The sequence below is a fragment of the Paenibacillus sp. FSL M7-0656 genome (assembly GCF_038003225.1).
Lineage (GTDB): Bacteria > Bacillota > Bacilli > Paenibacillales > Paenibacillaceae > Paenibacillus > Paenibacillus amylolyticus.
On sequence record NZ_JBBOOT010000001.1, the window covers coordinates 6,228,507 to 6,286,177 of the forward strand.

The window sequence follows — 57,671 nt, forward strand, 5'->3', positions numbered from 1 at the left end:
GCCGCATGCTCAAAGATCTCATGACAGGCGTTTTTCTTAATCTTGTGGAGTATCAGGAGACGCTGAACAAACAGATTGAGCAACGGGTTTTTGATGAGGTGTTGCCGCAGGAGGAACGTCATGATGTATATGTCACATTATGTGCGCGGGAAGATCTGGATCCCATTCATGAATTTCTGTACCCGATCATTCCTGAGGATGCTGAATCACAGTCCGTCTATTTGAGTGAGGCTTCAGAGGCACTGGCGCGTCAGGAAGAGATGAAATTATTCACGTTCTACATGGAATGTGGGCAACAGGAACTCCAATCTCTACTGAACAGTAATCGGACATTTCGCGGGGAGATAGTAACCAGTGGAGGCAGGCATGCCATAACGGTTCGGTTGAAATCAAGTGCAGCGTATATCTCCAAAGTTGAAGAATTGTACCGGGTCTTTCGTAAGAACAGTCTGCCATGGAAATCGATCAATGCACCCTATGTGTACAAATTCATTGATTGTGTTCTGGTCAGTTCGGACGATGGAGAAGCATGGGACAAACAACATGCTGTCAAGGAACTTTCCATCCATCTCGAAGAGTTTGAGTCTTATAAAAGAACCAATATGATTCCGCTGTGGAACATTCAGAAGCTGGATATGAAAACGGGTGGATTCCCTGTTCCGGCTTCGGACCGAATCAATTATGAACATGTGTTGCCACTCCGCAAAACCGGAACGGAACACGGATATCTGGTGGATGGAGACGAATCGCATATTCGGTATATCAAAAGATCGGAAGAAGATATCACCATCGTATCACCACTGGAAAAATCCGATTCATGGACGGTGCTGAAAATAGCGGGTCCCGTCGCAACCCGCATTGGCAGGATGGACTATCCGCTGTTTTCCAATAACAAGCGGGAAGGGTTTGCCGGTAAATATGCTCGCCAGGAAGGACGTTCTGTACGATCCAAAGGAGAGATTTCCCGCATGGTTCACGCTTTTCAGGCAGCAGAGGGGTTGGAACTGGAAGATGTGCAAGTGGTGGCGCCAGGACCCGCTTTGGGCATTACGTATCCACTTAATGCATTTGTTAGCGATCATGTCCGTGTTGAAACAGATAAACATCGAATGATTTTAAGGTTCAGCAGACACGGAAAGCAGCCGGGACAGGCCATTTTTCTGGATGATCTGCTGAGCTTTCTGGTATCCGAAATCCAGCTGGCTTTCCCGGAATACTGCTGCGAAGGGGAATGGGTGTGAGTACAGCATGAATTACATCTGGGATCTGATTATTCGGGCCAAGCGTAATGGAACCGATCTGCGCGACGTAACCTTTGTGCCAGCACGTGTATATTCGCCTTACATGGAACTTAGCCAGACAAACCTGAATGCTTCAGGCGTGGAAGGCACGGTTGAAGTCAATCCGTATTATCGCTTTTTTGATATTTTCCGGGACCTCTTCGATATCAATAATGAAGAGCAGGTGGAGTTGCGGGAAGCGCTCTTTGATCTGGTTATTCATTTTCTGGCGGATATGGATTTGATGCAGGGGATGAACAAGAGGGAGTATTATATTCGCTTCATTCTGAAGGATATGCATTCGGGTGTATACGGGGATCGGGTTCGGCGGCGACTGGAGCTGTTCGGACAGGAGGAGCAGGAAGTGATCGCCTGCAATATGCTCCGTTTGTATGATACGGGAGAGGCGGTTCATCTGCTGAGGGATACCCTTGTTCGAATGTTCCCGCGTTCAACCCTATATGCCAATTGTGAAGAAAAGGATGAATTGCTTTTGTATATTGGTCAGGTAGAGCGTACGGAAGCGAAGGAGAAGCTGGAACTGATTCTTGAACTCTTTCTGCCGGTTCGTTTCGACACGGAAATATACTGGAGGCATCATTTTGGCATTCTGGATGTGGATTATACGATGATACAGGACGGGATTGCCCTATATTAAGCAGCACCAGCAGTTGTAAGGAGGAAGTATAGATGAACGGCTATTCATACCGATTGTATCCTGATGCCACGAGCAGGGAACGTTCCAGAGGAACCATGCGTTATACGCGTGAAGAATTGATGGACATGACCACGTTCCAATTACGGAACATTTGCTACAAGGAACGGTTAATCGAGGGATTGGGCCCTCGGACGGAGCGGGAAGAACTGATTCGGATTATTTTAAAATTTCTGGGAGCGGACGATATATTGTGGATCAATCAGTCTGTTGAAGGTGGATTCGAGCGGATACAAAAGGCTATTTCTCGTCATATGACGGCGCCCATGAGCAGTGATGGAGGCATTAGTGTACCTGCGCGACTGATTCTGTACGAAGGATTGAACGTGGACAAGCTGGATCGATATGTGGTTACGGCACCGGGGGGACTAACCGAATCCAACGTACTTTTAGTCAATGAAAGCATGGAGCTGTGCGGCATCTTCAACCTGGTTAAGGACGACTCCGTATCGGGAACCTTTTATTTGACCGCAGGAAGTGGGGCGACCTGGAAGAGATCTGGAAACAGACAGTATAGTCTTCTCTTTTTCCGTAAACGCGACTCGGAGTACCTATATCAGACCTATTATTCCAGCAGACCGCTTCCACCGGTTCATATTCAATATACTCAAATCCCACTGGCAGATCTGGACATCCGGGAGCTTGAACCGACAGAAGCAGTGCTTGCAATTGATTTTGGCACCTCCAATACGACGGCAGGCGCCTATTTGCATAACGGTTATATTCAGGCGCCGAGCAGCCAGGATTTGCTGAATGGGCGAGTCCGTATGGATGCCATCAACTACGTTTCTTTTCCCGATCCTACATACAAAGATACGGATTGGATCGAGGTCTTGCCTACGGCCATTGGGGTGGCGGAGTGTTCGGATCCAGCGAACATTCGTTACGAGTTCGGCTATGAAGCGCTGCGAAGTATGCGTCGGGGAGGATACAGTAGCCGGGCGAGTGTCTTCCGCAGCATGAAGCGATGGGTGAACAATTACAACAAAATGGAAGAAATCGTCGATGTTCATGGCAATGCGGCCATCGTTTCTCGTATGGATCTGCTGCGTGCGTACATGAATTACATCATCCGAACGGCAGAGCATCAGTTCAAGTGCAAGTTTCGCCATGTGCATTTTACCAGTCCCGTGAAGATGAAAACACAGTTTTTGCAGATGTTCGGCGAGATGCTTCCGGATTATCGGATTGAGCAGACGTATGCGCTGGATGAGGGAATGGCTGTACTCTATAACACCCTTGCTGACGGGATGGAACGTGGTGCTTTCATGGAAGGGCAGACGTATCATGCGCTCGTGATTGATTGTGGCGGTGGAACGACGGATTTATCTTCCTGTGCCTTTACGATCGAGGATGGACATATGGCGTACAAGCTCGATATTCATACTACCTACGAAAATGGGGATACGAACTTCGGAGGTCACAACATTACCTATCGTATTATGCAATTCATGAAAATTGTATTCGCCGACTACTATAGCGGACGCCGTCAGGTGACGGATATTGATAGCCTGATTGAGGCACCTGGTGCGGATGTGTTCCGTCAGGTGGACGAAGAGGGTGTGAAGTCCGTTTATCAGAAGCTGGAGCAGCGATATGATGAGGCAGAACACATCATCCCTACCGCGTTTGCGCGCCGAGAGAATCGTTCTCGGGACGAGTATTTGCGGGTAAGAGGCAACTTCTACTTTCTGTGGGAAATCGCAGAAGAGATGAAGCAGCAATTTTTCCGCAAAACCGGCATATTGCGTAACCGATTCCACTCGGAGATGGAGGACGACGGGGACAGTGATCTGCAAATAACGACCATGGAGCGTTGGTTCCTCTCGGTAGAACGGAATGGGGAGTTGAAGGATGAATATGAGTTCCCCGATGTGGTGTTCAATATCAAGGAAATTACCCAGCTGATTAAGGCCGATATCTATGAGGTGGTTCGCAAGTTTTTGGATGATTTCTATCATCAAGGGCGGATGAACCAGTACTCGATTATCAAGTTGACAGGTCAGTCCTGCCGCATTGATGTATTTCGGGAAGCACTGAAGGAGTTCGTTCCAGGCAGAAGCATTGAGTTTCGGCAAAAACCTGCGGAAGGGCGTGTGCCTGATCTTAAACTTGCCTGCCTTCGAGGGGCAATTCGTTATCTGAGTGCCCGCAAAACAGGAAGCGTTCAAGCTGACATCACGCATGATGCCGCTGTAATTCCGTATACCGTAAGTGCCTACACGCATAATGGACGTGAAAAAATGCTGATCAGCAGTCTGGATCGGAGTGATGGTATTCCTGGCAGCATTTCCCGTCCATTCGAGACGGCAGAAGTGGAGTTGTATCTTAGCGGAAGCGATGGCCAGCTGAGACAAAAATTCGTATATGCGAACCGCCCGGATTTCTATAAAGAGGTGCTCTACGAAGACATTCGAGATCGATATGGAGATAAAATTCCGCAAGATGATACGGATTCCATCGTGAATGGAGAGACGAAGTTTTTTGTGTTTCCGGATGATCGTCATTGGGGCTTCCATGTGTTGCCTGTAGCTCGCAGAAATGAACGGATGTATCTGGGATCTCAGAAGCTGCTTCCGTTTGAAACAGACTTGTCGGAACTGGACTTCTTTGACGGAATGAAGTGAGGATCACGAGCAGAAAGGGGGAACAACGCTCATGTTCACATATTCGTATCCGCATTTTAACAAGGGAAGAATTCTGAAAACATCCATGTTGGAGGGGCTACGTGATTACCCCAGAGACTTCATCGAACTGTACTATCGCGGTTATGCAGATGGCATTCTTGCAGGTGCAGAGGTAGAAGTGTTCCCGGACAAATTGGTCGTCGCTCCTGGGATGGTGCTGCATAATGGAAGGCTTTATATGCTGACAGAGCCTATGGAACTGGCATACCAAGCTACGGGACGGGTCAATGTGCTGAAGCTTCAGTTTACCGAGGAGGAGACCGTGAGTGACATGACGATAAGCCATTCAGAGCTGCTCTTGGATGAAGAGACAACGTGCACATCGAGAGAGTTGGAGCTGGCTCGATTCAAGCTGAAGGAAGGGGCCCGGCTGCGGCGTGACTACCAGACCTTTGCCGACTTGGCAACGGAGTTCAACACCCTGCATGTCATTCATGTCCCTTATGCAGCCGAGGGGGCAAGCACCTTATCTCCTGTTGTCATGAAGGATTATGCCGAGAGGTTGCTTCGAACGGGGACCTCTGATCCCCAGGATCTGGTCTTCGCCATGATGTGTCTCAATGAAGGAACGGTTGCGCGTAGCGTCATTTTGCATCACATTGCTAGTCGATTAGGGCTGGAGTACAGAGAATATGATAATGCGCAGATTCATCGATATCTGGATCGCATACTGGCGAATGCAGGTCGGGGAACGGGACGTTCGGGTATGCCGGTGGGCGGACCACATCGTATGATTGTGGATTGAAATTTTCAAGTGAATGGGAGGATGGAATTCGTTTATGGAACATATGGATCGCAAAATCATCCCGATGTTATATGGCAAAACATTGAACGGTGAACCTCATCAGGGAACAGAGACTAGAGATGTTGAAGCCTCTCCTGAATCAAGAGAAGTTAAACCATTCGAGCCAATAACCATGATACGCCTTGAACAGGAAACGATACATCTGAGAAGAACGGAGCTATACGAGGGCAAGGTTACGGTGTCTCTTCCCCGCACATTTCGTTTGGTGACAGAAAGAGAAGCTCAGTTAAAATATCCGTCGTCCCATCGTCCTGAATGGATCTATACCAATGATTCGGGAACGATCAACTTTACGTTCAAGACATTGGATCATCGTCTTGCTCCGGAAGAGCTGAATTCCTTTACGGAATCGATGGCTGATGTGATTCGTGCAACTCAACCTGTACGAGAATGGAAAAAACACGGCGTTCGAGTGACGGATGCCGGTCTTTCCACGGGTTACTGCCAGTTCGTTGTTCAGGGATTGAATGATCAAATTTATAACCATATGGTGTTCACCATTTTAGATCAGAAAGTCCTTGTTTATGGTTTTAACTGTACGGACGATGAGAAGAGAAATTGGATGGAACCCGGTGGTACACTTCTGGATACACTCATTGTCGAAATGAATTAGAGAGGAGCTGAGTCCATGAGCCTGACGTATGAAAATCTGATTATTGAACCTTATGAGCTAGTACATCTGCAAGAATTGACAATCCGCAAAAAGATGAATGAGCACACCCGTCTTGTTTTCAAAGGCATGGTATCCGAGGAATGGAAAGATCGTTATGTGGATGTTACGGATAAGAATACCCCGATTGAAGTGTGGCAAAAGGACGAGGAAGGGAACAAAAGTCCGCTATTCAAAGGCATTCCTTTATCTGTAGAAGTACAGGTTGTGAGGGGCGTATATACGCTCCAGGTTGAAGCAATCTCACATACATACCTGATGGATGTCAAGAAGCGAACCCGTACGTTTCAAAACATCCAGATGACGCTCCCTGAATTGTTAAAGGAGCTGGATCAGGATTATCCGGGACTGGACGTGATCGATGAGGGGACCGGGGGAGCCAAGATTGGCAAGGTTGCCGTGCAATACCAGGAAACAGACTGGGCATTTCTCAGAAGACTGGCTTCCCGATTTCATACGAGTCTGATGCCTGCGGCTCAATTCGACAGTCCCAAATTTTATTTCGGCGTATATGAGCATGGTAACTCGATCGAACTGGACAATACGCGTTATACCGTCCACAAAAACATGACTCCGTTCATGTACTTCACAGAGAACGAGACTGTAAATGTGAATGAAAGTGACTTCATTGTATACGAAGTGGAGACAGATCAAGTTATGGAACTGGGACACCATATCTCATTCCGTGGCAGAAGTCTGTATCTTACGGAAGCCTATACGGAACTAGCCGGAGGTATTCTAAAGCATAAATATGTGCTGAGTCTTCACAAAGGATTGCGGCAAAAGACGTACTACAATCCGCTGATTGCTGGAAGCTCATTAATGGGGCGTGTTATCGGTGTACATGGTGGACAGGTTCAGGTGCATCTTGATTGTGATGATAAACAAGGGACGGAAGATGCACTGTGGCTGTTGTATCAATCTCCGTATATTGCAGAGGGAGAGACCGGCTGGTATGTCATGCCCGAAATTGGTGACCCGATAGCTGTATATTTCCCAACGATGTATGAAGAAGATGCTTACGCCACAGGTGCTCCACGACTGGATAACAAGTCGACATCCACCAACAAGCTGAACAATCCAGATCATAAAATTTTTCGCACTCCTCATGGGAAAGAGATACGTCTTACTCCAGACGCTGTAATCATTAGCGGCAAAGAAGGAGAGGTCTATATTCGACTTAGTGGAAATGAAGGTATTCATATTGCAGGTAGTCAGCAAGTAAGTATGTCAGCAGGAGGGAGCATTTCGCTAAAAGCAGGAAAGAAAATTACATTATCTGCTGGATCAGAACTTCTTCTTGAAGGAGGAGGAGGGAAAATAAGGCTGGATGGTCAGGCTCAAATGAGCGGGACAGAAGTGAAATCTAATTAACGTTGGAAGGAGGAAAGTCAGTGAGCCGGAAGGAATCACTACTGCACTTTTATATGAATCAAGTGGAGCCTGAACGAATCAGGCTGATGGCTGACCTTCAATATACATTAAATAGCCAATCCCCAATGTTGACTACGGAGTTCCTAAGTTATTTCGAAGAATTAACTAGTAAAGTAAGGCACAGTCAACAGATTGGTGCCAAAGGGAATGTTGCTTACATCCAATATTCTTTGTTGCGGACAGAAGTCGCTACGGGAGCGATGCATTATCTTGCCGAAGCCAGTGATATGTCATGGCTTCTCGACAGAGAGCCTATACAGGCAATATATGATGCCCAGTGGGCCTTTGATTGTTTGGAACGGATGCTTGATCGTTTGAAGAAGACACTTCCTGATTATCAGGGGATGATCTCGATGGTTGAACTGGATCGAATACGACTTCAAGAGGTAACTTTGGTTCACCGCTATGTTATTTATTTTATTCGTCAATGTTTCCATCAGCTCCTTGATTCCCAACTGATATCGGATATGCAGGTGGAGCCCGAATTTGAGGTTCGTGTAGGGGAGTATTTGGATACCAGTGAATGTGTGTATCGACTTGACCAACGAGAACGGAACCTGGAAGACATCGGCAGGGAGCTTGAAGAGGGTGATGGTTTGGGTGGGATGTATGCGGACTATCACGATCTGGACATGGAAGAGATGATATGCAGTGATCTAGACTTCCGGTATAGCAGGTTTAATGACATCAGATTAAAATCAACAGATTTTGAACGTTGTGTCTTGGTAGGCACACGTTGGCATAACTGTGATATGAGAGATACCAATTTTGCTGACAGTCTACTATACGGTGCTGACTTCAATGGATGTTCACTGGAGAGGGCTATCTTCAGGGGCATTTCTGGGGAAGAAGGGCATCCTGATGGTCGAATACAGGGTCCTGGGTACTCAGGTATCAACTTCGAGAATGCCAACTTAACCGGAGCAGATTTCAGGGGAGCGCGACTCCGTGGAGCTATATTTCGTAGAGCAAACCTAACCAACGTGTTATGGGATGGGGCAGATCTGGAAGATGCGATATTTGAGGAGTCGGTGAAGGAGGAATCGCCATGCGATACTTTAGGCTGATGCAGGATACCAGATGGACAAATCGTGTAGAGACAGAAGCGGTTGGTGAGGTACAGCGTCGAGAGTGGAATGCTTCTTTTCAGGAGGGGAGTGGTAATCACACCGCAATTAACCTTTCAATCAAAAGCAGACCTAATGTAGATTACACCGATTATTTGGAGCGCCCTGTACCTCTGGTATCGGATCGAATGCTGGAAGTATTTACGTTGTACCATCCCGGCTTAATTCGCAGGGCGGCAGTGTTGACGGACAAAGCACGTATGTCCCAGGAGACCTATTGGGCTATTTATCCAACGGTAATGGATGTGCTCTCTCCCCAAACGGAACGTCATCTGGATGGAAGTCTGAAACAGATTGTTCTGGATCGAGGTAAGGCTGAACTTCCTTTGTTTCAATTAAAGGAACCTCGTGAATCTGTCATCATCGTTAATCTAGCTTTGGCAGAGAGTCTGCTGCGTCGGGATTTTTCCGGGATTCAGCTGGTCCGTCTGGAGCAGGAACAGACAATATAGAGAGGAGAGAGGCGAAATGACACAAGGTAATCAAGAGAGTGAGATCAGTCTTCAACCTGCTACAGGAGATTCCAAGAGTTATGTGGTTGCCGGAGCGATTCTGCATTGCAGTTGTGGTACACAGCGTACCCGATTGAAGATCCCATTTAGTCATGGCGTTTACATCAAAGGCAAGGCTCAGTTGACGATTGAAGATTATGTACCTGGAGTCCATATTGGATCATTTGGAAATTGCTCCAATATGGAGAATCCGGCTGTATCCAACAGTATGATGGTGGATATCTATGGGGTGAAGAAAGCACCGTGTGTACCTGTATTGACTATGCCTTGGCTACATGGCAAAGGAGATGCCAAGGTGGAAGGGAAAGCTGCTCTACTTGGTCACTGTACGCATAAGTGTCTGTATGGTGGAGATATCGTCATCGAGGATGACGGACAGCAGCTGGATTTTTGAGATGAACGAATCCATGAAAAAGGTACAGGAACGCATCGGATACGAACAACTCCGTTTATATTGGCCGTATAAAGTGCAATGGCTGGAAGAAATCCGAATTACCCGACAGATTAATGAGCATGCGAAGTTATATATTAGCGGCGTTATACCGGAGGAAGATGGACCAGGCATCCTTCATGTCCAGGCTGAAGGAGAACCGATTGTACTAAGACAGCTAGATCAAATGGGGAAATCTGTAAGGCGTCTGTTTCATGGCGTGATGACTTCATTAACTGTACATTTGGTTGGTGGCATATACAGGTTCGAGCTAGAGGCCATATCGAATACATATCAGATGGACATTGAAATATCCGAGCGAGCATTCCAGAACAGGGCGATGTCCTATGGCGAATTAGTTAAATACGTGATGAAGGCGTATACCTACTCGGATGTAATTGATAATGTCACAGAGAATACCCAATTGGGAGAACTTGTTTTACAATATAGAGAAACCGACTGGATGTTTCTGAGACGTTTGGCTTCCCGGTTTGGTACCGTACTGGTGCCTGAAGTGACAGCGGCTTCACCGAAATTGTTCTTCGGGTTGCCCATGGGCAAGTTGTGGAAATGGCCTCTGGATCGTCCATATCATGTCAAGAAAGAAATGGGCCATCTGAATTGGCATGGGGATGAACAGCATCGGTATATGATGCAGGATCCCAAAGGTACACAGGGGGCGCTCATCTATACGATGGAGTGTTATGAAACCTATGCTTTGGGTGATAAAGTCGAACTGCCTGACGGGAAAGAATTAACGGTAACTCAAGCGGAATCCCGATTGGAATCCGGGTTGCTCATGACTACATATCGTATGATGTTGGAAGACCATATTCGGGTTCCACGATCCGATCTTCTGGATCTCATTGGCCTCTCCTTATACGGTGAAGTAATCCGCATTATTGGTGATCGTGTACAGATGGAACTGTATATCGAAGATGGTCCGATTAAAGCAGAATCTTCCTGTCCATATCCTTTATCGACATCTTACGTCGCCGAAGGTCACAGCGGACTCTACCTGATGCCAGAAATTGGTGACACGGTGGAACTGTACATTCCTGGAACTCGCGAGTCCAAGGCTTATATTCGTCATGCAGTACCCGAAAGCAAGCGTTCGGTTTCCGGTGGAACGCAACACAAAATGTGGGGCCACCCTGACGGACCATCTATTGGTATGTCATCGGATGAGGTGACCGTACAAGCTGGAGCTGGATTGGTCATCACACTGAATGACCAGGGTGTCATGATGCAGAGTGCAGGTAACATCTCGATTCAGGGTGGCAGTCTATCGCTTAAAGCAGGTCAGATTAAAGCAACCGCCCCTGAAGCAATTTGGCTTCTTGGCGGAGGAAGCAGCTTTATATTGGATGGACAAGCTGATGTTCGTGCTGGACTACTTCAACAGGAAGGCAGCCATAAGGCACCGGTCGTGGTAGCTGATTTGCCGCCAGAGCCGGAGCCGCCCCTTATTCCGCTTGAACAATATGAGGCAGCTCAAGCAGCAGCTGCAGCCGAAGCAGCTGCTATGCAGCCTTCTGTGGTTAACATGAAGGAGGTCTCCCTGTTTGGTGCAGCGGTCGCCATGGCGGGCATGATCCCCGTTTTGGGCATGCTTGGAGGTGCACCAACCATTGCGGCACAGGCCGTTGTCGTTGGCGCTGCAGCAATCGGCTTGATCGGGAACATCCCAAGTGCAGGATCCTTTAAGCCTTCGGCTCTACAACTTCTGAATCATCTGAATGGTGATTTCGTGGGCAAGATGCAGCAAGAAGAGGCTTATAAGCACCAATTATTTGGTAAAGTTGTCTCAGCAGCACGAGAGTTAAGCACAGCTACTTCCTTTATGGATTTTGTGAAGAAACTGCATCAGCAGGAAAAGGAAATTAGCCAGATGTATTATCAGATTCCAGGCAATACGAGGGAGCATTGGGCTCATCAACAGGTTGACCAAGAGTTGAAGGAAGCACTCGTGTATTATGGGGATGTGAAGCAGAATGACATTAAATATGAACTCTTTTTTGGCCCTTATCATAACGGCATTGCTCGAGATATCGGAAGAATAGACATCACCGCCGAGGAAATGGGTGACTATAATTACTGGCAGAAACAGAATCTGGCGGTCGAACAGAAGAAGTATCTTGCCCGGCGAATTATGGCTCCCATGAGCGAAGAAGAATTATCTACCCTGATGGGTGAATTCGAGCAACACGAGATGACTATGAAAGGATTGGACGGGGAGTTCAATGGATTTACGGGCAGAGTAAGCACGAAAAGGGGTTCTTCAGGTGTACCCGAACCCTCAGACCATCCAGGAACAACAGGTTCTCCAAGTGCTGCTGCTAAAGGAACAACGACGACAGACAAACCGGCTACAAGTAAAACAAAGACATTTGTGAAAAAGTCAAAAGATGTGATGGTTAAAGCCGTCAGCGATTATTATAAAGCGAACCAGGTCATCCGGTTTCAGCCTTGGGGCAACTTGGGAAAAAACAAGCCCAAAGAGTCGGGGACTGCCGGGGAAGTGGGTTCTGGAGGGAAAACAAGCTCGAACGCTGGGAATAAGTCAAGCGACGGGGCAGGAACAAGTTCCTCCAGCAATGGCAAGAAACCGAATCAGACCCCGAGCAGCAGTAAGAAGTCTTCATCGTCAGGTGAAACGGATGCTACTGCATCGAGTCCAGGTACAGGGAAGAAGTCTGGCGACGTTGAAGGAACAGGATCATCAAGTAATGGAAAGAATACGGGTCAGACACCGAGTACTAGTAAAAAATCCAAATCGTCGGGTGAAACGGATAGTACGGGTTCAAGTTCAGGTACAGGGAAGAAGCCTGGCGATGGTGAAGGAACAGAATCATCAGGTAGTGGCAAGATAGAGGATCCAACTCCGAATACCAGTAAGAAGACCCAAACATCCGGAGAACCGGATACTGCAGGATCAAATACAGGTACAGGGAAAAAGTCGAGCGAGGGTGAAGGAACAAGCTCATCTAGCGCTAACAAGAAAGATAATCAGATTCCCAACAGTCATAATCAGTGGAAACAAGATTCATCGAAGAAAAAAGGAAAAGATGATAAAAAGAAAAAAGAGGAGGAAAAACGTAAAAGGGAAGAGGAAGAAAGACAAGAAAGTGAATCAGAGGCTGAGGGGACGGGACAAGCTGTTATACCGCCACCAATAGTCTATGAAACAGTTAAGTATGGAGATCATTTTACAAGAAAGAATAGAAAAAAAGTTTTAAAACCAAATATAGAATACACATCACCAGATGGTTATAATTATCGTACGGACAGTCAAGGGCGTATTATTGAATGTGAAGGAGCACTTGTACTTGGTAAAGGAGACCGTAGTGAATATGCCCAGAGGACGGTAGGAAAAGGGCAAGGTAGGTTACCTGATGACGATGGTGGACACTTGATAGGGGCACAGTTTAAAGGACCAAAGGATATCGATAACTTAGTGCCACAGAATAGCCAAATTAATCGAAGTGGCGGAAAATGGTATGAAATGGAAACTGAATGGGCGAATGCTCTGAATGAAGTACCACCTAAAAAAGTTACTGTGAAAATTGAACCAGTCTATTCAGGAAGTTCAATGAGACCACATTCATTCGAAGTAACTTACCAAATAGGGAAGAAAAAAGAAGTTACTATTACAATACAGAATCAACCGGGAGGTTAGTAGAATGGAACAGCAGATGAATGATTTATATAGAGAGATAGCAGAAACAATAAATGAATTGATACCTGAAGATTGGGAAAATTTTTATTTTAATGGCGAGGTAGAAAATGGAGAAGGGGGTGTTTTCTTTTTCTTCAAACCAATAAATAAACATGATTATGTTTATTGCCGAGATATTTTGAAGAATTACAATATTAATTCAGAAATATATAAAAAAACTATGAGAAAGTTGTTGAAAGTTACCAATGATCTAAAAAATATATTTATAGAAGATGGACAAGAGCCTTGGTTTTCAATAACCATGAAACTTACATCTGAAGGAAAATTAAATATAATATACGACTATACAAAATGGGGAGAATCCAATTTTGGCCCTTCAGACAGGTTAGAATATTGGGAAAGTAAATATCTGAATAATATTCCACAAGAAGAGAATGACAGAATAAAGATCGAAAAAATGAAGCAGTTTGAAGAAGCGAATTAAATGCCATTTTTCTTTGGTAGGACTACCCAGTGCCGATTACATCCATCATTCGACCAATAACACAACTAACCCATGTAATACCCGTATAAAGATTTCATCATTTCGGTTGTACGCAAATCAATTGCTTTAATTTTATAATTTAAATAACGCTATTCCTATACATCAAACAGGTTAATTATGGTCAGATACCACCATGATTGACCTCTTTTTTATTACCTTCGTTTTCTCACAACTTTTAAATAAGCTGATGATCAGTCAAGACAACGGAGTAAGGTATTCAATCAATCAACTGGATACTCCAGATGATATAAGTAGTAAATTTGATTTATCCAGTGTAGAAGGGTATGAGCGAAAAATCGATAATACAAAATATTATGATCATGATAAGGGTGATTTTGGCGAGGAAGTTGCGAAAAAAATCGCAATAAACAACAATCTGGGTAAGGATATTTCCGATCAATTTCAAGTTGGTAGGAACGGCATAGATGGAGCCTTTTTGTCCAAAGGTCCGCCTCCTAAATTAACCATGATTGAGGCTAAGACTTCCGAGTGGGGAAATTTCAATTATTCAACAGAGCAAAAACTGGGTGGTGCTAAATATTTTGAAGTGATGTCAAGCCGTAAAAATAAAAGTTTTGCGGATTTTAAAGCAAAGTACAAGAAACTTTTAAAAGATAACCCAGGGTTGGAGTTTGAGTATATCAGAGTAGAGGTTGATATTTCGAAAACTTCGGTTGGTTTTGGAGTAGATGTTGTAAAAGTAAAAGATTGGAGTAAGGAGATAAAATAAAACTTAAGGAGAACACAATGGTTAATTCAAAAAAAATGCATTTGGCCTACAAAAGGTATGTCAAAAACTTTTTTGGTAGTAATGCCGTAAATGAATACGAAGAAGGTAAAAATGAGATTGTTGAAATCATCGATATTAATGATACAGAGAGAGATCACATTCTATTAATTGATATGGATAATATATCTTCCTTTTGGTTAGATGTGTGGAAAAATGACGTATTGATTAAAAACGGTCGAAATGTAAGTGCGCTAAAAAAAAACCAACAAATAAAATTTTATCAGTGCATGGGTAGTCATATTTATAGAGAGCGTTATCCGAGCCTGAAATTGATTGATTATTCTTTCGAGTATAGCATCATCGCATTAATACACTTCAATTTATACGGATGGGTAAAAGAGGAAAAGATATTTTTTGATTTTATAGTCAAATATCTTGGAGATAATTTAATGGAAGCGAATGATTGGAATCAACATATCTGGTTTTTACTAGAGTTATATCTCCAACATACCAAGCAAGAACTTGAGGGAACTAATGAATATGTTCACTTGGCTGTGAAATCCGCATTAACAAATCGGGAACAGCCATGTGGCTTGATTCCCGAAGAACTTGGAATCTACAGAGAAGTATTGGAACAATGGAATACACCTGATGTGGATGAAATTACGCATTTAATTGGAAGAATGTCCGAACATCATTCCACGCTTGCTTCAGAGTTAGGAAAATCGCTTGAGTTTGGAAATTATGATTACGCTTTTTATCCTTATGAAATTTTGTATTTGCTTCATGTGAGAAAAAAACAAGGTCTGCCCAATCCAAGTCATTTTGATGATTTCCTGATGAACTTACCGGAGGCTAAAATGAACATTCAAGATCCTGAACCGTATCCAGAATGGGATCCCGTTTTACGAATGATTGATGACTTCTATCGCAAAAACTATCCAGAGTATATCCCAAACCACCATGGAGTTCTGTTTGAATAGGAGAGGAGGAAGACTGCATGGCAGATGAAGATTTGGTGCCGTTAATTTTCGATGATACAGAGGATATCGACATAATTTTGAATGATCCGGATGAATCACTGGCGTATTATAGTATGCTGAATCATGGCTTAGCGACCAAACGGTTTTTATTTCTGGACTACAAAGGAGAAGTGGATCAGGAAATCGTCAATTACATCTTAGACTATGAGTATGCCTATGATATCGAATTGGGAACTGCAGATCAGCTAGAAGAGTTGGGAGAGTTTGACTACAAATATCTCCCTGAGAAAATTAGGGAGGTAAACAAGCTGATTTCTCGAAAAGGATATGGTTTATTCTCCTATCCGACAGCAGGAGACTTCTATGCATTGTTCATCGCCGAACTTAAGCATGAGGGTGCGCTAACCGAAGTGGATTTACTAGAAGATGAAGATATTCCTGAAAAAGAGCGTCATATCCAGTTGTATATTTAGTTCAGAGATAAGTCAGACAGGCTCCAGTTATTTGACTGGGGCTTATTTGTTTTGAGGTTTTTTAGAAAGGGTTAATCTTGCGTTTTAAAAGTCAAAACTCTGATCAACTATATGATCCATAAAGTCTTAAGAATTAAATTCAGTGAAACATAATAAGAAAAATGACTAAAGATTTGGATAAACAGTATGGAGTCCGGGTTGCTCATGACTGCACATCGTATGATGCTAGAAGATCATCATATGCGAAAACCACGATCTATCTGCTCTTGATGCCAGAGCTTGGTGACACGGTGAAACTGTACATTCCCGGAAGTCGCGAGTCCAAGGCTTATATTCGTCATGCAGTCCCCGAAAGCAAGCGTTCGGTTTCCAGTGGAACGCAACACAAACTGTGGGGCCATCCTGACGGACCATCTATTGGTATGTCATCGGATGAGGTGACCGTACAGGCTGGAGCTGGATTAATCATCACACTGAATGACCAAGGTGTAATGATGCAGAGTGCAGGTAACATCTCGATTCAGGGTGGCAGTCTATCACTTAAAGCAGGTCAGATTAAAGCAACCGCCCCTGAAGCAATTTGGCTTCTTGGCGGAGGAAGCAGCTTTATATTGGATGGACAAGCTGATGTTCGTGCTGGACTGCTCCAACAGGAAGGCAGCCATAAGGCACCGGTCGTGGTAGCTGATTTGCCGCCGGAGCCGCCCCTTATTCCGCTTGAACAATATGAGGCAGCTCAAGCAGCAAATGCAGCCGAAGCAGCTGCTATGCAGCCTTCCGTGGTTAACATGAAGGAGGTCTCCCTGTTTGGTGCAGCGGTCGCCATGGCGGGCATGATCCCCGTTTTGGGTATGCTTGGAGGTGCACCAGCCATTGCGGCACAGGCCGTTGTCGTTGGCGCTGCAGCAATCGGCTTGATCGGGAACATCCCAAGTGTAGGATCCTTTAAGCCTTCGGCCCTACAACTTCTGAATCATCTGAATGGTGATTTCGTGGGCAAGATGCAGCAACAAGAGGCTTATAAGCACCAATTATTTGGTAAAGTTGTCTCAGCAGCACGAGAGTTAAGCACGGCTACTTCCTTTATGGATTTTGTGAAGAAACTGCATCAGCAGGAAAAGGAAGTTAGCCAGATGTATTATCAGATTCCAGGCAATACGAGGGAGCATTGGGCGCATCAACAGGTTGACCAAGAGTTGAAGGAAGCACTCGTGTATTATGGGGATGTGAAGCAGAATGACATTAAATATGAACTCTTTTTTGGCCCTTATCATAACGGCATTGCTCGAGATATCGGAAGAATAGACATCACCGCCGAGGAAATGGGTGACTATAATTACTGGCAGAAACAGAATCTGGCGGTCGAACAGAAGAAGTATCTTGCCCGGCGAATTATGGCTCCCATGAGCGAAGAAGAATTATCTACCCTGATGGGTGAATTCGAGCAACACGAGATGACTATGAAAGGATTGGACGGGGAGTTCAATGGATTTACGGGCAGAGTAAGCACGAAAAAGGGTTCTTCAGGTGTACCCGAACCCTCAGACCATCCAGGAACAACAGGTTCTCCAAGTGCTGCTTCTAAAGGAACAACGACGACAGACAAACCGGCTACAAGTAAAACAAAGACATTTGTGAAAAAGTCAAAAGATGTGATGGTTAAAGCCGTCAGCGATTATTATAAAGAGAGCCAGGTCATCCGGTTTCAGCCTTGGGGCAACTTGGGAAAAAACAAGCCCAAAGAGTCGGGGAATGCCGGGGAAGTGGGTTCCGGAGGGAAAACAAGCTCGAACGCTGGGAATAAGTCAAGTGACGGGGCAGGAACAAGTTCCTCCAGCAATGGCAAGAAACCGAATCAGACCCCGAGCAGCAGTAAGAAGTCTTCATCGTCAGGTGAAACGGATGCTACTGCATCGAGTCCAGGTATAGGGAAGAAGTCTGGCGACGGTGAAGGCACAAACTCACCAAGCAGTGGCAAGAAAACGGGTCAGACACCGAGCACTAGTAAGAAGTCCAAATCTAGCGGTGAAACGGATAGTACGGGTTCAAGTTCAGGTACAGGGAAGAAGCCTGGCGATGATGAAGAAACAGGATCATCAAGTGGTGGAAAGATAGAGGATCCAACTCCGAATACCAGTAAGAAGACCCAAACAACCGGAGAAGCGGATACTACAGGATCGAATACAGGTACAGGGAAAAAGTCGAGTGAAGGTGAAGGAACAAGCTCATCTAGCGCTAACAAAAAAGATAATCAGACTCCCAACAGTCATAATCAGTGGAAACAGGATTCATCTAAGAAAAAAGGAAAAGGTAAAGATGATAAAAAGAAAAAAGAGGAGGAGAAAAGTAAAAGGGAAGAGGAAGAAAGACAAAAAAGTGAATCAGAGGCTGAGGGGACGGGAAAAGATACGAAGAGGTATGGTGATCCTCCCGAGGAAGAATTTAAATTTAAGATTGAAATTGCTGCTGAAAAGAAAGCTGAAGAAATAAGAAGTACAGGATTGAAAGATATAGAGGATTTTGCTAAGAATACAGGTTTGGAGTTACAGGATGCAATTGATTTAAAATCACATCTGTTTCTTAATAAATATGATCTTCCAGCTTACGATGAGAAAGGTTTATACTTTTATAAAACTAGATTAACACCTGATCCCGAAGTAATATATGCTTATCACAAAGTTCTGGATGGAGAACTGACTCCTGATCAGAAAAAATGGTTTCAACAGTTAAAAGCACATGAATTAGATGAAAAAGCCCGAATGGATTCTGGGGAAGAATACTATAGGCATCCAGGTTCTTGGGATTTCGAGTCGAAAACCTGGAAATCAAAGCCTCCTGGTGCACATGATAATGCTGTACCACAACCTGAATTTGGAACATTTCCTGGATATAAGGAGGAAAGTTCGAGATTTTATAAAATCAAAAAAGGTGATGAATATGAGATTGTCTTTTAGTAGTGCGGTGAAAAAAATAAATGAAATAGACTGGAATACAGGAGAAAAGCCCAAAGAATCACATTCAGCTCTGTTAGCTGAATACTTGAGAAGAATTGCTGTCTTTACAAGTTCTTATACTTCTAATCAAAGCCCAATAGGAAGTCCAGTTAGAGTCCTAAATATTGAAAACAATGATTTGCTGCTAGAAATTGATAGGATTGTGGATGAAAGTTTGCCTGACATTAACAACCCTATACACTATAAAATATGTAGAAATTATTTAGAAACAGCATATGTTGTTGAAAAAGGCTTATCGGAAGTCTTAAAAGTAGCAACTATTTATGAACCAATTATTAAGTTTTTTGAAAGAGGTGGGAAACTAAGATTCGATAGCGACAGGGCTTTGAGTTGTGGTAGTGCTGCTTTTGTTCTTGAAAATTGGATTGATTTTCATAGCAGTAGGCTAGAAACCGATATAAGTGACTCTAATTTGGAGAGAATTGATCTTAATAATAATGATGTTTAGTTAATCTCGATATCGTACCTCGAACGGGTCAATTATGGTCAGATATTACCATGATTGACCGTTTTTTTGATTTGTACCTCCAACATCCATGCGCACCATGCACGGCCAATTAAGGAGCAGGAGATAACGAGTCAAGTATATTACCGCAACTGACTTTTTTTCTTTCTTAGCTTTATTACGTTTCTTAAATTTACTCACTACTGTAGATGAACTGAATTTTGCATATTCAGAAGTGAATATCGAAGGTATAAACAAAAAGGAATTTTATGCACATAGTGGATCGAATCGTGATAACAAGGCAAAAGACTATGCTGATTATTCAATAAAGCTACCTAAACCTAAGTATGAGGCTACTCATGCGCCGGATAGAGGAGGAGGTGTAAGATTTGGAGATAATGATACAGATATAAGATCCTAAATGATTTAGCTGCTAGACTGGATAAATTAAATGATCCTTCACAAGCCCATGGGAAAATAAAATTATTTACTGAAATTAATACTTATACAAGTAGTGAGCAGAGTTATTAAGAAATTCCACGAAGATTATCCAAATATTGATATTGAAGTAATCCACAATGGTGACAAATTAGTTGAGTTTTAATAAAGGAGATAAGCAGATGAAACGAAATTATGAAGCTTTATTTGGTGCTTTTTATGAAAGGTATTTTGATTATAAAAGCGAGAGAATGAGTAAATGCTGAAGCACTTGCTTGTACCACTGAGGCATACTTCGGTATACAAAAAAGAGGCGAAAGGGAGAAATCAGTAATATTAATTGCAGAAGGAAGAATTTATTTAACACATTCAAGTATATTCATAAAATCAAAACAGAGGATAGTTGAGGGATTAAATTCTTTAGATTTAAACAAGTTGCAACTTGAAACGACTCCGGATGAGTACCAGGACATATTAGAACGAAGAGATATGGTGCTTGATAGAATCGAAAGTATACATGCGGAATATATTCCATATTCAAGATTGTACTGCTATTAAATGGAGAATGAAGTTAAAAATTACTTTGGGAATATCATTAATGACATGAAAGATACGAGTGGGCTCGTTGAGCAAATAATGGAGCGTTTCGATCGTGAATGTAGGAGTACACTTAGTGAGAAAATTGTTGTTAAAACAACACTTGCAGAACTACTTATCCGTGAATTTGTGAAAATAAAAAGCGAATTCGAGAAATTCGATATGAATGAAGTGGATGAACAATTAACAGAAGCTGAGCAATCAGATCTTTCTATACGAATCAAGGAAGTATTAACTAAGCTTCAAAATTATAAATCATGAGTACCATATCGTAAAATTGAATCATAAAATCTAATAGAAGGTATGATTGGAAAAACACCTAACGAGGGGGCTCATGATCTTGCACCTCCTCCGCAAAAGTATTTCCCATATTTTAATTCGGATGACACTATCTTATAATTTAACTAATATAATTAAATTTTAGGAGGGCAGCTAGTTGAATCAGATATTTGAAGATGCCAGAACCATTATAAGAAACATTAATTGGGAGAATGAAGAACCTAACAAACCTTCACATGGAATATTATTATATGAGTTTTTAAGGAGAGGTTCTCATTTTTATGATTTTATAGATCAAGAACCTAACAAGAGACTTGCAGTGTTTAGTGCAGCAGATATCTGTGATATAAAGTTGCCAATTGAAATATATGGATACTGTGATGAATTAAACGAAATTAAGGATGAGTGGTTAGTCAAATCAGTTTGTAAAAGCTATTTGAAATGGGCATATTTATCTGGTGAAAACGAGTCGATAGCACTTGAATTCCAAGGACTCTATACTCCAATTATAAAGTTGTTTAGTAGAGGCGGGAGGATAAGATACCATAATGGAGAGTTAACCTATGGAAGGGCTGCACGTTCTCGAATTGTTTTTGTAGAAATGAGCACGGTTGAACCAATGGATATTAGTGAAAATAGTCTGGATAAACTGGACAAAAATTGGGATGAGAAAATAAAGTAATCGTAAAGTGGTTTTAGAAGACTAATCAGTTCAAAAGTTATTATTTTTTGGAGTAGGTCCGGGATACGCTGATAAGACAGTATATAAGTGGGATCGGAAAAAGAAATGTAAACAAAGTAGATATAGGCATAAATAAAACAGATCGATCCTGGTCAAAGAGCCAATGGTGTCGATCTGTTTTGTAATAGATTTTTATAAATTACGAAAAAGTGTACAGGGAGGTGCTGATTTAACAGGTAAACAAAGAAAACTGATTAGAAATAAAGCTGCGGAATTAAAGCTTATACCAAAAATTGAAGTGAAAGAAAGTAGAAGGTATTTGTTTCGGCTTTGCTGATTTCGAGGGGCTGGTGTATTAGTGCACACAGATTACCTTCCAAAAGATTTGTGGAAAAAAGGTGACACAGAGCAGTTTCACTGGCTGAATAAAATTTACCGGAAGACATAATGAAATCGGTTAACGATGGACCTTATACATGGCATCACAGAAGTACCGGGGAAAATGCAATTAGTTCCCTTTGGTATACACAACATTACTACTCATAATGGTGGTAGATCAACCGGAATATGGGCAGATGCACCGAGATAAGGGAGGAAAAAAATTGTGGAAACGAGAGCAAAATCTATTATCTATCCATTACCAACTGATCAGGTATTGTCAAAAGAAGAAGGTTTTTGGAGGGTAGTATTGCCTTCAGACTATAAAGAATTTGTTAAGATAAACAACAGAGGCATTCCAGAAAGATGTTCTTTTAGTTGTAATAGTCATAATTACTTAATTACTAGATTTTTGTGCATTCTTGAAGATCCAACCGACAATGGATTTGGAATATTTGATATTGATGCCACAAAATCTCAACTTGATGAGAGATTAATTGATGATGAGGACTTAATAGGAGTTTCCTTGTTACCAGTAGCTGTTCTATTTTCTGGTGACTTTATATGCTTAGATTTTCGTGAATCTAGAAATTCTCCTAATGTTTGTGTCTGGGATCACGCAAATTCTGGTGAATTCGATCCAGTGAGTTATTTTTTGGCGGAAAGTTTTTAAAGATTTTTTGGCATTGTTAACTTAATAAACAAAACAATATACTTAGGCCTGTTAATGTTACACAAATATTTACAACAGATCGTACAATACAACCAGCAGATAGAACACTAAACGATTCAAACAGGAAATGTTTTAAGAGCTAAAGGAGGTATAAAGAAGTATGCCATCTATTCCGAATTTCGTTTTTGAGAAAGAAATACCTATAAGCATTATCGAGAAATACAGATCGAGAATTCCTGTTGAACTAATTGAAGTATGGAAGGAATATGGACTGGGTAGTCTTTCCAATGGATATCTGAAAATTATTAATCCTGATCAGTATTTAGAATTATTACAAGATACCTACAGTCGAGCAAAATTAGCAATTCCTCTATTTACAACAGCAATGGGAGATATATTGATTTGGGAAGATGGATACTTAATGGCGCTTAACTTCAGAAAGCATGAAGTAAATGTTATAGGGAAAAATTTTAAGTACTTTTTTGGGGACATAAGTGATGAATATTTTTTGAATAAAGCTCTTGACTGGTCTCCCTATCTTGAAGCGTTTGAAAAATATGGAGAGCCTGCTTACGATGAATGTTTTGGCTATGTGCCTCTTTTAGGATTAGGTGGAGCAGAGAAAGTTGAGAATTTAAAAAAAGTTAAATTTATTGAGCATATATATATAATCAATCATTTTATGGGACCAATGGAATGAAAATAAAAAATGGAGACCGATATAAATGTTTAAAAGTATGGATTATTTTCTATAAGGGGCATCTATAGGAGGTATATAAAAGCTAATTGGAGAGTAAGCAATGGGAATAATTTGGGAACGTACGGTTGGAGATATTAGTGAAGATATAATTAATAAGGTTGAAAAAAAATATGGTATACAATTTCCTGATGACTATAGAGAATGTGTTAAAAACTATAATGGTGGGCATCCTGTACCAAATATATTTTCCTATGATGATGGAGGAGAGGGAGTTTTTGACCATTTACTAAGCTTTACAAGTGAGCCTAATATTGTTTTAGTTTATGAATTTATAAGTGATTTCATGCCAAAAGAGATATTTCCATTTGGAACAGATCCTTTTGGCAATCAGCTTTGCTTTGATTACCGAAAAAGTAAAAATTCACCTTCAGTTGTTTTTCTTAACAATGAAGAATTTGGTGAGGACTCCATTACTGAGGTATGTAACAGTTTTTCTGAGCTCTTAGAAACATTACATGAGGCCAGCGATGAATATTATTGACTTTCTTAATAGGTGGGTGGATAAGTATGAATATAGATGAAAATATTATTAAAAGTTCATATCCTCCTGTAAGTCTTCAGGAGATTGAGATAGTCGAGAAGAAGTATAATATGATTTTCCCTGATGATTATAAGAAATTTTTAATGTTAAAGAATGGTGGAAAAACTGGTACTAGAAGGAGATTTACTACAAATGATGACCAAAAAGAAGGTGAAATAGAGTCTTCTATTTTGATGTTTTTTCCTTTGTCTAATAATTTAAATAATAATTCAGAACAAAAGTATCGTCTGTACACAGAAGCAAATATTTTATCGAGAATTTATTATCCAATAGGTGAGACACCGAGGAATAATTTAGTTTGTATTGTAGTAGAAGGACCTAATAAAGGGAGTGTGTATCATTTCGATATGGATTATGACAATTATATTGAAAAGAAACTTCCTCTAGAGGAAGAACATATCAGACTGATCACAGAAAGTTTCACTGACCTTTTGGATAGTTTATTTGTTTCTCAGACGTAGGAATAATCGTGAATAATTTCAAAAATTAGAAGTTAAAATTATAAGGCCTATTTCATCAGTATTATTCAGGTGGAATGGGTCTTTTTGTGAGAAAAGATTTCTAAATAAAATGAATGAACCTAATGCACCGACAACGCCGAAAAATAGCACCAAATCGAATACGAAACCAGAAAAAAATGAAACGCCGAATGAAGTGAATACGTGGAAGCCATCTCCATCTAAAAAAAAGGCGAAGGTAAACGGCAAGTCGATGCGAAACCGTCTAAATCATCCGAACCGAAGAAACCAAAGGTAGAATAGGATACAAACAATCCGAAGGAAAATACGGAAGGCACTGTGGAGACGGGTAAAGGTAAGAAGTTAGAACTGTCGGATATGACTTAAGAAGTAATGGAAACGAAGCCTATGAATTCACCTGTCCCTAAAAATGGTAGGATAAAGGTGGACATATATTAACAAAAGTGGAATATCGGTTATTTATCCTAATGGGTATCCTGACTTTTCAGCATATTACCATCCAACTATTAAACTAGCAGTAACAATAGAAATTACTATTACTAAAAACCCTCAGGCGGACTCTAAGACGGCGAACTTAGAAGCAGGACTAAATAAGGATTCTGATCCACCAGTTTCTGAACTAAAAAAACCTCCAACAGGGTACACTTGGCATCATCATGAAGATGGAAAGACAATGGTTCTTGTTCAGAAGGATATCCATAGGGACTTTAGGCATATAGGTGGTCAGTCTACATTTAAGGGAAAAAATGATTATAAAGGAGAATAAACATGGCAACGATTTATAACACAAATGAAAAAATTAAATTAAAAAATATTGAGGAATTTGAAGCAAAATATGATGTCGTGCTTCCGGTTCAATATCGCGATTTTTTGCTTGAGTATAACGGTGGTAATGTAAAGCCAAATGTTTTCAAAATTTCAGATGATGAAGGAGAGACTGCTCTCAACACACTTTATGGGCTAGATATCAATGAATCCTACGATGAGTTATCGAGTGTGTTTGACTCATTATATGGCGAAATCCCAAACGAATTTATATCTATAGGTGATGATTCTGGAGGAAATCAAATTTGTCTGGGAACTAGCGAAGAGTATGCGGGGAAAATATATATTTTCCTTCATGATATAGAACCTACTGAAAAGATAAGCAATATGTTTCTTATATCTGATTCTTTTGATAGCTTTCTAGATAGTTTATATGAAGTTTAATCTTTAGAAAATGACGGATGCAGAAAAGCTAATTTCAACTTGAGTTATAAGTCGAAATTGGCTTTTTCATTTGTCTGATCCCTGGTCTTTCACCATTAGCTAAAGCATAAGTGCAAATTGAGTATATGTTATGTGGAAAGGGCACATACGGAGGAGCGGCGAGAAGATTTAATTTTGCTCAATCAGATCAAAGGTTAGCTGAACAACTTAATAATTCTCCTGAAATAGCACGCCAATTTGGTATGGAGTCTGGTGAAATTACTGCTAAAGATATAAAGATTTATCGAGATGGAAATAAACTAACATGGCACGAATTAAAATGATGTTAAAGCAATGCAGTTAGTACCTACAAAGATGAATAGTACTTTTGGGCATCTTGGAGGTGTGGGAGAAATGAATGCAGGAGCGTTTGAACCTGGGGGATTTCTAATAAACAATAAAGAGGGGAGTACACAATGATAAAAAATGATCCTGTTTTTGGAGGGCTCGAATATAACTATGGTTGGACTAGGAAGACTATGTTTCAATTATTCGGAGGAGAACTTGAAATTACATTGATGATTGATGGAGATGAAGATGGAAGATTTGATGAAAAACAATATTCGGCATATCAATCATTGATACAAGATTGGAAACAAGTGCAATTTAACTTATTACAACCTATTTTGGATTATTACATACAAAAAAGAAGTGAATTGGGTTATGATGTTGCGTTTAATGAGAATTATCCATTAGTTGAAACAACAACTCAACTGATGAAGATGATTACTTTAGAGGGGATTGTTGTTCCGTATGGAGACATTAATGAAGAACGTGACATTGGAGTTCTTTTTAGTTGTACATGGGATTCAGAGAATGGTTTAGGGTTGCGTTTATTAGATGAAGAAATAGCTGATGTAGGATACCAAGATGTTGCAATTTGATACCAGGCTAATTAAATCGTATAGCACAACCATATCCAACGAACCCAACATTAAATGATTCAAACATTTGATTAACATTCAAAAGCTCTTTCTTACTTGATTTATGAGTTAGAGAGCTTTTTGCGTGTCGAAAATAACTAATGGTTGCTTGGTGGGGTGGTAGCTTCATTTTGGACGGGGAGGCCAACGTACGAGCAGGTCTATTGCAACAGGAGTGCAGCAACAAAGCACCTGTTCATGTGGCGGATCTGCCTGCGGAGCCGGAGCCACCGCTGATGCCGATTGAGGAGTACGAAGCGGCTCAGGCCGCAGCAGCCGCAGAGGCTGCTGGAGTGACGCAGGCATCAACGACGAACCCGAAAGATGGATCGTTGGCTGGAGCTGCATTGGCCATCACTGCTATGATTCCGATCCTGGGAGCTCTAGGGGGGATTGCTGCCCAGACAGCCATCGGCGTAGGCATTGCTGCCGTTGCCACGGGTCTCATCGCGAGCGTGCCGAAGATAGGCTCCTTCAAGCCTTCGGCTCTGAATTTGCTGGACCGATTTACGAATGGTTTTGCTGAGCTGCAACAGCAGGAGAACGAAGCAAAATGGACGATGTTGGGTAAAATGCTGACGGCCGCCAAAGAGTTGACTACATCGACTTCGGTGACCGATTTCTTTAAGAAGTTGGAACAACAGAACAAGGAGATTAGCCTTGCTTATGAGCAGATTCCGAGTTACTTCCGTGAGAAGTGGGCGCATGAAAAAGCCCAACGTGACCTGCAGGTGTCGCTGGAATTTTTCAAGAGTGTGGAGAAAGACGATGTTCAACATCAAACCTTCTTTTCGCCCTATTACCAAGAAATTTCATGGGCATTAGACAGGGCGGGCATATATCATAATATTACCGTCGAGGAAGTAAAAGATTACGATTTTTGGTTGCGTCAGGACCTGACATTGGAACAGATGAAATATCTGACACAGTTGATTTACAATCCGATTAGCGATGAGAAATTCGTAGAGATGATCTACGATTATGAAATGCATCGCGATTTAATAGAGAACGGAACGATGATTGGTGGTAATCTAAGGGTCAGGACGCCAGACATTGAAGGAAAGGTCATGCAAGTTGTTGGTAACGGATTAAAAACAGCAGCGACATTTGCAAAGAAGAAATGGACAGACGGTCAGAAAATGAGGATCGTTTCTGGTGGAGGAAGCGATTGGAGCGGGGATAAGTCGAAAAAAACGGGACAAGCAAGTTCTGGTGGTAAAACAGAAGCTGAAACTGAAACGAGTCCTAACTCTGGGAACCCTCCCAAGACTGCAGCTGAATCTTCGAAGCAGACTGTAAAAACCGGTTCATCTGGAAATAACAAGCCAGCAAACTCAAAACCAAGTTCTTCAAGTACAGGGACTAAACAAAATGGTTCAAGTACGAAACTCAAAGATGCAAGAACAAAGCCAGAAAGTTCGAATTCAGTTAACAATAAAACACCGAATGAAGTGAACACTTGGAAACCGTCTACAACCACGAAGAAGGACGAGGGCAGCCCTAGCGAACAAACGAAGAAACCAAATGATACAAAAGAACCAAATACTAATGACAATCTGAAAAAGAAAAAAGGAAAGAGTCAAAAGCAAATCCAACAAGAACTTGACGATCTGGATCAGAAAATTAAAATTAAGGAAAAAGTAGGGGCCAGTGAAGAAGAAATTAAGAAGTTAAAACGAGAACGAAGTAAGCTGGCCAATCAACTAGATACTCCAGATGATATAAGTAGTAAATTTGATTTATCCGGTGTAGAAGGGTATGAGCGAAAAATCGATAATAAAAAATATTATGATCATGATAAGGGTGACTTTGGCGAGGAAGTTGCGAAAAAAATCGCAATAAACAACAATCTGGGTAAGGATATTTCCGATCAATTTCAAGTTGGTAGGAACGGAATAGATGGAGCCTTTTTGTCCAAGGGTCCGCCTCCTAAATTAACCATGATTGAGGCTAAGACTTCCGAGTGGGGAAATTTCAACTATCCAACAGAGCAAAAACTCGGTGGTCCAAAATATTTTGAAGTGATGTCAAGCCGTAAAAATAAAAGTTTTTCTGTTTTTCAAGAGAAACTTCAAAAGCTAATTGACGATTATCCTGGATTGAAATTTGATTATATTAGGGTTGAAGTGGATATTTCTAAAACATCCGTAGGTTTTGGGGTAGATGTCGTCAAAGTAAAAGATTGGAGTAAGGAAATAAATTGAAAATTAGGGGGACTATAAATGAATGTGAAAAAAATGAAAATGGCATACAAGCGCTATGTCAAAAACTTTGATGACGGTTTGAATGATGTTCAAGCTAAATATGATGAAGCTAAACTTGAGATTGTTTCTTTGGTAGAAAGTAATGCAGTAGATCAAGATCACAAATTGTTGAATAGAATGTACAAAATATCTTCTTATTGGTTGGAAGTATGGAAAAATGAAGTGTTAATTAAAGAAGGGGTAAATCCTATGGGGTTGAAACACATACAGCAAGTAACTTTTTATCAATGTATGTGCAGGCACATTTATAAAGATCGTTATCCTGAGATGAAAGTAATTGATTATTCTTTTCAAAATAGCATCGTATCATTAGTTCACTTCAATTTATTTGGATGGGCGAAGGAGGAACAGATATTTTTTGATTTTATAGTCAAATATCTTGGAGATAATTTAATGGAAGCCAATGATTGGAATCAACATATCTGGTTTTTACTAGAGTTATATCTCCAACATACCAAGCAAGAAATTGAAGGAACTAATAAATATGTTCACTTGGCTGTGAAATCCGCATTAACAGATCGGGAACAGCCATGTGGCTTGATTCCAGAAGAACTTGGAATCTACAGAGAAGTATTGGAACAATGGAATACGCCTGAATTGGATGAAATTACACGTTTAATTGGAAGAATGTCCGAACATCATTCCATGCTTGCATCGGAGTTAGGGAAATCGCTTGAATTTGGTAATTATGATTACGCTTTCTATCCTTATGAAATTTTGTATTTGCTTCATGTGAGAAAAAAACAAGGTCTGCCCAATCCAAGTCATTTTGATGATTTCCTGATGAACTCACCGGAGGCTAAAATGAATATTCAAGATCCTGAACCGTATCCAGAGTGGGACCCCGTTCTACGAATGATTGATGATTTTTATCGGAAAAACTATCCTGAGTATATCCCGAACCACCATGGAGTTCTGTTTGAGTAGGAGAGGAGGAAGATTGCATGGCAGATGAAGATTTGGTGCCGTTAATATTTGATAATACAGAGGATATCGACATGATTTTGAATGATCCGGATGAATCACTGGCGTATTATAGTATGCTGAATCATGGCTTAGCGACCAAACGGTTTTTATTTCTGGACTACAAAGGAGAAGTGGATCAGGAAATCGTCAATTACATTTTAGACTATGAGTATGCCTATGATATCGAATTGGGAACTGCAGATCAGCTAGAAGAGTTAGGAGAGTTTGACTACAAATATCTCCCTGAGAAAATAAGGGAAGTGAACAAGTTAATTTCTCGAAAAGGATATGGTTTATTCTCCTATCCGACAGCAGGAGACTTCTATGCATTGTTCATCGCTGAACTTAAGCATGAGGGTGCGCTAACTCAAGTGGATTTATTAGAAGATGAAGATATTCCTGAAAAAGAGCGTCATATCCAGTTGTATATTTAGTTCAAAGATAAAACAAATAAGCTCCAGTTATTTGTCTGGAGCTTATTTGTTTTGAGGTTTTTTAGAAAGGGTTAATCTTGCGTTTTAAAAGTCAAAACTTTGATCAACCATATGATACATAAAGTCATTAAGAATTATATGAAAAATGACAAAAAAATTGGATGAACAGCTAGGAGTCCGGGTTTCTCATGACTACATATCGTATGATGTGAAAGATAAAATGATGCGATGCAAAAGAGGCCTGGATACGGAATTTAATTTTAAGGGCAAGGCTGAAATGGCAATATGGAGAACAAAAAAACAAGTATACTTAGTATGAACTTAATGATGGGAAAACCATACAATTGGTTCCGAGTAGTGTTAATTCTAATTTTGGACACCTTGGTGGTGTAAGTGAAGTTAAATAAGAAAGGACGATACTCTAAAAATGAAAAAAGATGAGTTGTTTGGAGAAATTGTTTATGAAGATTTATGGATAGGGACGACAGAGATAACTATATTTGGAGAAAAACGAAAAATACTTTTGAATATTTATGGCGAAGAGAATGAAGAAATTACTCCGAACCAACGGGATGCTTTTTCGCAATTCAAAGCGAATATGCCTAGCATAGTAAAGGAAAGCGAAGATAAGATTTTAGAGTATTATTTAGAGAACTTTGAAGATTATCGAGCAATGCAAAGTGATAGTGAAGAAGTTGAAAAAATTGCTCCAAAGATTTCATCAATAGACGAGTTAGGGAGACTTGTTACGCCTACAGGTTTGCTAATAAGATATGATTTCGAGGATGGTATTAGAAGAGTAGGGATATTATGTGATTGCACTTGGGAACAAGAACACGGATTGGGTATTGGTGTTGAAAATGAAGAAGTAATAGAAGTGGGTCTTCAAGATATTGTACTTTAACAGGGGCTGTCAAAGACTTAGTGTAAACTTGGTTTATAACCCCAGCAACAAGATCGTATAATGCCACAATGCGAGTTAGCCGGCCGTGTTGTAGTCTTTTTCATTTTCTGATATAGATGGCGGCGATTAATGAAGTAACCCCCACCCAGTACCAAATAAAGCCATCATTTAACTAATCCCATACTTAACCTATGTAGTACCTGTATAGAGATTTCTTCATTTTGTTTGTACGCACATCAACGCTTAAATTTTATCCCCTACTTAACTTAATAGCATCAAGTTGAACGGGTCGATTATGTTCAGATACCACCATAATGGATCTGTTTTTTGTTATGTTCGCTTTCTCACCCATTTTGGAGGGGAGGCCATGGTACGAGCTGGCCTATTGCAACAGGAGGGCAGCAACAAAGCGCCTGTTCATGTAGCGAATCTGCCACCAGAGCTAGAGCCACTGTTCATGGCGATTGAGGAGTACGAAGCGGTTTTCCCGACAGTTAAAGTGAAGAAATTAAAAGGTTTGAAATCTCCGATATGAAGTGTAGTATTGCATGAAGATATATTACCAAGGAACTTTTGAAGGCAACAGAGGTTGTACAATTCAAGTGACTGAACGCTAGATTACCAAATAAAGTACAACCAGAAGAACAATTTGTCACCATAATGAGGAAAGCGGATTGATGCAACTTGTACCTTTTGGTATTCATAATATTGCAAAAGCATAATGGAGGAAGAACAAAGGGACATTGAGCAGACGCCCCAAGACATTAATTTGAGAGGTGAAATATGTTAAAAATAAAAAATAACAGTATAATTTATCCGCTTCCAGGTAGTAATTTAATTAAGCGTGTAGAAGAGAATTTTGAAATCGAGTTTCCTAAAGATTTTATAGATTTTATATCGGAAAGCAATGGATCTATTCCAATAACTAGATTTTTTGAATTTAAATCGAATAGATATGTGGTTGATCGTTTTCTTTGTTTATTGGACAAGCCAAGCGAGCATGATAAAGGTATGTATGATATCAAGGTTGTTTTCAGTCAATTGGATGAAAGGATACTCTCTGATGGAGATATGACAGGTGCTGAATTAGTACCAATTGCAGCTCTATTTGCAGGAGAATTTGTTTGTCTAGACTATACTGAAAGTAAAGTCGATCCAGTTGTTTGTATATGGTATAATGAGGAGTCAGATGAGTATGACCCAGTTACAGAAAAAATTGCAGATAATGTTAATCGTTTTCTTGATATGCTAGAAGAATAGATTCTTCCTATAATGCAATTATATGACAACCTTTAAAAGGCTTACTCCTACTCGAACAATGAGTCAGGAGTAAGTTTTTTATAGTTTGATGAAATGGCTATAGTTGTTACATCTGTTACCTAAAGGTGTGCTTGTTTGAGCTGGGAGTTCACCCCTATACAGGAGAGCCTGTTTCAGATTCCTATGCCAAAATGATGACGACAACACTCAAATGGAATCGAGTTATTTTGAGTTTCCAAATGGTAGTAAGAGCATCATATCCAGTTTTATACTAATGGTGTGTACGAAAGGAAGTTGTTGTTAGGGGATTCTGATCTTCCTGGTTAAAGTCCATGTGGTGGGGCATGTGTTAAAAGATGAGAATGGGAAGTGAAGCATATGAGAATGGATGTTAATACGATTGTCGTTCCATTACCAGGCGATGATTTATTAGATGCAGTTGAGCGAAGCTTGAGAGTTTCATTCCCTGAATCTTATAGGCACTTTATTAAGGAACATAACGGAGCTGTACCAATCACAAATATGTTTAGTATGAATCAGCAAGAATACATAATAGAAAAATTTCTATGTATATTGGATGACAGTGAGTCTGATCCTATTAATGGATGGTATGAAATTGAAGTTACTATTACGCAAATAGGTGATAGATTAACTGATAATGAAGATTTAGTGGGAATGAATGTAGTTCCTATTGCAGCGCTTTTTTCAGGAGATTTTATTTGTTTGGATTTTAGAGAAACAGAAGAGCCTACTGTAGTTATTTGGTTTCATGAAGAGTCAGAGGAGTTTTCTCCTGTGACACAAAAAGTCGCGACCAATATATTAGAATTTTTTGAATTGCTGAGTAAATAAAGTTCTCCTAGTTCATGTTAACGAATGCCCCAGTTGTCAGTATCTTGTAGAGAAATTAGGTGTGCGTTTTGAACGTGAATTGTAAAACTGAAAGAAGATCTGTGGAAATATTTGAGTTGAGCGATGTGAGTGGAGAATTAACAGAAGATAGAAGAGAGATCTGTCTAATGAGAGATGACAAAAATCAGTAAGGAAGTGACCTGATGGAATTTGAATATCATGTAACCATGCGTGATCTGAAGCAGAACGAGAAAGAGACCTTTATCAACATTTGTAATCAAGAGAACGTGAAGCCCGTGTTGATCGTCTTGGACAAAGGTGAATATATTAATCAGCCAATGATTACAGGCATTCTACATAGCACGAATTACGAAGAAGTGAAGAATGTTATTGAAGAAGTTGGGGCGAAGTTTCGGGATAACGGATTCACAGTTGTTCGGACGAAGGTGGAAATTCCGGCTAAGGAAGAAACGTATTTTGATCAGCCGATGCTGGCACAGTCCAAGCCTTATTTCGAATGGCACGGAAAGGTATATGTGGATGATGTGGCCGTATTGAAGCAACTGTGCGCGGATTCGGGCGGACATATCTCACGGAACTCACTTAATGCAGATGGCAAAGTGAGATTCGTAACGGTCCGTGAATATGAGAGTGCAGAACATTTTTATCGTAGAGTGGGAGAGATCCATACCATTTTGCATACGAACAAGATCGAACTGTTAAAACAGCAATATGAACTGTGCATCTATGACAGCCGGGAAGAACTGGATCGTGGATGGATCTAATTGGATGTTGAGTACGATGAATGGAGGAGGAGAACGAGTGTCAGAAAAAAACATAAAAATGCACCTCCTAAATGAGGATGAGAGATTCATTGTTGTGTTAGAAGCTCTATTAAAACGCGCTTCTCTAGTGAATAGTCCATTTGTATTAAAAGGAAGCTTATTAACAAGACAGTATTTGGAGAATCCCAATATTCGTTATGTGGATGACATCGACTTTCTGTATACAGGTCGAATTGAGAATGAGGATCAGGCCAATGCAGTATTTACAGACTGGATGATCCGGGTAACGGAGATGGACCTGAATGACGGTATCATATTCCGAAGCTTTCGGGAGAATGCCTTCTGGAGAAGAATAGACTACGCGATGGCGGATGATTTTCCTACGGTGAACACGGAGCTTGCCTTTTATATTGATAGTGAACCAAGGAATGAAAATGAGTATGAGGATGAACTGCATCTTGATATATCTTTTAACCTCGACTTGGATGAGAAGCCTGTTACTCTATCCTACCAACCCATGGTTGGTGAAGCTTTTGTCGTTCCTTACACTGTACCACTCTCCATCCAAATTGCATGGAAGCTGCATCAAACGATAGTGAGGCCCAGGTTTAAAGACTTGTATGATTTGCAGCATCTGTTGTCTAACCCGTTATACGATCAGCAGGCGCTCAAGGAGACAATGCAGACCCTGGCCAACGAGTGCAGCATGGACCCAGCTATTACGAGAGAGGATATGAAAAAGATACTGGTTGACGATCTGCATGATGTATTTTCGAGGTTAAATTACGATTATGACTTGCAGTATTATGCCGGAAGCCGTAGTCCTGAAGTGTATTTTATGGAATTTGTATCGGAGCTGCGCCAAACGATGAATCACGTTGGTATTAACAGTGACGCATATGAACATTTACCAAGTTGCCCCACGCATACATAAAGATCTTCATGCACTGAAGAAGCAGACCTAAAAGCTTTCTGTAAGAAAACTGCTTCGGGAGCATTCACTTCGCCTTTATTCGTAGATGAATTTGAAACGAACACCCCAACTCCGATACAATGTTCTCATAGAGTCTGAGAGAATGGATCAAATACGGTGCAGAAATGGAGAAAACCAATATGACTGATTTTATCAACGCTGACGATATTAATGACGTAATTCTGGCTGCGGCAGCAAACGAGCTGGAGCAGATGGTGGACAAAATGTGTGAGCTGATTGGCACGCCTTTGGAACAGACAACAGAACTGGAGCGTCAGGTCATGGCTGCTTTTGGTTTTGGCGCGGTGTATGGCATCACTCATCGGGATCAGCTGGCGGAGCCGCAGGCCCATGCCTTGAGCATTCGGATGCTGATTAAACCATTTAATTACAGTGAACAGCAGGCGGTTGATTTTGCCAACGATCTGATTCGGGTGGCTTCCGATCGTGAGGTTCATCCGGTAATGAACACGATTATCCAACGTGGGATTGATGGACACCGCCAATTCAACCAGGAAAACGATGAAGGATTGGAACGTAACATTCAGGAGATTTTAACAGCGGTTCAATCGCAAAAATAGACGGTTTTAATAGATGTGGGAGATGATTGCATTGGATCTGATGAAATTAAGCAAGGAACTCTCATACGCTCTGCGACATGCACCATGGGAGTATGAGCTGGAACTGGACGAAGAGGGTTGGGTGGAGATCTCGCAATTGCTGGTGGCTTTACATGAAAGTCCGTACTGGAAGGAAGTCACGCAAGCCGATCTGGAGCAGATGATTCAAACCTCGGAGAAAAAGAGACATGAAATCCGTTCTGGCCGCATCCGGGCATTGTATGGACATTCGACGCCCCTTAAGATATCGAAGATATCTGCTGAGCCACCGGAAACCCTGTACCATGGAACCCCGGCACGCGCAGTGAATTCTATTATGGAACATGGCTTACAGCCGCGGCAAAGGCAATATGTACATCTGTCCGCAGATATCGATACGGCCAATCAGGTGGGACGAAGACGGGATGATCAGCCTGTCATTTTGAAAATCAATGCTGCTCAAGCGGCCACAGACGGAATCCTTTTTTATCATGGAAACGAAAATATCTGGCTGGCCGATCATATTCCCTCACGTTATATTCTTGAGCAGTGAGCAGTGACCAATGAGTGATGAACTCTTGTGGACAGCATAAATACCAAGCTCAAATCGCAGCAGTCGCAATCAACGGTGAGTGTACGGTCATCCGTACAACTGGTGTATCGTTGTATTGATCGTTAGCTACACCAAAAAAGGGACGCATCCAACATTTGTTGGTGTGTCCCTTTCTCATATTCAAAACTTACTTGCCTACAATTGCTTTAATACCTTCGCTAAGTGGCTGAGCCGGACGGCCAAGCAATTTCTCTAAAGTATCACTCTCTACAGCCAATGCGCCTTCACGGATGGCACTTTGCATATCAACAAGCATCGATACGACAAAGTCCGGTAGACCTGCACCTTTCATGATGTCAACGTAAGCGGCATCGTCCACGTTTTGCACGTTGATTTCCTGCCCAAGCACTTCACCAACAATGGCAGCCAGTTCAGCTTGCGTGCGTAGTTTGCCGGACAATTCATATACGGTATTCTCATGTCCTTCTCCTGCGAGAACAGCTGCAGCAGCATGGGCGTAGTCACTTCGGGTAGCCCAGCCTACTTGGCTGTTGTTGGTGGCATGAACCCAAGGTGCACCTTGGGTAGCTGCTTGCACACTGCCTGCTTCATTTTCCAGGTACCAGTTATTGCGCAGGAAGGAATACGGAATGCCGGATTCACGAATAGCTTTTTCTGTAGCGCGGTGAACTTCCGCCAGGGAAAGGGTATTTTTCTCTGCATTCACAACGCTTGTATAAGCGATGAAACCCACGCCTGCGTTCTTGGCAGCGTCAATGGCAGCCTGATGTTGGCGAATACGCGTTTCATTGTCACCATCAGTTGAGATGAGCAACAGACGGTCTACACCGGCAAAAGCTTTCTCCAACGTCTCCGGTTGATCGAAATCACCATGACGCACGTCAACCCCTTGAGTGCGGAGTGCTTCCGCTTTCTCTGGATTACGTACACTTACTGCCACATCCTTGGCAGAATTGTTTTTCAACAATGCCTCTACAACCAGTGAACCCAAATGACCTGTGGCGCCAGTAACCAAAATTTTCATTTTCTTTTCCTCCTAGGATATGTGTTTTGTTTGCATATGGATGTAATCAAAATTGTTATAACAGGTGTGATTACAACGAAAGGGTTAAAAAAAGCTCATAATGAGCTTTGTTATTCAGAGACATGAATCTGATCCATCATCTGCTGTATGGTTACACGATTCAAGCGCTGTTCCATGGCTGTCTGAGCCTCAATGAGTTCGGCACGCAAGGTGTGTTCAATCATGTTGCCGACCGGACATTTCGGATTCGGATGTTTGTGAAAGTTAAACAATTCCCCATCCTCCACGACCTCAAGCGCTCGATATACATCAAGAAGGGTAATGTCGGCTGGATCTTTCAACAAGGAAGCACCTCCCACACCGGGTCTGACGTCAATCAGTCCAGCCTGTTTCAGCTTGGACATAATCCGCCGAATAATCACGGGATTTGTATTCACACTCTGCGCGATCACATCTCCGGTGCATTCATTGGGCATAACAGCGATCAGGGACAGGGTATGAACCGCAATGGAAAAGCGACTGCTGATTTGTCTCATGGGATAATCACCACCGTTGTAACTATAATAGTTACAAAGCGATTGGATGTCAATTCCTTTATATTATATTTTAATGGATAGTTGCTGTTGTTCTGGAATCGTAGATGATCAAACAGATGATAATTGAACTATCACCTATGTCAAATAAATGAGTTGTGGTTCTTTTGGAGCGTTAAAAAAGAAGTAGGTTTCAAACCTTTTAATGTAATAATAGGGCTAAATTCCTATTATTTTCAAGTTAAATGGAACTATATGGTTTTCTTGTTTGCGTACAGAAGAAGAAAAATGACAAAAGCTTCGACAAACTAGAAAATTATGTATGAATTGACAAATGTAAAAGCGATTATATAATGTGTTTAACTACAAGATTGTACATTTAGTTACAAATGATTCCAAATAACAAACGGCGGGAGTGGGACAGGCATGTGGTTTTTGGTTCTATGGTTGTTAGGTCTAATTTCAGGGGGAGTACACCTATATGTGTTAGGTTTTCCCGGGGAAATGAGCGAGATTAGCAGGGTGTTGCTGCTTCATCAGTTTGTGGTTACGTTTGGATTGGTTGGAGTGATTGGTTATGTTGTCAACATTGCCAGAGCGGATCAGACAGCCAAAATGTTAGGATGGCCTGGTGGACCATTTCAGGTTAAATACGGTTTTTCCCAGGTAGGGCTTGGAGTTATGGGGATTATGGCCATCTGGTTCCAAGGGAACTTTTGGGTTGGTGTATTGGTAACGATGTACATATACGGATTAAGTGGTCTTTGGTCACATACTTATGTCATGATTAAAAATCGCAAGGCAGATGGAGACAGTATCGGGAATCTCATTATGGATGTGGTGTATCAAACGTTTATCACGGTTCTCTCCGTATTGGCTGGTGGAATCTGGGTAATGCACTAAGCTGTAACTGATTTTTTGCCTTACACAGCTTGAATCTCAATTAAACGATGAGGTGTGGTCGTGATGGTACAAAAAACCGTTGAACTTTCCGAAACACAAAAGGGAATCTATTTTGATTGTCAGGTGAATGATCCCACTTCGTATAACATCTCAGCTTCAATGCAATTTGATCATCTTCAAATGGAGATATTTCGCCAATCCATCGAATTGCTTATGTATGAGCAAGTGGTGCTGCGTACTCGGATTGAGATTCAAAATGATGTACCCGTGTTATCCGTTCATGAAGATATGGATTATTCACTTGCCTTGTGGGACCTAAGTAGCGAGAATCAGGAGAATCCAAAGGAACAACAGTTAGAAGCACTGGTGGATGAATGCATCGGGACACCTTTTGAGCTGGAGAAAGGTCCTCTGTTCCGTATAATGATTGTTCAGATGGATAAAAGCCGATATATTCTGACCTTATGTATTCATCATTTAATATGTGATGGCTTGTCGCTTGAACTGATGAAAAACAAACTTATCCAGTCATATACGTGTCTTCTTGAAGATCAGCCTGTGGATGTCAAGCTGGATGAAGGATTCATCTCTTATGTTGAGGCAGAGAACAAGAAACTGCACGAAAACAAGTACTCCAAAGAGCGGGAATACTGGTTGAACAAAATGAAGGGAGTGGAACCTCTTTCTCTAAAGCACGACTTTCCAGCAGGTTCTGTACAAGAAGGGATTGGTCATGAACTGCGATTTGATATTTCGGAATCGTTAATGGCTGATATTACACAGATGTCCAAAGATAATGAAGTAACCGTTTTTATGTTCTTTATGGGTGCCTTTGGCATTCTTATGAGTAAATATGTCGGTACAGACGATATCACCTTTGCCTCCCCATATTCTCATCGTCCCGGTATGGACTTGGAAGAAACGATTGGATGTTTTGTCCATATGTTGCCTATGCGATTCCATATTGACCTCGAATCAACTCTAAAACCTCTGCTGCAACAAGTAGCCACAACCTGGATGGATACGTACAGGAACATCGGATATCCCAATAACCTCATTGTCAGAGACAGTATGTTACAGGCTCAACCCGGATCACCATCGTTGTTTGATATCTCCTTTGTTTATGATTCCTATGAGGAAGATATGCTCGGAACTCGTATTCTGGATCAGGATAAGGTTACGTTCCCAGGAGATCTAATGGTGGTGTTGAGTCGTTTACCGCAAGGTGCGCAGTTGAAGCTGCAATATAAACCGAGCTTGTTCCGTGAAGATTCAATGGAGCGAATGGGCCAACGATTTCTATATTTGCTGAATCAACTAGTAACCAATTCTGAGCAAAAAATCAGGGAGTTCAGCCTCCTGATACAAGATGAGAAAGAAAACTTACTGTACCGATTCAATCAAACTTCTTATTTTCCCTACACTCCACAACATATTATGGATATATTTCACGATAAAGTAGCACGTTTCCCGGAGCGGGTAGCTCTAATGGAAGGCAAGCAGCATCAGACCTATGCGCAGGTCAACGCAAAAGCGAATCAATTGGCTAGGCAGATCGTTGCGATTAAAAAAAGTGATAACGCGGCAGTTGGCGTGCAGATGCCACGTTCCTCGGATATGGTCATTGCCCTATTGGCTGTATTAAAAGCCGGATGTGCTTTTGTGCCTGTAGACCCTTCCTATCCTTTGTCCAGAAAGGCCTATATTTTATCGGATGCAGACATATCCATAGTGCTGGCTATGCAGCCCGAAAAAGATGACGAGACTCTGGATGTCCAGTACATCTACGTTGAGGGAGATCAGGCCTATACGGGGGATGTCTCAAATCTCGAAGAGGCGCTGAATCCGCATAGCCTTGCCTATATCATGTACACGTCCGGATCAACAGGCAAGCCAAAAGGAGTCATGGTTGAAAATCATAGCGTAGTCAATACACTGCTTGATCTGGAGCGTCGTTTTCCGATGCAGGCGCAGGATGTTTACTTGCTGAAAACAGCATATACCTTTGATGTGTCTGCCACGGAACTTTTCGGCTGGTTCATGGGTGAAGGCGCACTAAGCATTCTTGAGCCTGGAGCAGAAAAAGACCCTGCTCGTATTGTGTCAACGGTGGCATCACATAAGGTTACGCACATCAACTTTGTTCCAACGTTATTCCGTCTTTTTCTGGAAACGATGGAGCTTCGCTCCGATCTGTCAACATTGGAAACGTTGAAATGGATGTTTGTTGGCGGAGAGGCAGTCACGCCAGACATCATTGAGAAATTTAACAGGTTAGGCATTGGAGCAAGTCTTGAAAATGTTTATGGTCCAACCGAATGCACCATATGGGTTTCTCATTATCCGTTAAGTCATTACGAAGGCTTGGGCAATGTACCGATTGGCTACCCGCTCAATGAGTCCAGATGGTATGTCGTCGGAAATCATGATGAGCTTCAGCCGTTAGGTATTCCAGGGGAGCTTTGTCTTAGCGGTGTTGGGCTTGCACGTGGATATCTGAATCTGGAACAGATGACCCGAGAGAAGTTTGTCCCTAATCCTTTCTTTCAAGAAGGACAGGATGCAGAGCATTTCAGGTACATGTACCGCACAGGTGATCTGGTACGTTCACTCCCAAGCGGTACGATCGAATATCTGGGACGCATTGATTTTCAGGTTAAAATTCAAGGAGCCAGACTGGAGACAGGCGAAATTGAGAATACCCTGTCATCCTATCCGGGTGTCATCCAGACCGTGGTAGTCATGAAATCATTTGAAGGTAGGTCCGGCTTGCTGTATGCCTACTATCTGTCAGAGCAGGAGCTGCCTTCTGTCGAATTGAGAGAGCATCTGTCTCGTTTGTTACCGGCATATATGATACCATCCGTTTTTGTACATAAATCCGAATTTCCATTGAATAGCAGTGGGAAGATTGACCGGAAGGCACTCATGGCAGATATCACGCATGCTCACGCTTCCAGTACGTTCTATACCGCCCCGTCTTCTGAGCTTGAGAAGGTTATAGCCGAAGTGTGGGCCGAAGTGCTCGGTGTTGAGAGAGTAGGGCGCGATGACCATTTCTTTGAATTGGGCGGAAATTCATTTTCTGTCATTCAGGCTCACAATAAACTTAAGCATTATACCGATGTGGAGTTCCCTGTGCCTCGTTTTTTCGAATGCCCGACATTGCGTCAATTTGCCGCACTGGGTCCGAAAGATGAGGGAGTTCGGATACCGACTGAAAGGGAACAATTGTTTCAACGAAAAGATGGCATTATGCGTGAGGACATTGCAATTGTGGGCATGGCGGTGAATGTGCCGGGTGCTGAGGATATAAGGGAGTTCTGGAGTAACCTTGTTGAACGGCGGGAAAGCATTCACTTTTATAGTGATGATGAATTGAGGGAGCTTGGCGTGGAGGAAGCACTGCTGCGTTCACCTCGTTATGTCAAGGCAAAAGGACGTGCCAACGGCATCCATGAGTTTGATGCAGGGTTCTTTGACTATACTCCCGGTGAAGCCAAAATGATGTCTCCCCAATTCAGACTTCTGTATCAGGGAATATGGGAAGCGCTGGAGGATGCAGGCTGCAGACCGGATGAAGCGGGTAAGGTGGGTGTGTTCCTTGGCGGGTCCGATGACTTCGAATGGTACCGTCAAGTGCTTTTTAACGATGCTAACTATAGCAGTAAATACGAAGCATTCACCCTCAGCACCAATCATTTTCTCGCTACCCGAATGGCTTATAAGCTGAACTTAAAAGGGCCGGCCTATACCGCTCTGACGGGATGTTCTACTTCACTGGTTACACCTCATCTGGCATGTCAATCTTTGATCGTTGGAGAATGTGATGTGGCCGTGGCTGGTGGGATCACCGTGGAGTTGCCCAATGAAGGGGGTTACATATTTGAGGATGGCATGATGTTCTCCACAGATGGACACTGTCGTCCATTTGATGCGGCAGCCAGTGGAACCGTCTTCTCCAATGGTATGGGAATTGTGGTGTTGAAGCGGGTAACCGATGCTCTGCGGGATGAAGATCATATCTACGGGGTCATCAAAGGCTCAGCAATTAACAATGACGGACAAGAGAAACTCAGTTTTCTTGCTCCAAGCGTAAGCGGACAGGCTGAAGTCATTCAGGATGCTTATAAGGTAGCCGGAGTAGACCCGGAAACGGTGAGTTATATCGAAGCACATGGTACGGGAACGTTGCTTGGTGATCCAATTGAAGTAAACTCGTTAACTCGGGCCTTTGCTTCCGACCAAAAGCAATTTTGCTATCTGGGTTCTGTCAAAGGCAATGTGGGACATATGGATACAGCCGCAGGTGTGGTTGGTTTAATCAAGGTAGCGCTCAGTCTTGGACAAGGTTATATCCCTGGAACAGCGAATTATGAGCAACCTAATCCCAAAATTGATTTTTTGAATACGCCTTTTAAAGTTAATGCACAAGGGGTGGACTGGAAACAGGGCAATGTTGGAGTCATGCGCGCAGGAATCAATTCATTTGGTGTGGGGGGCACGAATGCTCACATGGTATTGGAGGAGGCTCCCGAGATGGAGAAGTGCAGTCCGGATGATGACGTAAATATATTGCTTTTTTCCGCCAAAACGGAGTACTCGCTGAACCGCACCGCTGAACGGATTATGGAACATCTGACTCAGCAGCCGGATCAATCTGTATCAAACGCAGCGTGGACCTTGCAATCAGGTAGATCTGTTTTTGCGTATCGTAAGGCACTCATTCTGGATAAGACATGGAAGGATAATCCGGACAAGCTGATACAGCAGCTGGGGAAAGCACGGGTATACCATTCGGCTCAAGGCACTCGTCCCGTATACTTTATGTTCCCCGGACAGGGCAGTCAGTATCAGGGAATGGGTGCAGAACTATACAGATCTACAGAGCAAGCAGGCCTAGCTCCAATCTTCAGAAGTTATATTCAGGAAATATTGGACCTTCTGCCTGCGGAAGAACGAGAAGATATGCTGTCCGTTGTATACGGAGATCAGCAGCCTGAGCGAATAAACCAGACAGAGTACAGCCAATTCGCACTGTTCATGACAAGTTATGCGCTCGCCAAGTCTCTACTGGATCTGGGCATCAAGCCAGATGGCATGATCGGGCACAGCATTGGTGAACTGGCTGCCGCAACGGTAGCGGGTGTGTTCGAACTCGGAGATGCTGTCAAGTTAGTTCGACTTCGCGGACGTCTGATGCAGCAACAACAACCCGGGGTCATGCTTGCCGTTATGGCGGATGCGCAGCAGGTGAAGTCACAACTGGAGGAAGACATGTGGCTTGCCCTGGTGAATACTACAGGTTCCAGTGTGATTGGTGGGACAGCTGAAGCCATTTCACGGATGGAAGCCAAGGCTGAAGGACTGGGCTGGAAGTGCATTCGTGTGAAGACTTCCCATGCATTCCATACGCCAATGATGAATCAGGCCGCCGAGGAATTTAGACGTTATCTAGCAGAGCATTCACTTCATACGCCACAGATCCCATTACTGTCCAATACCAGTGGAACATGGGCGCTTGGCGATGAAATCACACAACCTGACTATTGGTCCCGTCATATTTTACAGCCGGTGTTGTTTGAATCAAACCTGGCTGAAGTGTTGAAGGATGAGCGGGCTGTATTAATTGAAGTAGGTGCAGGACGAACGCTAAGCTCCTTTGCCAGACAGCACAGTCTATCAAGAGATTCCCAGACGGTACTGAATATGCTACGTCACGTAAGGGAGACGGAGCAGGACAGTATCTATGTGAACCGCAGACTTGCGGAGTTATGGTGCGAAGGCATTGAACCGGACTGGAAGGTGCTCAAAGGGCAGACGGTACGACGAAAATGCTCTCTGCCTACTTATGTTTTCAACAAACAATCCTATCCTGTCAGTGTTTCTCTTTCTGGCTCATCAGCAGTGCAAGGAATGGGTACCGGGGATGATAGGCAGCATGCAGAGCAGGGTAAGGGAAGTGGCCCTACTCTAGTAAAAGGGACCGTTTATACTGGTGGTTCAGACCAACTGAAACAGATTGTCCTGGACGCATATCGAACGATTTTTGGCATCGATGATCTAGATGAAGAGGTTAATTTCTTTGCGGTTGGAGGAGATTCTCTCAAAGCAGTCAGCTTGTCTGCATGGATCCGGTCTCATTTAGGAATTCAGCCTGAGGTAGCTGATGTTTTCAATCATTCAACGCCTATTCAACTGGCGGAGCATCTCTATGTCATGGCGAAACCAAAAGTGGACCAACAGATAATTCAATCTGCACCCACTATGGATGCTTATCCAATCTCTTCTGCACAGATGCGTATGTTCACACAAGCGATGCTTGATCCAGGCAATACGGCATACAACCTACCGTCTGCAACCATTATTGAAGGTGAATTGGACCGTATAAGAGTTGAGGCTGCTTTGCAGAAGTTGATGCAACATCATGAGGCGCTCAGAACATCGTTTGAGATACGGGGTAGTCAGATCGTTCAGATCATCCAACCTTCGGTTCGCTTAAGTATGGGCTACGCAGAGCAGCATGTGGCAGATGACCAAGAGTTGCCTGCGATGATCGAGACATTGATTCGTCCTTTTGATCTGGGGAGAGCTCCGCTTATGCGGGTTGAACTGATTAAGATAGGCGAGCGCAGGCATCTGTTATTCTTTGATATTCACCATATTATCGCGGATGGTACATCTGTCGAAATCATTACTCGTGACTTCAATGATTTATATTTTGGCAAAGAGCATGCAGTCCGATTGCAGTACAAAGATTACGCGGTATGGCAGCAGCAACGTCTCGCTTCACAGGAATACATTTCACATCAAACGTACTGGCTGGACCATCTTGGCCCTTCTTTACCTGTGCTGGGGCTTCCACTTGACCATGAGCGTCCATCACAGCGATCCATGCAAGGGGGACGTCTTCATTTCACGTTGAATCGTTCGTTAACACAACACTTGCATGAGCTGGCTTCCTCATCGGAAGCATCCATGTATATGGTAATGCTAAGTGTGTGGAATCTTCTTCTTGCACACCGCTCAGGTCAGCAGGACATTGTGGTAGGAACGCCTGTTGCAGGAAGGATGCAAGAGGAGTGGAAAGAGACGGTAGGCATGTTTGTCAATATGATTGCGATGCGGAATTTTCCAACGTTTGATCGTACGTACACTGATTTTTTACGCGAACTCAAACAACATACACTGGATGCTTTTGCATATCAGGAATATCCGTTTAATGAGCTTGTGGCACAACTGGGCGTGACACGTGAGCTGAACCGAAATCCGGTATTTGATGTTTGTTTTGATTATCAGAACATGGACTTGCATGGACTTGAACTTCATGGTTTGCAATTTAGTTCTTTTCCGGTGGAGACGGGTACGTCTACTTATGATCTGTTAATGACCTGTCAAGAAAACAGGGAGAAGCAGGTGATTGAAGGATATATCGAATACTCGCTGGATCTGTTCCGCCGGGACACAGTTGAAGGTATGATGCAGGAGTTTATCGGACTCTGCCAAGAGGTTGTACAACAGCCTAATCTGTCTCTGAGCGAACTGTTTGAGAGAAACATTTCTCATGAGCACCCAGTCCATCGTCTTGCTGGTCCACGTCTGGATTACACTCCTGCGGTGGGTCTGCATCGGCTGTTCGAGCTGCAGGCAGAACACACACCAGACAAGAAAGCTCTCCTTGTATCATCTGGAGCTTCTTTTACCTACAGGGAGCTTAATGAAAAAGCTAATACGCTGGCTTGGAAGCTGATTGATCAAGGTGTGCGCCGGGATGAACCTATAGGCATATTATCCAGACGAGATGAATCGTTGATTATTATGCTATTGGCGGTGCTGAAAGCTGGGGCGGCTTATGTGCCTCTGGACCCTGCTTTTCCGCCGCAGCGCATCGTGAATATGATTGAAGACAGCCGAATGAACGTATTGCTGTGTACGCCTGATGAAGAAGGCACAGTGACTTTTAGCGGAGAGCGATTTGTGTATGATCCAACTGCCCAGGATGTGCGCTCATCCGTTAACCCGGACGTAAGCCTCCTGTCTTCGGATCTGTCCTGTGTGATTTTCACCTCAGGATCGACGGGGCGTCCCAAAGGGGTCATGATTACTCATGAGGCGATGGTCAATTTTGTTGAGGACGTCAGGCACCGACATATTTTTGCGCATGAGACAGATCGCATCATCAGTGTAACGACCATATCTTTTGATATTTTCGGATTTGAAGTGTGGACACCATTATGCACCGGATATTCGCTGTATCTGGCCAATGAGCAGGAGCAGCTTGACCCGGCTCTTGCTTCACGTCGAATACGTGAACATGGTGTTACACACATTCTTAGCACGGTCTCACGCATTAAGGCATTTGTCGAAAATCCAGAATTCGCTCAGGCGCTGGGCAATCTGCGGTGTGTTCTTACCGGAGGGGAAAATGTCCCTGTGGGACTCCTCACCGATCTGAAGCGGCTTACGCCCGCTCGAGTCTTTAACATGTATGGACCAACGGAAACTACGATCTGGTCAACGACCAAAGAATTGAATGACACAGCCGCGATTACCATTGGCAAGCCCATTACCAATACAGAGATTTATATTCTGAATGATGAAGGTGAAATACTGCCACCTGGAAGTTATGGAGAGCTGTGCATTGCAGGAAAAGGATTATCCCGCGGTTATCTGCACAACGCTGCTGAGACCGATGCCCGATTCATTGCAAACCCCAATGTTTTGGGAGGCCGTTTGTACCGAACTGGCGATCTGGCCCGTATACTGTCGGATGGGGATGTTGAGTTAATGGGACGGTTAGATCAGCAGGTGAAGATTCGTGGCTACCGGATTGAACTGAATGAGATTGAGCAGGCAGCGATGAATTATGAACGTGTAAGAGAAGCTGTCGTTAAGGTAGAAGGGGCCGATTCACATTCATTGCAATTAATCCTTTTCTACAGTCTGAAGCCTGGGAGTGGGCCTTCCGTTATGGAAGATGAAGACGTACAGCTTCGGACCTGGTTAAAGCAGCGGCTTCCACAGTACATGATGCCTTATCGCTTGATTCGTCTGGAAAATCTGCCTGTGCTGCCTAATGGCAAACTGAATCGCAATGCCCTTCGTCTGGCTGATTTTGAGCCGGGAGAGAGGGATAACCCGGCTCTGGTTTATGGCTCATCGATTCAAGGAATGGAGCGGGCAAAAGTTGACCTGGAGCAGATGCTCATTGCAACGTGGAAGGAAATATTGAATCTGGATACGGTTAATATCCATGATCACTTTTTTGACATCGGAGGCAACTCGCTGGGGCTTATTCTGATCAATAATCGGCTGAATGCCTATCTGGATAAAAGCGTTCCGCTGGTGCAATTGTTTGAGCATTCCTCCATTGCATCACTGGTTAATCATCTGGTGGCGGAGCAGATGCTGCCGACAGTTACACAACAGGTGCAAGAGGAGAGCGGGCATATCGCTTCGGTTGGATATCCTGTTACGAACCCGGACCCGACAACAGCTCCAAAAGAGTATGTGAGGAGCACAGTTGAACACAGCAAAGTGGAGCAGAGCAGACCGGAACAGAGTATCCCGTCTGCTTCAGAACACAGTAGCAGAATTTCTTCTTCGTCGGATATCGCAGTTATTGGCATGGCAGGGCATTTTCCCGGCTCAAGAAATATTGAGGAGTTCTGGGATAACCTAATGGCAGGTAAGGACGGTATTACCCGTCTGAATGAGGAGGATCTAACCGCTTCGGGTGTACGACCGGAAGACTTCAAACATCCCGATTATGTACGGGCCAAAGGTGTACTGCAAGACACTGAGTATTTTGACTCCGGATTTTTCGAATATCCGCATCAGGAATCCAACATGATGGATCCGCAAATCCGGCTGCTGCATCAGTGCTCATGGGAGGCGCTTGAGCATGCCGGGTGTGATCCTTACAGTTATGAGGGATCTATAGGATTGTTTGCCGGAAGTGGACTGAGCTTACCATGGATGGTGCAATTTCTCGGTCGCTCCGGTAATTTGTTACAGGCTTTTGAAGCCATGACTTTAAATGAAAAGGACTATATTACAACCCGAGTATCTCACAAATTAAATCTGAGAGGGCCGAGTATGGCAGTCCAGACCGCATGTTCGACTTCTTTGGTCGCTATCCACCAAGCTGCTGAATCTTTGATTCGGGGAGAGTGTGATGTGGCACTTGCGGGAGGTGTCTCTATCTCCTATCCGCTCAAAGAAGGTTATCACTGGCATGAAGGCATGATTTATTCAAAGGATGGTCATTGCAGACCGTTTGATGAGCAGGCATCTGGTACTGTGTCTGGTAATGGATGCGGAATGGTTGTGCTCAAGTCACTCCGCGACGCGCAGAGAGATGGAGATCATATCTATGCAGTCATTAAAGGTTCAGCGATTAATAATGATGGCATGGACAAAATTGGATATACGGCACCGAGTGTGGCCGGGCAGGTCAAGGTTATTCAATCAGCCCTGCATCGTTCGGGAGTGTCTCCAAAAGAGATCTCCTATCTGGAGGCGCATGGAACAGGAACCAAACTGGGGGACCCGATTGAAATCGAAGCGCTCAGGCAGTCATGGGGAACAGATCGTAGAAATTATTGTGCTCTAGGTTCTGTGAAAGCCAATATTGGGCATCTTGATGCGGCAGCAGGTGTCGCCGGTTTTATTAAAACCGTACTGACGCTTTATCACCGGGTGGTTCCGCCACAGATTCACATGAATCGGACGAATCCGATGTTGGAGCTGGAGCATAGTCCCTTCTATATCAACAGGGAGCCACAGCCATTAGAAGACGCGAAGCGTATCCTGCGAGCGGGTGTCAGTTCGTTTGGGATCGGGGGGACCAATGCTCACGTCATTCTGGAGCAGCCGCCCGTCCAAGAGAGCCAAGCCAATTATGAATCATTGCTTCTGCTGCCCTTCTCGGCCAAAAGTGAATCTGCGCTGGAACGCACGTATGATTCGGTTCTACAGGCAATCCATGCATTGCCGGAGCAGTTGCCCAATGCTGCGTGGACGCTACAGAAGGGAAGAAGCAGATTCGTTCATCGTAAAGCGCTAATCGTTGTAGACGGTTATATTCCGCCAAGCGAGCAGTCTGTAGAGTTTGAGACACAGGCAAGTGTGATGAATGGGAAGCCTAAGGTCATGTTTTATCTCAGCGGAAATGCAAGTTGGGAAGCGCGCAAGATTCGGGAACTATATGCTTCTGTGTATCGCAGCCAGGTCTCAGAGATATTCAAACAGCACTTTGAAGAGATACTGAACCTCTTTGAGTCCAAGGAACAGTATGCCATCCGCCAAGGCATAGGGCGATCGTTAATCGATTCAAGGCTTGAGCGCATGCAGTGCTTTGTTGTGCAATATGCTCTTTATAAAACCGTGATGCAGCTTGGTATCAAGCCGGATGCTGTCTGTGGACAAGGCGTTGGCGAACTGGTGGGGTTGGTTATTAGTGATGCACTTGATCCAGTACATGCCGTGGGGCTTTTATACAATCTGGAGCATTGGTCACTAGAAGAAGGAGCATTGTCAGATGCTTTGACAGGAAGGATGACAGATGCAACTGTAACAGACCATGCGTCGAGTATTGCACCACTGTTATCTCCAAATTTCCTGTTTACGCTGCTAAATCGCAAGACGCTTTCTGAATCTGCTGGGCATACGCTGTGGATCGTTTCGAATCAGCAGCAGGATACAGAACCAATAGCTCCGGATTCATTTTCAGAGCCAAACATCATTGCTCTTACTGGAGATCGTCAGAGCCTGCTTGAGGCAGACGTGTATTTAATGAAAGTACTTGCTTTTTGCTGGTGCTCTGGCATGGAATTGGATTGGGAACAGTTAAACGGAACGGGGCCTAGGCAAAAAATCTCCCTGCCGACGTATTCCTTTGACCCCATTGTTCATCAACATGATGTTGCGTTGTATCAGCTTGCAGGTATGTCGCAGGTTGCAGCGGGTTCTATCGCAGCATTAGACCAATCTCCATCTGGGAAAGTCAGGGTTCAACGGACTGATGATGAGATAAGGCATGTATTATCGCAATTGTGGCAGGAGTTGCTTGGTAATGGAGAAGTCGGCCTTGAAGATGATTTCTTTGAGCTTGGAGGTCATTCTTTAAAAGCGATTTCCTTGGCGTCGAGGATTAAAGAAATGTTTGGATTAAATTTGGGGCTGGAAGAGGTTTTTGATCATTCTGTGTTTGAACACATGGTTCAATGGATTGCTGAACATCAGGTTACAAGTGACTCTGATTCAGTGAACCCAATCTTACCTGTAACTAAGAAAGAGAAATACAAGACCACTTCTGCACAGCGAAGAATGTATGTGGTGCATGAGTGGATGAAAGGTGAGAGTACGGCGTACAATCTCGCCAGTTCCTATAGGGTAAGGGGAAAACTTGACCCTACGCAATTCAGAGTAATAATGGATGCACTGGTAGAGAGACATGAAGCATTCCGTACCAGATTTGAAATGATTGACGGTGAGATTTTCCAAATTGTGGAGGATCAGGTTCCAAGCGTGGTGGAGTTGCTGGAATTAGAAACAGCAGGGTTAGAGCAGGTCATGGAATGGATCAAGCCTTTTGATCTGACCAGCGCACCATTGGTTCGTGTTAAGCTCATTCACCTTTCTCAAGAGGAACACATCTTATTCATCGACATGCATCATATCATTTCGGATCAGAGTTCCATTGCGATCCTGATGCAGGATTTTGCTCGCATGTACAGAGGAGAAACATTGCAATCTCTTGACATTCAGTATAAGGATTATGCGGAATGGCGTGATGAAGCTGCGTCACATGCACAATCTGTTGAAGACGCCAAGTTTTGGATACAGGAATTCAAGGACAAGCCTGCACCGGTTGAATTGCTTACAGACTTCCCAAGACATGGCGCGTCATCCTACAGCGGAGACAGACTTTCCATTGAACTTGGTGAGTCGTTAAGCACACAGGTCAATGATTTCTGTACTCAACAAGGGCTTACACCCTATATGTTGTTTATGGCAACTTTGAATCTATTAATCTGGAAGTATACGGGTCAAGACGATTTGGTCGTAGGTACAGCGGTTGCGGGGCGTGAGAAGCCAGAACTCAATAACGTTATGGGGATGTTCGTGAACATGCTTGCCATTTGCACCAGCATGGACAGAGAATGGTCCACAGAGACGTATTTGAATGAGATGCGTGGCAAGCTGTTATCCTGTTATGAACATCAGCATTATCCTTATGAAGCACTGGTGGAACAACTTGGTCTATTCGGTGATTTAAGCCGCAACCCCCTATTTGATGTGGTGTTAAATTACATTAACATGGGAACCGATGATCCTGAAGCCGGGGAACTGATACTTGAACCATGGGTCGAAGGTAAGGTGGATGCCAAATTTGATCTGACTTGGACACTGGTCGAGCATAAACAATGTTACACGGTTGAACTTGACTATCGCTCAGATTTGTTTAAAGCGGAGTCCATGGAACTGATGCTGGATAAATTCCGGTATATCCTGTCTCAGATCACAACAGGGCATAATGAACGAATTGCTCAGATTAAGCTCACTACACCGGAGGAAGAGGAATGGCTGCTGTACGGAGTCAACGATAATGCCGCTCAGTATCCGCGAGATGCGACCATTTCCCAATTATTCGAGGAACAAGTTCATGTGCATGCACAGAAGACAGCATTGGTCTGGGAAGACGGTGAATGGAGCTATGCGGATCTGTATGAACGTGTTCAGTGGCTGGCGTTCAGGTTGCTTGGACAAGGGGTAAAATCAGGCTCCAGTATTGCTCTTATTCTGGACCGCGGACCGATCCAGATGATCAGTATTCTTGCTACACTCCAAGTGGGTTGCAGTTATGTTCCGATTGACCCGGCTTCGCCTCCATCGAGAATTGAATTTATTTTGCAAGATTGCGATGCGGCTGTGTTATTGACTGAAGCGGCGTATGCCTCCACGTGGCAATCTGTAGTTCCTTGTATCGTGCCGGCAGATGAACTGGCAGCATTTGATTCAGGAGACATCCAGGAGCCTGTTGAACATATGAACAAGACCGCTCTTGACCCGGCTTATATCATTTATACATCAGGGTCAACAGGAACCCCAAAAGGGACTGTGATGAGTCATCGCAATGTGACCAAAGTTATGAAAAATAGCAATTTTGTCACCGTTGTGCCAGAGGATCGTATCCTGCAAATTTCTAACTATGCGTTTGACGGTTCCATTTTCGATATTTTTGCTTCATTAATAAATGGCGCTACTCTTGTATTAATCTCAAAAGAGACCATTTTGGATATGGCTCGTTTGGCGGATGTCATCCAACAGCAACGGATTTCAGTATTTTATATTCCAACATCCTTGTTTAATATGCTGGTGGATTGGGATGCTGATTGCTTGAAGAATGTGCGTAGAGTGATGTTTGGTGGTGAAGCTGCATCGGTGAGTCATGCCAACAAAGCGCTTGCATGCGTGGGGCCGGGCAGGCTGTTAAATGGATATGGGCCAACGGAAGCAACCTTTTTTGCCTCCTACCACTTATTACAGCAAACAGAGCCTTATACTGGCTCACTGCCCATAGGTCAGCCCCTGTCTAACACAGCCTTGTATGTTCTGGATGATGAGCTGAAGCCTGTGCCACCGAACGTTCCAGGTGAACTGTATATCAGTGGGGATGCGGTGGGTATTGGATATCTTAACCGTGAGGATCTTACGCGAAAACACTTTCTTGATGATCCCTTCCGCAAGGGAGAACGAATGTATCGGACAGGTGACATCGTCAAACGTCTGGCTGATGGCAGTCTGATTTTTATTGAACGTTCGGATTTCCAGGTCAAAATCAGAGGTTTCCGCATTGAGTTATCGGAGATAGGCAATTGCATGGAGCGTCTTTCGGGAGTTCGTGATGCCTTTGTCATGACAGTTACAGAACCATCAGGAAGTCTATATATTGCCGCTTTTTATACAACCGATACTGGAGCAGATGCTGAGTATATTCGAAGAGAACTTCACCAGCAGCTGCCAGAGTACATGGTGCCTGCACGAATTATTCGAATGGATCATCTTCCGATTAATGCCAATGGCAAAGTGGACCGAAGGGCATTGTCCGAGCATTTGGTTGAAGAGCAGCAAAGGTCTCTGGAGGTGAGTTCACCTCGGGCAAAAACAGAGCGTGTCATTCTTGCCGCCATGCGACAGATCCTGGGTAATCCAGGCATTGGTGTGGAAGATCACTTCTTTCAAAATGGGGGGCATTCGCTCAAAGCGATTGCATTCACTCAAATTTTGGCAAAAGAAGGAATTGCCATCAATGTGAACGAATTATTCCAATATCCGACAGTTAGAGGACTTGCCAAATTGGTAGATATTAATCCTCCGGCGTCAGTTTGGTCCGAAGATAGCCTGCATATTCAGTCCCCGATAGTCATACCACAGGACATAACACTTCATGAGAAACAACTGGACAGCCTGGTCCTGCATGTCTTAAACAGCTGCAATCAGGTTTCATCTTTTATGGCGGGCATGACCCCTATGGGTCAATTCCCACTATCTCCAATTCAACAAGCACATGCTTCTACGACTTCACGAGCAAGCGGATTTACAACAACGCTGGAAGGCGAATTGAATGAACAAGCTGTAAAACACCTGATTCTTGGGGTTATATCCCGGCATCAGTTGCTGCACAGCATGATATATGAGGAAGAACAATTGTATTGGCATCCATGTGATATATCGTTAGCGGCGGACATGCTGCAACAGCTTATCCCATATCTTGATATTCGTCATTATGCTTCGGCTACGATTGAGCAGTTGGAGTACAAACTGGTTCAGTCTCTGTTACACAAAACGTATACGTTGAAGGAACTACCTTGGCGTCTGTGTATTTTGCGTACAGGAGCAACAGAGCATAAGCTGATTTGGAGTTTTGATCACCTTGCGTTTGATGGTATGAGTGCCCAGATCATCAAGCAGCAACTTGAGTCGAAGGCATTATATAGACCGCAAGGTATAGAGATCGAGAGTGATCTTCTGTACCAAGTACGAAATTATGAGGATTATGTAAATTTTCTGTCTCAAGGCCCCATAGGGGTATCAGAAGATGAAATGGAGAAACAATTTTTGCTTCAGGCATGGAATAGATGTAACGCCATCGTCATGAACAAGTTGAAGGAAACAGAAACATTGTCGCCTTCAGCGATGACTGTCGAGTTGTCCCTTGCAGGGAAGGAGCCTGCAGATGTTTGGTGGACATGCTTTAAAACTTTTTCCAACATCATTGCGGCTTATCTGAACATAAGCCAATTGCCAATAGCCCTGGTGCATTACGGAAGGGAGTATGGCGAAGAATCCTACTATGATTATGTGGGAGAATTCCTAGATCTGATTCCAGTGCTGGTAGACAGTGAATTCACACAGGAAGATCTGTTGGAACGTCTGGAATTTACGAAGCAACACAGCATTAACTTTATGGCACTTACACATGATTCTTCCCTCTCGGCACAATATGATGGCATACAGGAACAATTGGGAACTGCCTACAGGCAAGCAGAACAGGAGACGCGTCAGATGATTCTGTTTAATTATCAAGGCTTCATCTCCAGTAGCGAAGCGATCCCAATGTCGTCTCAGTCGTCGGATGACCAAGATTCGAATTCGGGACTCGCCCAATTCGAATGGGTTATTCGCTACGACGAAGAGTGTCTGTACGTACATCTGGCCTGTCAGGCTGGTCTGGACATCAAACGTATGAAACAGCTGATTGATGACAAGCTTGGTAGCGATGTGAGAGTGGTAGTTCACAATGAGGCAATGGAGGTGCAACATGTCCAGTAAATCCATACAGCGAGGACCCGAGCTGATTGTGCCAGAACATTATTCAACAGTGGCTGAGATGCTAATCTACATTGCAGATACTCATCCAGAAAAGGGAATGACCTATATCAGCTCTTCAGGTGACGAACAGTTTGAATCATATCCTGAATTACTGATGCAGGCGCGCAAGTACCTGCAGTCTCTTCAGGAGCAAGGCATTCAACAAGGACAGGTTGTTATTTTGGAAATTGACCAGTCACAGGAATTTTACCGTACCTTTTGGGCTTGTATGCTGGGGGGCATTATTGTCGCCCCGGTTAGTCCTCCGGCTGCCTGGGAACCAGGCTCAGCCGGTCTGGAGAAATTCACGAAAGTGTGGGAGGTACTCGGGCGTCCAGTCGTTATCGTCGAGGAAGCCTACATGCCCAAGTATAAACAGCTTGCGGAAAGTCCGGTATTCAAAGGTCTTATGTTGATTAGCGTGAACCAGCTTCAAGCAGGCCAGCAGATGGCTGATCTATGCCCAACCTCTCCTGATGACATTGTGTTCCTGCAATTCTCATCAGGAAGCACGGGAATTCCCAAAGGTGTGCAGTTAACAAATCACAATATTATCGCCAACAGTATTGCATGCAAGACTTTTCTTGGAGCTGAAGAAGGAGATAATGTGTTTACCTGGTTGCCGCATACGCATGATATGGGGATATTTGGACAGCATCTGACACCCGTCCTGAGTGGAGCCAACATCATGGTGATGTCACCTTATACCTTCGTACGGTCGCCTTATCTGTTCTTGCGCAAGATTACGGAGCATCAGGGGAAATGGTTTTGCTGTACCAATTTTGGTTTCGAATGGATGGTTCAGAAGATCCCGGATTCCAAGCTCTCAACGCTTGATCTGTCTTCATTACGTATGACCTTGAATGGTGCAGAGCCTATATCAACGTCTGTTATCGAGCGATTTGTCAAAAAATTCAGCTCTTGTGGCTATCGTTCCAATATGATGTTTCCTGCGTATGGCATGGCAGAAGCGACAGTAGGTGTATGTACCTCCAGACTGGGGGAAGAGCCGCGAATTGAACGTATTTCGCGTTCGCGGCTGGTGCAGGAAGGACTGGCTGTGCCAGTACAGCTGCCTAGCAGTGATAGCCATACTTCGGATGTGATCGAATTTGTCCATGAAGGATATCCCATGACAGGGATTCAGATCCGGATTGCGGATAAACAGGGTGAAGTGCTGGATGAGCGGGTTGTTGGCGAAATCCAGATCCGTGGGGAATCGGTAACCTCCGGATATTACAGTCTTCCAGAGATCAATCGTGAAATGTATATGGATGGGTGGCTTCGCACTGGAGACTTGGGTTATATGGCTGATGGCTCCCTTGTTGTAAGCGGACGAATCAAGGACATTGTGTTTATTCGGGGACAGAACCATTATGCGCATGATCTTGAAGAAATTTTGTACCAGAATAGCAGCATTCCGAGAGGGAATCTGACGGTAGTCGGGCACTTTAACAGCCTCAAACAAGTAGAGGAACTGCTTGTATTTGTTAAATACAAATCGGGCGCTCCACAGTTTCTGGAGGTGCGACAGGATCTGATCCAACGTATGAGGGCTGGATTGGGTATTGAGATCACCCATGTTCTCCCAATCAAAGTTATCCCCAAAACGACGAGTGGCAAGGTCCAGCGCTTCATACTGAGAAACGAATATGAGCGTGGAGTATTTACCAAGGACATCGCGGCCATTGAAGAGCTGATTCGCGAAAACTCACAACAGCAAGGACACGAGACGGTTTCCGCATCGTCTTTGGAATATACCGTACGTAAAGCCTGGGCCGAAATTCTTCAATTGCCCGCAGGAAAGATTGAGATGGATACTTCTTTTCTCGCACTTGGAGGCAATTCCATTCTCTCTTATCAATTACTTGACAAGCTGTCTGCACATATGGGACGTGAATTAGGACAAGAACTACTTGTTTTTTGCAGTACAGTACGTGAGATGGTGGAATATCTGCAGGAACTTCCAGCAGAAACGAAGGACTTTGAACAAGTTGAAACAACAGATAATCACCTGAATGTACATCGTGCTATTGCTATTACCGGACTGTCTCTGCGTCTGCCTGATGCCGACACCCAAGAGCAGTTCTGGGGCAATCTGGTTAACGGGTTAGATAGTGTTGACCGGGTTAGTTTAGAGCGTGCAACACGTTCCAAGCAACCCGGTTGGGATGACTGGATTGGGGAACTGAAGCA

General features: G+C 43.3%; 44 protein-coding genes and 3 pseudogenes (2 of these 47 cut by a window edge). 44 read left to right on the forward strand and 3 right to left on the reverse strand.

Features of this window, described 5'->3' with window-relative positions; all coding sequences use genetic code 11:
* The 41 genes and pseudogenes from MHI01_RS27290 to MHI01_RS27480 all read left to right on the forward strand — a co-directional run.
* Window positions 1–1,241, forward strand: partial view of a normocyte-binding protein gene (locus MHI01_RS27290; protein ID WP_221824770.1) — the 3' portion only. The gene continues 52 nt to the left of window position 1, outside the view; only the last 1,241 of its 1,293 coding nucleotides appear in the window; its start codon lies off the left edge, out of view; it ends in the stop codon at window positions 1,239–1,241.
* Between the two features lie 7 nt (window positions 1,242–1,248).
* Complete coding sequence (locus MHI01_RS27295) at window positions 1,249–1,938, forward strand: iron-dependent peroxidase (protein ID WP_127545047.1); 690 nt, start codon at window positions 1,249–1,251, stop codon at window positions 1,936–1,938.
* A 32-nt stretch (window positions 1,939–1,970) separates the two neighbouring features.
* On the forward strand, window positions 1,971–4,622 hold the full coding sequence (locus MHI01_RS27300; protein WP_340984591.1) for a molecular chaperone: 2,652 nt from the start codon (window positions 1,971–1,973) through the stop codon (window positions 4,620–4,622).
* A 31-nt stretch (window positions 4,623–4,653) separates the two neighbouring features.
* Window positions 4,654–5,427, forward strand: coding sequence for a DNA and RNA helicase (locus tag MHI01_RS27305; protein WP_340984592.1), 774 nt, complete (start codon window positions 4,654–4,656; stop codon window positions 5,425–5,427).
* 34 nt (window positions 5,428–5,461) lie between these two features.
* Window positions 5,462–6,100 carry a hypothetical protein gene (locus MHI01_RS27310; protein ID WP_253502185.1) on the forward strand — a complete coding sequence of 213 codons (639 nt, stop codon included), beginning with the start codon at window positions 5,462–5,464 and terminating at the stop codon, window positions 6,098–6,100.
* 15 nt (window positions 6,101–6,115) lie between these two features.
* Window positions 6,116–7,531 carry a hypothetical protein gene (locus tag MHI01_RS27315; RefSeq protein WP_253502183.1) on the forward strand — a complete coding sequence of 472 codons (1,416 nt, stop codon included), beginning with the start codon at window positions 6,116–6,118 and terminating at the stop codon, window positions 7,529–7,531.
* Window positions 7,532–7,551: 20 nt separating this feature from the next.
* Window positions 7,552–8,658: a pentapeptide repeat-containing protein gene (locus tag MHI01_RS27320; protein ID WP_253502181.1), complete on the forward strand. Its 1,107-nt coding sequence runs from the start codon at window positions 7,552–7,554 to the stop codon at window positions 8,656–8,658.
* Window positions 8,640–9,170: a hypothetical protein gene (locus MHI01_RS27325; RefSeq protein WP_221824336.1), complete on the forward strand. Its 531-nt coding sequence runs from the start codon at window positions 8,640–8,642 to the stop codon at window positions 9,168–9,170. Before MHI01_RS27320 ends, MHI01_RS27325 begins: the two co-directional genes overlap by 19 nt.
* 16 nt (window positions 9,171–9,186) lie before the next feature.
* The gene (locus tag MHI01_RS27330) at window positions 9,187–9,624 is read left to right on the forward strand and encodes a DUF4280 domain-containing protein (protein ID WP_221824334.1); all 438 of its coding nucleotides are present in this window, start codon (window positions 9,187–9,189) and stop codon (window positions 9,622–9,624) included.
* A 13-nt stretch (window positions 9,625–9,637) separates the two neighbouring features.
* Window positions 9,638–13,339, forward strand: a complete 3,702-nt coding sequence (locus MHI01_RS27335) for a DNA/RNA non-specific endonuclease (RefSeq protein WP_253502179.1) — start codon at window positions 9,638–9,640, stop codon at window positions 13,337–13,339.
* A gap of 4 nt (window positions 13,340–13,343) precedes the next feature.
* Window positions 13,344–13,823 (forward strand): immunity protein YezG family protein, encoded by a 480-nt coding sequence (locus tag MHI01_RS27340; RefSeq protein ID WP_154897029.1) that lies wholly within the window; start codon window positions 13,344–13,346, stop codon window positions 13,821–13,823.
* Between the two features lie 193 nt (window positions 13,824–14,016).
* Window positions 14,017–14,613 (forward strand): hypothetical protein, encoded by a 597-nt coding sequence (locus tag MHI01_RS27345; RefSeq protein ID WP_221821881.1) that lies wholly within the window; start codon window positions 14,017–14,019, stop codon window positions 14,611–14,613.
* 17 nt (window positions 14,614–14,630) lie between these two features.
* On the forward strand, window positions 14,631–15,596 hold the full coding sequence (locus MHI01_RS27350) for a hypothetical protein (protein ID WP_253502177.1): 966 nt from the start codon (window positions 14,631–14,633) through the stop codon (window positions 15,594–15,596).
* Window positions 15,597–15,613: 17 nt separating this feature from the next.
* Window positions 15,614–16,069: a DUF6630 family protein gene (locus tag MHI01_RS27355; RefSeq protein WP_221821884.1), complete on the forward strand. Its 456-nt coding sequence runs from the start codon at window positions 15,614–15,616 to the stop codon at window positions 16,067–16,069.
* Window positions 16,070–16,230: 161 nt separating this feature from the next.
* Window positions 16,231–19,023: a hypothetical protein gene (locus MHI01_RS27360; RefSeq protein ID WP_340984594.1), complete on the forward strand. Its 2,793-nt coding sequence runs from the start codon at window positions 16,231–16,233 to the stop codon at window positions 19,021–19,023.
* Complete coding sequence (locus MHI01_RS27365; RefSeq protein WP_253502172.1) at window positions 19,001–19,531, forward strand: hypothetical protein; 531 nt, start codon at window positions 19,001–19,003, stop codon at window positions 19,529–19,531. The genes MHI01_RS27360 and MHI01_RS27365 overlap by 23 nt, the downstream gene beginning before the upstream one ends.
* Window positions 19,532–20,236: 705 nt before the next feature.
* Window positions 20,237–20,524, forward strand: a pseudogene (locus tag MHI01_RS31060) (Imm3 family immunity protein); the annotation flags it as partial.
* Between the two features lie 45 nt (window positions 20,525–20,569).
* Window positions 20,570–20,824 (forward strand): Imm3 family immunity protein, encoded by a 255-nt coding sequence (locus MHI01_RS27370; protein ID WP_339283616.1) that lies wholly within the window; start codon window positions 20,570–20,572, stop codon window positions 20,822–20,824.
* A gap of 175 nt (window positions 20,825–20,999) precedes the next feature.
* Entirely contained in the window at window positions 21,000–21,524 is a 525-nt protein-coding gene (locus MHI01_RS27375) for a hypothetical protein (protein ID WP_253502169.1), read from the forward strand.
* 463 nt (window positions 21,525–21,987) lie between these two features.
* Window positions 21,988–22,113, forward strand: a complete 126-nt coding sequence (locus tag MHI01_RS27380) for an HNH endonuclease (protein ID WP_339283613.1) — start codon at window positions 21,988–21,990, stop codon at window positions 22,111–22,113.
* 15 nt (window positions 22,114–22,128) lie between these two features.
* Window positions 22,129–22,575 carry an SMI1/KNR4 family protein gene (locus tag MHI01_RS27385; RefSeq protein ID WP_253502166.1) on the forward strand — a complete coding sequence of 149 codons (447 nt, stop codon included), beginning with the start codon at window positions 22,129–22,131 and terminating at the stop codon, window positions 22,573–22,575.
* A 160-nt stretch (window positions 22,576–22,735) separates the two neighbouring features.
* Complete coding sequence (locus tag MHI01_RS27390; RefSeq protein ID WP_253502149.1) at window positions 22,736–23,275, forward strand: T6SS immunity protein Tdi1 domain-containing protein; 540 nt, start codon at window positions 22,736–22,738, stop codon at window positions 23,273–23,275.
* 100 nt (window positions 23,276–23,375) lie between these two features.
* Entirely contained in the window at window positions 23,376–23,816 is a 441-nt protein-coding gene (locus MHI01_RS27395) for an SMI1/KNR4 family protein (RefSeq protein WP_253502147.1), read from the forward strand.
* 26 nt (window positions 23,817–23,842) lie between these two features.
* Window positions 23,843–24,337 carry an SMI1/KNR4 family protein gene (locus tag MHI01_RS27400; protein ID WP_221821899.1) on the forward strand — a complete coding sequence of 165 codons (495 nt, stop codon included), beginning with the start codon at window positions 23,843–23,845 and terminating at the stop codon, window positions 24,335–24,337.
* Window positions 24,338–24,860: 523 nt separating this feature from the next.
* The gene (locus tag MHI01_RS27405) at window positions 24,861–25,121 is read left to right on the forward strand and encodes an HNH endonuclease signature motif containing protein (RefSeq protein ID WP_253509243.1); all 261 of its coding nucleotides are present in this window, start codon (window positions 24,861–24,863) and stop codon (window positions 25,119–25,121) included.
* Window positions 25,122–25,123: 2 nt separating this feature from the next.
* Window positions 25,124–25,564: an SMI1/KNR4 family protein gene (locus MHI01_RS27410; protein ID WP_339283608.1), complete on the forward strand. Its 441-nt coding sequence runs from the start codon at window positions 25,124–25,126 to the stop codon at window positions 25,562–25,564.
* Between the two features lie 77 nt (window positions 25,565–25,641).
* A pseudogene (locus MHI01_RS27415) lies at window positions 25,642–26,023 on the forward strand (HNH endonuclease); the annotation flags it as partial.
* Complete coding sequence (locus MHI01_RS27420; RefSeq protein ID WP_253502141.1) at window positions 26,020–26,487, forward strand: DUF6985 domain-containing protein; 468 nt, start codon at window positions 26,020–26,022, stop codon at window positions 26,485–26,487. The pseudogene MHI01_RS27415 and the gene MHI01_RS27420, both read left to right, overlap by 4 nt.
* A gap of 140 nt (window positions 26,488–26,627) precedes the next feature.
* Complete coding sequence (locus tag MHI01_RS27425; protein ID WP_253502138.1) at window positions 26,628–28,730, forward strand: hypothetical protein; 2,103 nt, start codon at window positions 26,628–26,630, stop codon at window positions 28,728–28,730.
* A gap of 18 nt (window positions 28,731–28,748) precedes the next feature.
* Window positions 28,749–29,717 carry a hypothetical protein gene (locus MHI01_RS27430; protein ID WP_253502134.1) on the forward strand — a complete coding sequence of 323 codons (969 nt, stop codon included), beginning with the start codon at window positions 28,749–28,751 and terminating at the stop codon, window positions 29,715–29,717.
* Between the two features lie 17 nt (window positions 29,718–29,734).
* The gene (locus MHI01_RS27435; protein ID WP_100528555.1) at window positions 29,735–30,190 is read left to right on the forward strand and encodes a DUF6630 family protein; all 456 of its coding nucleotides are present in this window, start codon (window positions 29,735–29,737) and stop codon (window positions 30,188–30,190) included.
* A 332-nt stretch (window positions 30,191–30,522) separates the two neighbouring features.
* Window positions 30,523–30,597, forward strand: a pseudogene (locus MHI01_RS27440) (HNH endonuclease); the annotation flags it as partial.
* Between the two features lie 20 nt (window positions 30,598–30,617).
* Window positions 30,618–31,094 carry a DUF6985 domain-containing protein gene (locus MHI01_RS27445; RefSeq protein ID WP_253502128.1) on the forward strand — a complete coding sequence of 159 codons (477 nt, stop codon included), beginning with the start codon at window positions 30,618–30,620 and terminating at the stop codon, window positions 31,092–31,094.
* Window positions 31,095–31,461: 367 nt separating this feature from the next.
* Entirely contained in the window at window positions 31,462–31,629 is a 168-nt protein-coding gene (locus MHI01_RS27450) for a hypothetical protein (protein WP_165789964.1), read from the forward strand.
* Window positions 31,630–31,741: 112 nt separating this feature from the next.
* Complete coding sequence (locus MHI01_RS31065) at window positions 31,742–31,816, forward strand: HNH endonuclease (RefSeq protein WP_354437613.1); 75 nt, start codon at window positions 31,742–31,744, stop codon at window positions 31,814–31,816.
* Window positions 31,817–31,877: 61 nt separating this feature from the next.
* Window positions 31,878–32,354, forward strand: a complete 477-nt coding sequence (locus MHI01_RS27455; protein ID WP_253502125.1) for an SMI1/KNR4 family protein — start codon at window positions 31,878–31,880, stop codon at window positions 32,352–32,354.
* Window positions 32,355–32,732: 378 nt separating this feature from the next.
* Window positions 32,733–33,206, forward strand: coding sequence for an SMI1/KNR4 family protein (locus tag MHI01_RS27460; RefSeq protein ID WP_339283599.1), 474 nt, complete (start codon window positions 32,733–32,735; stop codon window positions 33,204–33,206).
* 203 nt (window positions 33,207–33,409) lie between these two features.
* Entirely contained in the window at window positions 33,410–33,991 is a 582-nt protein-coding gene (locus MHI01_RS27465; protein ID WP_339283598.1) for a hypothetical protein, read from the forward strand.
* Between the two features lie 58 nt (window positions 33,992–34,049).
* Entirely contained in the window at window positions 34,050–34,925 is an 876-nt protein-coding gene (locus MHI01_RS27470; protein ID WP_221822060.1) for a nucleotidyl transferase AbiEii/AbiGii toxin family protein, read from the forward strand.
* Window positions 34,926–35,104: 179 nt separating this feature from the next.
* The gene (gene imm48, locus MHI01_RS27475) at window positions 35,105–35,545 is read left to right on the forward strand and encodes an Imm48 family immunity protein (protein ID WP_339283596.1); all 441 of its coding nucleotides are present in this window, start codon (window positions 35,105–35,107) and stop codon (window positions 35,543–35,545) included.
* Between the two features lie 31 nt (window positions 35,546–35,576).
* Complete coding sequence (locus MHI01_RS27480; protein ID WP_339283594.1) at window positions 35,577–36,116, forward strand: RNA 2'-phosphotransferase; 540 nt, start codon at window positions 35,577–35,579, stop codon at window positions 36,114–36,116.
* Window positions 36,117–36,165: 49 nt separating this feature from the next.
* Here MHI01_RS27480 and MHI01_RS27485 read toward each other — a convergent pair whose 3' ends face one another.
* The 3 genes from MHI01_RS27485 to MHI01_RS27495 all read right to left on the reverse strand — a co-directional run bounded on the left by MHI01_RS27485 (window position 36,166) and on the right by MHI01_RS27495 (window position 37,697).
* Complete coding sequence (locus MHI01_RS27485; protein ID WP_340984596.1) at window positions 36,166–36,294, reverse strand: hypothetical protein; 129 nt, start codon at window positions 36,292–36,294, stop codon at window positions 36,166–36,168.
* 9 nt (window positions 36,295–36,303) lie between these two features.
* The gene (locus MHI01_RS27490) at window positions 36,304–37,161 is read right to left on the reverse strand and encodes an SDR family oxidoreductase (RefSeq protein ID WP_339283592.1); all 858 of its coding nucleotides are present in this window, start codon (window positions 37,159–37,161) and stop codon (window positions 36,304–36,306) included.
* A 110-nt stretch (window positions 37,162–37,271) separates the two neighbouring features.
* The gene (locus MHI01_RS27495; protein WP_036668516.1) at window positions 37,272–37,697 is read right to left on the reverse strand and encodes an Rrf2 family transcriptional regulator; all 426 of its coding nucleotides are present in this window, start codon (window positions 37,695–37,697) and stop codon (window positions 37,272–37,274) included.
* Between the two features lie 423 nt (window positions 37,698–38,120).
* On the opposite strand from MHI01_RS27495, the gene MHI01_RS27500 reads away from it, so the two are divergent.
* From MHI01_RS27500 to MHI01_RS27510, 3 genes are all read left to right on the forward strand, one after another.
* Window positions 38,121–38,597 (forward strand): DUF6790 family protein, encoded by a 477-nt coding sequence (locus MHI01_RS27500; RefSeq protein WP_026080959.1) that lies wholly within the window; start codon window positions 38,121–38,123, stop codon window positions 38,595–38,597.
* A gap of 63 nt (window positions 38,598–38,660) precedes the next feature.
* Window positions 38,661–55,436 (forward strand): non-ribosomal peptide synthetase/type I polyketide synthase, encoded by a 16,776-nt coding sequence (locus MHI01_RS27505; RefSeq protein WP_340984917.1) that lies wholly within the window; start codon window positions 38,661–38,663, stop codon window positions 55,434–55,436.
* A protein-coding gene (locus tag MHI01_RS27510) for a beta-ketoacyl synthase N-terminal-like domain-containing protein (protein ID WP_339283590.1) crosses the window boundary here: on the forward strand, window positions 55,426–57,671 show its 5' portion. 1,954 nt of this gene lie beyond the right edge of the window; only the first 2,246 of its 4,200 coding nucleotides appear in the window; the start codon lies at window positions 55,426–55,428; its stop codon lies off the right edge, out of view. The genes MHI01_RS27505 and MHI01_RS27510 overlap by 11 nt, the downstream gene beginning before the upstream one ends.

What these genes read in the sequence shown, in the direction of transcription:
- MHI01_RS27370 (WP_339283616.1), top strand. Translation starts at nt 20,570, where the DNA reads ATGAAAGATACGAGTGGGCTCGTTGAGCAAATAATGGAGCGTTTCGAT.
- MHI01_RS27325 (WP_221824336.1), top strand. Translation starts at nt 8,640, where the DNA reads ATGCGATACTTTAGGCTGATGCAGGATACCAGATGGACAAATCGTGTA.
- MHI01_RS27330 (WP_221824334.1), top strand. Translation starts at nt 9,187, where the DNA reads ATGACACAAGGTAATCAAGAGAGTGAGATCAGTCTTCAACCTGCTACA.
- MHI01_RS27460 (WP_339283599.1), top strand. Translation starts at nt 32,733, where the DNA reads ATGAGAATGGATGTTAATACGATTGTCGTTCCATTACCAGGCGATGAT.
- MHI01_RS27335 (WP_253502179.1), top strand. Translation starts at nt 9,638, where the DNA reads ATGAAAAAGGTACAGGAACGCATCGGATACGAACAACTCCGTTTATAT.
- MHI01_RS27305 (WP_340984592.1), top strand. Translation starts at nt 4,654, where the DNA reads ATGTTCACATATTCGTATCCGCATTTTAACAAGGGAAGAATTCTGAAA.
- MHI01_RS27505 (WP_340984917.1), top strand. Translation starts at nt 38,661, where the DNA reads ATGGTACAAAAAACCGTTGAACTTTCCGAAACACAAAAGGGAATCTAT.
- MHI01_RS27350 (WP_253502177.1), top strand. Translation starts at nt 14,631, where the DNA reads ATGGTTAATTCAAAAAAAATGCATTTGGCCTACAAAAGGTATGTCAAA.
- MHI01_RS27310 (WP_253502185.1), top strand. Translation starts at nt 5,462, where the DNA reads ATGGAACATATGGATCGCAAAATCATCCCGATGTTATATGGCAAAACA.
- MHI01_RS27485 (WP_340984596.1), bottom strand. Translation starts at nt 36,294, where the DNA reads ATGAGAAAGGGACACACCAACAAATGTTGGATGCGTCCCTTTTTTGGT.
- MHI01_RS27315 (WP_253502183.1), top strand. Translation starts at nt 6,116, where the DNA reads ATGAGCCTGACGTATGAAAATCTGATTATTGAACCTTATGAGCTAGTA.
- MHI01_RS27380 (WP_339283613.1), top strand. Translation starts at nt 21,988, where the DNA reads ATGGACCTTATACATGGCATCACAGAAGTACCGGGGAAAATGCAATTA.
- MHI01_RS27355 (WP_221821884.1), top strand. Translation starts at nt 15,614, where the DNA reads ATGGCAGATGAAGATTTGGTGCCGTTAATTTTCGATGATACAGAGGAT.
- MHI01_RS27420 (WP_253502141.1), top strand. Translation starts at nt 26,020, where the DNA reads ATGATAAAAAATGATCCTGTTTTTGGAGGGCTCGAATATAACTATGGT.
- MHI01_RS27500 (WP_026080959.1), top strand. Translation starts at nt 38,121, where the DNA reads ATGTGGTTTTTGGTTCTATGGTTGTTAGGTCTAATTTCAGGGGGAGTA.
- MHI01_RS27365 (WP_253502172.1), top strand. Translation starts at nt 19,001, where the DNA reads ATGAATATGAGATTGTCTTTTAGTAGTGCGGTGAAAAAAATAAATGAA.
- MHI01_RS27450 (WP_165789964.1), top strand. Translation starts at nt 31,462, where the DNA reads ATGGTACGAGCTGGCCTATTGCAACAGGAGGGCAGCAACAAAGCGCCT.
- MHI01_RS27435 (WP_100528555.1), top strand. Translation starts at nt 29,735, where the DNA reads ATGGCAGATGAAGATTTGGTGCCGTTAATATTTGATAATACAGAGGAT.
- MHI01_RS27395 (WP_253502147.1), top strand. Translation starts at nt 23,376, where the DNA reads ATGGGAATAATTTGGGAACGTACGGTTGGAGATATTAGTGAAGATATA.
- MHI01_RS27300 (WP_340984591.1), top strand. Translation starts at nt 1,971, where the DNA reads ATGAACGGCTATTCATACCGATTGTATCCTGATGCCACGAGCAGGGAA.
- imm48 (WP_339283596.1), top strand. Translation starts at nt 35,105, where the DNA reads ATGACTGATTTTATCAACGCTGACGATATTAATGACGTAATTCTGGCT.
- MHI01_RS27455 (WP_253502125.1), top strand. Translation starts at nt 31,878, where the DNA reads ATGTTAAAAATAAAAAATAACAGTATAATTTATCCGCTTCCAGGTAGT.
- MHI01_RS27360 (WP_340984594.1), top strand. Translation starts at nt 16,231, where the DNA reads ATGACTAAAGATTTGGATAAACAGTATGGAGTCCGGGTTGCTCATGAC.
- MHI01_RS27400 (WP_221821899.1), top strand. Translation starts at nt 23,843, where the DNA reads ATGAATATAGATGAAAATATTATTAAAAGTTCATATCCTCCTGTAAGT.
- MHI01_RS27390 (WP_253502149.1), top strand. Translation starts at nt 22,736, where the DNA reads ATGCCATCTATTCCGAATTTCGTTTTTGAGAAAGAAATACCTATAAGC.
- MHI01_RS27470 (WP_221822060.1), top strand. Translation starts at nt 34,050, where the DNA reads ATGCACCTCCTAAATGAGGATGAGAGATTCATTGTTGTGTTAGAAGCT.
- MHI01_RS27430 (WP_253502134.1), top strand. Translation starts at nt 28,749, where the DNA reads ATGAATGTGAAAAAAATGAAAATGGCATACAAGCGCTATGTCAAAAAC.
- MHI01_RS27445 (WP_253502128.1), top strand. Translation starts at nt 30,618, where the DNA reads ATGAAAAAAGATGAGTTGTTTGGAGAAATTGTTTATGAAGATTTATGG.
- MHI01_RS27295 (WP_127545047.1), top strand. Translation starts at nt 1,249, where the DNA reads ATGAATTACATCTGGGATCTGATTATTCGGGCCAAGCGTAATGGAACC.
- MHI01_RS27465 (WP_339283598.1), top strand. Translation starts at nt 33,410, where the DNA reads ATGGAATTTGAATATCATGTAACCATGCGTGATCTGAAGCAGAACGAG.
- MHI01_RS27495 (WP_036668516.1), bottom strand. Translation starts at nt 37,697, where the DNA reads ATGAGACAAATCAGCAGTCGCTTTTCCATTGCGGTTCATACCCTGTCC.
- MHI01_RS27340 (WP_154897029.1), top strand. Translation starts at nt 13,344, where the DNA reads ATGGAACAGCAGATGAATGATTTATATAGAGAGATAGCAGAAACAATA.
- MHI01_RS27425 (WP_253502138.1), top strand. Translation starts at nt 26,628, where the DNA reads ATGGTTGCTTGGTGGGGTGGTAGCTTCATTTTGGACGGGGAGGCCAAC.
- MHI01_RS27345 (WP_221821881.1), top strand. Translation starts at nt 14,017, where the DNA reads ATGATTGACCTCTTTTTTATTACCTTCGTTTTCTCACAACTTTTAAAT.
- MHI01_RS27490 (WP_339283592.1), bottom strand. Translation starts at nt 37,161, where the DNA reads ATGAAAATTTTGGTTACTGGCGCCACAGGTCATTTGGGTTCACTGGTT.
- MHI01_RS27410 (WP_339283608.1), top strand. Translation starts at nt 25,124, where the DNA reads ATGGCAACGATTTATAACACAAATGAAAAAATTAAATTAAAAAATATT.